The 55557-nt window shown below is 55.8% G+C and carries 60 protein-coding genes (1 of these 60 only partly in view); 38 read left to right on the top strand and 22 right to left on the bottom strand.

Features of this window, described 5'->3' with window-relative positions; genetic code table 11:
- The 5 genes from pckA to HFD87_RS14695 all read right to left on the bottom strand — a co-directional run.
- Window positions 1-181: the beginning of a phosphoenolpyruvate carboxykinase (ATP) gene (gene pckA / locus HFD87_RS14675; protein ID WP_167423593.1), read on the bottom strand. It extends 1439 nt beyond the left edge of the window; only the first 181 of its 1620 coding nucleotides appear in the window; it begins with the start codon at window positions 179-181; its stop codon lies off the left edge, out of view.
- Between the two features lie 368 nt (window positions 182-549).
- Window positions 550-1416 carry an Hsp33 family molecular chaperone HslO gene (hslO, locus tag HFD87_RS14680; RefSeq protein ID WP_010671560.1) on the bottom strand — a complete coding sequence of 289 codons (867 nt, stop codon included), beginning with the start codon at window positions 1414-1416 and terminating at the stop codon, window positions 550-552.
- 49 nt (window positions 1417-1465) lie between these two features.
- On the bottom strand, window positions 1466-1870 hold the full coding sequence (gene hslR, locus HFD87_RS14685) for a ribosome-associated heat shock protein Hsp15 (RefSeq protein WP_010253159.1): 405 nt from the start codon (window positions 1868-1870) through the stop codon (window positions 1466-1468).
- A gap of 13 nt (window positions 1871-1883) precedes the next feature.
- Window positions 1884-2531 carry a GMP/IMP nucleotidase gene (gene yrfG / locus HFD87_RS14690; RefSeq protein WP_022624036.1) on the bottom strand — a complete coding sequence of 216 codons (648 nt, stop codon included), beginning with the start codon at window positions 2529-2531 and terminating at the stop codon, window positions 1884-1886.
- A gap of 57 nt (window positions 2532-2588) precedes the next feature.
- On the bottom strand, window positions 2589-4724 hold the full coding sequence (locus HFD87_RS14695) for an intracellular growth attenuator family protein (protein ID WP_033773015.1): 2136 nt from the start codon (window positions 4722-4724) through the stop codon (window positions 2589-2591).
- A 391-nt stretch (window positions 4725-5115) separates the two neighbouring features.
- On the opposite strand from HFD87_RS14695, the gene nudE reads away from it, so the two are divergent.
- Window positions 5116-5679 (top strand): ADP compounds hydrolase NudE, encoded by a 564-nt coding sequence (nudE, locus tag HFD87_RS14700; protein ID WP_167423594.1) that lies wholly within the window; start codon window positions 5116-5118, stop codon window positions 5677-5679.
- A gap of 50 nt (window positions 5680-5729) precedes the next feature.
- On the opposite strand, the gene HFD87_RS14705 is transcribed toward nudE, so the two are convergent.
- From HFD87_RS14705 to mrcA, 4 genes are all read right to left on the bottom strand, one after another.
- Entirely contained in the window at window positions 5730-7028 is a 1299-nt protein-coding gene (locus HFD87_RS14705; RefSeq protein WP_167423595.1) for a cytosine permease, read from the bottom strand.
- Window positions 7029-7048: 20 nt separating this feature from the next.
- Window positions 7049-7738, bottom strand: a complete 690-nt coding sequence (locus HFD87_RS14710; RefSeq protein ID WP_022624038.1) for a helix-turn-helix transcriptional regulator — start codon at window positions 7736-7738, stop codon at window positions 7049-7051.
- Window positions 7739-7762: 24 nt separating this feature from the next.
- Entirely contained in the window at window positions 7763-8173 is a 411-nt protein-coding gene (locus HFD87_RS14715) for an N-acetyltransferase (protein WP_033780989.1), read from the bottom strand.
- Between the two features lie 486 nt (window positions 8174-8659).
- Complete coding sequence (gene mrcA, locus HFD87_RS14720) at window positions 8660-11209, bottom strand: peptidoglycan glycosyltransferase/peptidoglycan DD-transpeptidase MrcA (RefSeq protein ID WP_022624040.1); 2550 nt, start codon at window positions 11207-11209, stop codon at window positions 8660-8662.
- A gap of 116 nt (window positions 11210-11325) precedes the next feature.
- Between mrcA and pilM the strand changes: the two genes are divergently transcribed.
- From pilM to hofQ, 5 genes are read left to right on the top strand one after another with little or no spacing between them, the layout of a single operon-like run.
- Window positions 11326-12132: a type IV pilus biogenesis protein PilM gene (gene pilM, locus HFD87_RS14725; RefSeq protein ID WP_167423596.1), complete on the top strand. Its 807-nt coding sequence runs from the start codon at window positions 11326-11328 to the stop codon at window positions 12130-12132.
- A complete protein-coding gene (locus tag HFD87_RS14730; RefSeq protein ID WP_031292127.1) occupies window positions 12132-12674 on the top strand; it encodes a PilN domain-containing protein in 543 nt (180 codons plus the stop codon). The genes pilM and HFD87_RS14730 overlap by 1 nt, the downstream gene beginning before the upstream one ends.
- Entirely contained in the window at window positions 12667-13161 is a 495-nt protein-coding gene (locus tag HFD87_RS14735) for a hypothetical protein (protein ID WP_033773010.1), read from the top strand. The genes HFD87_RS14730 and HFD87_RS14735 overlap by 8 nt, the downstream gene beginning before the upstream one ends.
- Window positions 13151-13534, top strand: a complete 384-nt coding sequence (locus HFD87_RS14740; protein WP_022624044.1) for a DNA utilization family protein — start codon at window positions 13151-13153, stop codon at window positions 13532-13534. Before HFD87_RS14735 ends, HFD87_RS14740 begins: the two co-directional genes overlap by 11 nt.
- Window positions 13473-14744, top strand: a complete 1272-nt coding sequence (gene hofQ / locus HFD87_RS14745; RefSeq protein ID WP_167423597.1) for a DNA uptake porin HofQ — start codon at window positions 13473-13475, stop codon at window positions 14742-14744. The genes HFD87_RS14740 and hofQ overlap by 62 nt, the downstream gene beginning before the upstream one ends.
- Before the next feature lie 91 nt (window positions 14745-14835).
- Here hofQ and HFD87_RS14750 read toward each other — a convergent pair whose 3' ends face one another.
- Window positions 14836-15009, bottom strand: coding sequence for a hypothetical protein (locus HFD87_RS14750; RefSeq protein ID WP_223265993.1), 174 nt, complete (start codon window positions 15007-15009; stop codon window positions 14836-14838).
- A gap of 97 nt (window positions 15010-15106) precedes the next feature.
- Here HFD87_RS14750 and aroK point away from each other — a divergent pair, with 97 nt between their 5' ends.
- From aroK to trpS, 7 genes are all read left to right on the top strand, one after another.
- Window positions 15107-15628 (top strand): shikimate kinase AroK, encoded by a 522-nt coding sequence (gene aroK, locus HFD87_RS14755; RefSeq protein ID WP_003852989.1) that lies wholly within the window; start codon window positions 15107-15109, stop codon window positions 15626-15628.
- Between the two features lie 38 nt (window positions 15629-15666).
- The gene (gene aroB, locus HFD87_RS14760) at window positions 15667-16755 is read left to right on the top strand and encodes a 3-dehydroquinate synthase (RefSeq protein WP_010253124.1); all 1089 of its coding nucleotides are present in this window, start codon (window positions 15667-15669) and stop codon (window positions 16753-16755) included.
- Between the two features lie 72 nt (window positions 16756-16827).
- Window positions 16828-17880: an SPOR domain-containing protein gene (locus tag HFD87_RS14765; protein ID WP_022624046.1), complete on the top strand. Its 1053-nt coding sequence runs from the start codon at window positions 16828-16830 to the stop codon at window positions 17878-17880.
- Window positions 17881-17973: 93 nt separating this feature from the next.
- The gene (dam, locus tag HFD87_RS14770; RefSeq protein WP_010671570.1) at window positions 17974-18789 is read left to right on the top strand and encodes an adenine-specific DNA-methyltransferase; all 816 of its coding nucleotides are present in this window, start codon (window positions 17974-17976) and stop codon (window positions 18787-18789) included.
- Window positions 18790-18856: 67 nt separating this feature from the next.
- A complete protein-coding gene (gene rpe / locus HFD87_RS14775) occupies window positions 18857-19540 on the top strand; it encodes a ribulose-phosphate 3-epimerase (RefSeq protein WP_010253116.1) in 684 nt (227 codons plus the stop codon).
- On the top strand, window positions 19524-20201 hold the full coding sequence (locus HFD87_RS14780) for a phosphoglycolate phosphatase (RefSeq protein WP_010253114.1): 678 nt from the start codon (window positions 19524-19526) through the stop codon (window positions 20199-20201). The genes rpe and HFD87_RS14780 overlap by 17 nt, the downstream gene beginning before the upstream one ends.
- A 16-nt stretch (window positions 20202-20217) precedes the next feature.
- Window positions 20218-21219 carry a tryptophan--tRNA ligase gene (gene trpS / locus HFD87_RS14785; protein WP_010253111.1) on the top strand — a complete coding sequence of 334 codons (1002 nt, stop codon included), beginning with the start codon at window positions 20218-20220 and terminating at the stop codon, window positions 21217-21219.
- A 58-nt stretch (window positions 21220-21277) separates the two neighbouring features.
- Here trpS and cysG read toward each other — a convergent pair whose 3' ends face one another.
- The 3 genes from cysG to nirB are packed head-to-tail and all read right to left on the bottom strand — an operon-like array spanning window position 21278 to window position 25551.
- Window positions 21278-22642: a siroheme synthase CysG gene (gene cysG / locus HFD87_RS14790; protein WP_167423598.1), complete on the bottom strand. Its 1365-nt coding sequence runs from the start codon at window positions 22640-22642 to the stop codon at window positions 21278-21280.
- Between the two features lie 45 nt (window positions 22643-22687).
- The gene (gene nirD / locus HFD87_RS14795; protein WP_010253107.1) at window positions 22688-23014 is read right to left on the bottom strand and encodes a nitrite reductase small subunit NirD; all 327 of its coding nucleotides are present in this window, start codon (window positions 23012-23014) and stop codon (window positions 22688-22690) included.
- Entirely contained in the window at window positions 23011-25551 is a 2541-nt protein-coding gene (gene nirB / locus HFD87_RS14800) for a nitrite reductase large subunit NirB (protein ID WP_167423599.1), read from the bottom strand. Before nirB ends, nirD begins: the two co-directional genes overlap by 4 nt.
- Window positions 25552-25768: 217 nt before the next feature.
- On the opposite strand from nirB, the gene HFD87_RS14805 reads away from it, so the two are divergent.
- Window positions 25769-27046 carry a cytosine deaminase gene (locus HFD87_RS14805; RefSeq protein WP_060681196.1) on the top strand — a complete coding sequence of 426 codons (1278 nt, stop codon included), beginning with the start codon at window positions 25769-25771 and terminating at the stop codon, window positions 27044-27046.
- 33 nt (window positions 27047-27079) lie between these two features.
- Here HFD87_RS14805 and tsgA read toward each other — a convergent pair whose 3' ends face one another.
- Entirely contained in the window at window positions 27080-28258 is a 1179-nt protein-coding gene (gene tsgA / locus HFD87_RS14810) for an MFS transporter TsgA (RefSeq protein ID WP_031593897.1), read from the bottom strand.
- Between the two features lie 261 nt (window positions 28259-28519).
- On the opposite strand from tsgA, the gene ppiA reads away from it, so the two are divergent.
- The 5 genes from ppiA to HFD87_RS14835 all read left to right on the top strand — a co-directional run bounded on the left by ppiA (window position 28520) and on the right by HFD87_RS14835 (window position 31864).
- Entirely contained in the window at window positions 28520-29092 is a 573-nt protein-coding gene (gene ppiA / locus HFD87_RS14815; protein WP_003852970.1) for a peptidylprolyl isomerase A, read from the top strand.
- Between the two features lie 99 nt (window positions 29093-29191).
- Entirely contained in the window at window positions 29192-29362 is a 171-nt protein-coding gene (locus HFD87_RS14820; RefSeq protein WP_010253095.1) for a YhfG family protein, read from the top strand.
- Entirely contained in the window at window positions 29352-29945 is a 594-nt protein-coding gene (locus HFD87_RS14825; RefSeq protein ID WP_010253092.1) for a putative adenosine monophosphate-protein transferase Fic, read from the top strand. The genes HFD87_RS14820 and HFD87_RS14825 overlap by 11 nt, the downstream gene beginning before the upstream one ends.
- 41 nt (window positions 29946-29986) lie before the next feature.
- Window positions 29987-30562 carry an aminodeoxychorismate/anthranilate synthase component II gene (locus HFD87_RS14830; RefSeq protein WP_033758980.1) on the top strand — a complete coding sequence of 192 codons (576 nt, stop codon included), beginning with the start codon at window positions 29987-29989 and terminating at the stop codon, window positions 30560-30562.
- Between the two features lie 81 nt (window positions 30563-30643).
- Window positions 30644-31864, top strand: coding sequence for an aspartate aminotransferase family protein (locus HFD87_RS14835; RefSeq protein ID WP_022624054.1), 1221 nt, complete (start codon window positions 30644-30646; stop codon window positions 31862-31864).
- A gap of 1 nt (window position 31865) precedes the next feature.
- Here the strand turns inward: HFD87_RS14835 and HFD87_RS14840 are convergent, their stop codons facing one another.
- A complete protein-coding gene (locus HFD87_RS14840; protein WP_010253083.1) occupies window positions 31866-33941 on the bottom strand; it encodes a YccS/YhfK family putative transporter in 2076 nt (691 codons plus the stop codon).
- Between the two features lie 57 nt (window positions 33942-33998).
- The gene (gene crp, locus HFD87_RS14845; protein ID WP_003852956.1) at window positions 33999-34631 is read right to left on the bottom strand and encodes a cAMP-activated global transcriptional regulator CRP; all 633 of its coding nucleotides are present in this window, start codon (window positions 34629-34631) and stop codon (window positions 33999-34001) included.
- Window positions 34632-34934: 303 nt separating this feature from the next.
- On the opposite strand from crp, the gene HFD87_RS14850 reads away from it, so the two are divergent.
- Window positions 34935-35339: an OsmC family protein gene (locus HFD87_RS14850; protein WP_010253071.1), complete on the top strand. Its 405-nt coding sequence runs from the start codon at window positions 34935-34937 to the stop codon at window positions 35337-35339.
- 355 nt (window positions 35340-35694) lie between these two features.
- On the opposite strand, the gene HFD87_RS14855 is transcribed toward HFD87_RS14850, so the two are convergent.
- The 3 genes from HFD87_RS14855 to HFD87_RS14865 all read right to left on the bottom strand — a co-directional run bounded on the left by HFD87_RS14855 (window position 35695) and on the right by HFD87_RS14865 (window position 37865).
- A complete protein-coding gene (locus tag HFD87_RS14855; RefSeq protein ID WP_167423600.1) occupies window positions 35695-36564 on the bottom strand; it encodes a phosphoribulokinase in 870 nt (289 codons plus the stop codon).
- A gap of 61 nt (window positions 36565-36625) precedes the next feature.
- Window positions 36626-36844, bottom strand: coding sequence for a YheU family protein (locus HFD87_RS14860; RefSeq protein WP_010253066.1), 219 nt, complete (start codon window positions 36842-36844; stop codon window positions 36626-36628).
- A gap of 4 nt (window positions 36845-36848) precedes the next feature.
- A complete protein-coding gene (locus HFD87_RS14865) occupies window positions 36849-37865 on the bottom strand; it encodes a hydrolase (protein WP_033772981.1) in 1017 nt (338 codons plus the stop codon).
- A 57-nt stretch (window positions 37866-37922) separates the two neighbouring features.
- Between HFD87_RS14865 and HFD87_RS14870 the strand changes: the two genes are divergently transcribed.
- Window positions 37923-38525, top strand: coding sequence for a LysE family translocator (locus HFD87_RS14870; protein WP_010671578.1), 603 nt, complete (start codon window positions 37923-37925; stop codon window positions 38523-38525).
- A 1-nt stretch (window position 38526) separates the two neighbouring features.
- Here HFD87_RS14870 and HFD87_RS14875 read toward each other — a convergent pair whose 3' ends face one another.
- Window positions 38527-39507, bottom strand: a complete 981-nt coding sequence (locus tag HFD87_RS14875) for a LacI family DNA-binding transcriptional regulator (protein ID WP_010253055.1) — start codon at window positions 39505-39507, stop codon at window positions 38527-38529.
- Window positions 39508-39743: 236 nt separating this feature from the next.
- On the opposite strand from HFD87_RS14875, the gene tauA reads away from it, so the two are divergent.
- Genes tauA through tauD form a run of 4 tightly spaced genes read left to right on the top strand, consistent with a single transcriptional unit; the run spans window position 39744 to window position 43158 of the window.
- The gene (gene tauA, locus HFD87_RS14880; RefSeq protein ID WP_010253052.1) at window positions 39744-40721 is read left to right on the top strand and encodes a taurine ABC transporter substrate-binding protein; all 978 of its coding nucleotides are present in this window, start codon (window positions 39744-39746) and stop codon (window positions 40719-40721) included.
- 9 nt (window positions 40722-40730) lie between these two features.
- Entirely contained in the window at window positions 40731-41498 is a 768-nt protein-coding gene (gene tauB / locus HFD87_RS14885; protein WP_010253049.1) for a taurine ABC transporter ATP-binding subunit, read from the top strand.
- Window positions 41495-42322, top strand: a complete 828-nt coding sequence (gene tauC / locus HFD87_RS14890; protein WP_010253046.1) for a taurine ABC transporter permease TauC — start codon at window positions 41495-41497, stop codon at window positions 42320-42322. Before tauB ends, tauC begins: the two co-directional genes overlap by 4 nt.
- On the top strand, window positions 42319-43158 hold the full coding sequence (tauD, locus tag HFD87_RS14895; RefSeq protein WP_010253043.1) for a taurine dioxygenase: 840 nt from the start codon (window positions 42319-42321) through the stop codon (window positions 43156-43158). Before tauC ends, tauD begins: the two co-directional genes overlap by 4 nt.
- A gap of 32 nt (window positions 43159-43190) precedes the next feature.
- Here tauD and HFD87_RS14900 read toward each other — a convergent pair whose 3' ends face one another.
- Window positions 43191-45095, bottom strand: a complete 1905-nt coding sequence (locus HFD87_RS14900) for an ABC transporter ATP-binding protein (RefSeq protein WP_010671582.1) — start codon at window positions 45093-45095, stop codon at window positions 43191-43193.
- 112 nt (window positions 45096-45207) lie between these two features.
- On the opposite strand from HFD87_RS14900, the gene kefG reads away from it, so the two are divergent.
- The 4 genes from kefG (at window position 45208) to slyD (ending at window position 48547) form a co-directional block, all read left to right on the top strand.
- The gene (gene kefG / locus HFD87_RS14905) at window positions 45208-45759 is read left to right on the top strand and encodes a glutathione-regulated potassium-efflux system ancillary protein KefG (RefSeq protein ID WP_010253037.1); all 552 of its coding nucleotides are present in this window, start codon (window positions 45208-45210) and stop codon (window positions 45757-45759) included.
- Complete coding sequence (kefB, locus tag HFD87_RS14910; RefSeq protein ID WP_010253035.1) at window positions 45760-47565, top strand: glutathione-regulated potassium-efflux system protein KefB; 1806 nt, start codon at window positions 45760-45762, stop codon at window positions 47563-47565.
- A gap of 23 nt (window positions 47566-47588) precedes the next feature.
- Complete coding sequence (locus tag HFD87_RS14915; protein ID WP_010253033.1) at window positions 47589-47783, top strand: YheV family putative zinc ribbon protein; 195 nt, start codon at window positions 47589-47591, stop codon at window positions 47781-47783.
- Window positions 47784-47980: 197 nt separating this feature from the next.
- Window positions 47981-48547, top strand: a complete 567-nt coding sequence (slyD, locus tag HFD87_RS14920; protein ID WP_010671583.1) for a peptidylprolyl isomerase — start codon at window positions 47981-47983, stop codon at window positions 48545-48547.
- A 95-nt stretch (window positions 48548-48642) separates the two neighbouring features.
- Here slyD and HFD87_RS14925 read toward each other — a convergent pair whose 3' ends face one another.
- The gene (locus tag HFD87_RS14925) at window positions 48643-48861 is read right to left on the bottom strand and encodes a SlyX family protein (RefSeq protein WP_010253031.1); all 219 of its coding nucleotides are present in this window, start codon (window positions 48859-48861) and stop codon (window positions 48643-48645) included.
- A gap of 269 nt (window positions 48862-49130) precedes the next feature.
- On the opposite strand from HFD87_RS14925, the gene fkpA reads away from it, so the two are divergent.
- The 9 genes from fkpA to HFD87_RS14970 form a co-directional block, all read left to right on the top strand.
- Complete coding sequence (gene fkpA / locus HFD87_RS14930; RefSeq protein WP_010253030.1) at window positions 49131-49976, top strand: FKBP-type peptidyl-prolyl cis-trans isomerase; 846 nt, start codon at window positions 49131-49133, stop codon at window positions 49974-49976.
- Window positions 49977-50142: 166 nt separating this feature from the next.
- Window positions 50143-50865: a transcriptional regulator gene (locus HFD87_RS14935; RefSeq protein WP_010253029.1), complete on the top strand. Its 723-nt coding sequence runs from the start codon at window positions 50143-50145 to the stop codon at window positions 50863-50865.
- On the top strand, window positions 50865-51251 hold the full coding sequence (gene tusD / locus HFD87_RS14940) for a sulfurtransferase complex subunit TusD (protein ID WP_010253028.1): 387 nt from the start codon (window positions 50865-50867) through the stop codon (window positions 51249-51251). Before HFD87_RS14935 ends, tusD begins: the two co-directional genes overlap by 1 nt.
- Entirely contained in the window at window positions 51251-51610 is a 360-nt protein-coding gene (tusC, locus tag HFD87_RS14945) for a sulfurtransferase complex subunit TusC (RefSeq protein WP_010253027.1), read from the top strand. The genes tusD and tusC overlap by 1 nt, the downstream gene beginning before the upstream one ends.
- Before the next feature lie 9 nt (window positions 51611-51619).
- Entirely contained in the window at window positions 51620-51907 is a 288-nt protein-coding gene (gene tusB / locus HFD87_RS14950; RefSeq protein WP_010253026.1) for a sulfurtransferase complex subunit TusB, read from the top strand.
- 124 nt (window positions 51908-52031) lie between these two features.
- A complete protein-coding gene (rpsL, locus tag HFD87_RS14955; RefSeq protein ID WP_003852912.1) occupies window positions 52032-52406 on the top strand; it encodes a 30S ribosomal protein S12 in 375 nt (124 codons plus the stop codon).
- Window positions 52407-52502: 96 nt separating this feature from the next.
- Window positions 52503-52973, top strand: a complete 471-nt coding sequence (gene rpsG / locus HFD87_RS14960; protein ID WP_003852909.1) for a 30S ribosomal protein S7 — start codon at window positions 52503-52505, stop codon at window positions 52971-52973.
- A 90-nt stretch (window positions 52974-53063) separates the two neighbouring features.
- On the top strand, window positions 53064-55178 hold the full coding sequence (gene fusA / locus HFD87_RS14965) for an elongation factor G (protein ID WP_010253020.1): 2115 nt from the start codon (window positions 53064-53066) through the stop codon (window positions 55176-55178).
- A 68-nt stretch (window positions 55179-55246) separates the two neighbouring features.
- The coding region (locus HFD87_RS14970) for a GTP-binding protein (protein WP_240323539.1) at window positions 55247-55557 on the top strand (311 nt) is incomplete at its 3' end.

The following is a 55557-nucleotide window of genomic DNA, read 5'->3' on the forward strand; positions in this document are numbered from 1 at the left end:
AAATCCCGGTGTCTACTGCAATCGCGCCGCTCTGCGTCAGGGTGCCACGAGCAAAACCTTCGAGGTCCGGGCGCGTCTCTTCCTGAAAAAGCGTGTCGTAATCAGGGTTGTAAACCACTTCCGTGGTATCCACGATGCCCAAAGCGGCAAGGTCTTGCGAGGTCAGGCCGTTAACGCGCATTTTACTGCTCCTTAAATCGGTGTCTGTTCTGCAAAGCAGAGATAGGTTGGGATCGTGCCACCGGCTGTTGTATCGGGTGCGGCAAATCACTGACAGTCGACTGCGCTTCGTCACGACAGCCTGCAAAGATCACCGGGCAATTCAGGGCATCTGCCTCTGACTTCCGGGCGTTTGCACGATCGCGCGCAGTTTACTCTTCTGCGTTAAGGGAAAAAGGGCAGTGATCTAAAAATGCGACTCAGGGCGCGTTAAGGCTATGTTTCGAACGTTTAAAAGATGTTATGAAAGTAAAAAAAGATAATTTGTCTGAAAAATTATGGGGATAGGCATGGGCGGCGGGGAAGGGGCGGCAGAAGCCGCCCGATAAATCAGTGAAGCTGGTTATTATTCTCAAGGGAGTGGCTGCGAATACCGGCGATATCGACGGCGTCAAACACGTAGTTTGAGCCGCAATAGTCGCAGTGCATGTCGATTTTGCCATCTTCCGCGATGATCTCATCCACCTCTTCCTGCGGCAGCGTGGTCAGTACTTCGCCACAGCGCTCACGCGAGCAGGTGCATTTGTAGATCACCGGCTGCGGATCGTAGAGGGTGACCTCTTCCTGATGGTAGAGACGCCACAGCGCTTCATTCGCAGGCAGATCGATCAGCTCTTCCGTTTTAATGGTTTCGGTCAGCGTTGCCAGATGGTCGAAAACCTCTTTCTCCGTATCCTGCGCAGGCATCACCTGCAGCAGAATACCCGCGGCGCCTTTGTCGCTGGTGCGGATAAACAGCCGCGTTGGCAACTGCTCTGAGCGCATGAAGTAATCTTCCAGGCACTCCGCCAGAGTTTCACCTTCCAGTCCCACCACTCCCTGATAACGTTCGCCCTTTTCAGGGGAAATGGTGATCACCAGATAGCCATTGCCCACCATGCTTTTCAGGGTACTGTCGTCCGGGATGTCGCCTTTGATACGCGCTACGCCGCGCAGTTCCTGGTTGTTGTTACCGTTGATCACCGCCAGCGACAGCGGACCGTCACCCTGCAATTGCACGGTGATTTCGCCATCAAACTTCAGCGTGGCAGTCAGCAGGCTGGTGGCGACCAGCATCTCACCCAGCAGCGTTTTAACCGGTGCCGGATAATCATGGTTCTTTACGGTTTCACGCCAGGTGTCAGAGACGTTCACCAGCTCGCCGCGCACGGCGGCATTTTCAAACAGATAACGGTGCAGTTGATCCTGGGCTGACATATTTTTTCTCTCACTGGTACGGGGCGATGGCGCGTCAGCTAAGACGGCGTTATTCATCGCCCGATAATTTAAACTTCATCAAATCGCGACGCTCTTTTTTGTCAGGTCGCCGATCGGGATGGGGCATAGTCAGCGCATTCATTTTGCGCGCCTGCGCCATTTTTTCGCGTTTTTCAATGCTGGCATCGGTTTCGCGATAGAGCTGCTGTGCCTCGCTGGCGGGACGGCGCTGAGCGCTGATGTCCGCCACCACCACGGTGCGTTCATCGTTGCCCTGACGCAGTGTCAGTTCCGCATTCAGCTCTACCACCTTGCCGGGTTTGCTGCGCTGGCCGTTGTAATGCACTTTGCCGCCTTCAATCATCTCCCGCGCAATCGCCCGGGTTTTGTAAAAGCGCGCGGCCCACAGCCACTTGTCGAGGCGTACCTCTTCGCTGCTTTTCTCTTTCTTCATTGCTGCTCCTGACTCAGATCAGCGTCCGGTAATCGCCGGTGGCGCGATGACGCTGAAAGATTTGCTCAGGACGACCCGAATCGGGGTTCTTTACGCCTAAGCACTCGCCGATGCCCCATGACGCCGCAGCATCCAGAATCACTTCGCTATCATCGATAAACAGCGTTCGCGGCGCAGAAAAGCCGGTGTGCTGTTGTACCGCCTGCCATAAACGTTGGTCTTCTTTCGGATACCCAAAGGTATGGGTGGAAAGTAATAAATCAAGGTGCGGCGCTAAACCTGTCTGCGCCAGTTTGACGTCCAGATTGTAAGGATGCGCGTTGGTCAGCAGGATAGTGGACTTGCCCGCGCGGCGCAGAGCCTGCAAAAAAGGCAGCGTATCGTCACGCAGCGCAATGCGGCTGCGCATCGCCCAGGTCATGGCACGGATGTCCAGCGCCAGCGCTTCTGCCCAGTAATCCAGACAATACCAGTTTAGCGTATGGGCGACGGCCTGATACTTTTCCGCGATGATCGCTTCGGCTTCCGCCCGGGTGATGCCGCGTTGCTGACTGAGTTGTTCAGGGACATGCTCCAGCCAGAAGTGGCGATCAAACGCCAAATCCAGCAGCGTGCCATCCATGTCGAGCAGCACGGTATCAATCTCAGACCAGTTGAGCATGCGGATGTTTCACCCTGTAAAAAAACCGGGCGACAGGGTAGCACAGAAGGGCAGGGCTCAGAATATCGGGCGCACGCTCTGCAAAGTGCCGAGGTTATGATTGAAGCACTTGTCGTAATAGTGCTGGATATCGATCATGCGCTGGCGATTAAGGTGCATACGGCGCAGCGCCAGTAACCCATTGATCACACCGCAGGTTAACAGCACCAGCAGCAGCAATACGGTGCCGAGATAGCGCCACTGCGCCATGGCATCCGGTTCATTGTGCAGCACAATGTGACGCGTGCCGTTGGCATCCGTTGAAATGCTGGTGATGATGCCGCTGGCGCTGAAAGGCGTATGCAGCAGCATGGCGGAGATACGTTGCAGTTCGCGCCACTGAGAGGGCGGATCGAGGTCAAACAGCGACACGGTTGGCTGAGGCTGATTCACCAGCTGGCGGCCCTCGTCGCTGACGATCAGAAAACCCCCTGGCGGCGGGCTGTTAAGATTTTCTGCCGCCCGACGGGTTTCGCGGAAAAAGAAGGTCGAGGTGGCGGTATTGACCAGGTTTTCCAGGGCTTCGGCACTGACCGGCCGCAGCAGCACATTCATGCCGTTTAGCTGGCCGGAATCTGCGCGACGCATCAGCGCTTCCCAGTCTTTGGCATTGCCCAGGTTCACCAGCGCATTTTTCAGGCGCATACAATCCTGTGGCTGATTACAGAGATCCTGCGTTTTCATCACCAGATCGGAGAAGTCATCCAGCAGGATCATGCCGGACTTCTGAATCGCGGAGGCCAGCTGCGGATTCAGTTTAGGATCGGTATTGGTTTCCGGATGCAGCTGCTTTGTGGTGGTCTCCAGCAGAGCAGCGGCTTTATCAATAATGTCCGATTGTGGCTGCGGCAACGGCGTGGCGTTATTCCAGTAGACCGCCGAGCAGTCGAACGGCATGAAGGCGTAACTTCGGTTGCTCTGATAGTTGTCCGGCACCGAACACATGCCGGTACCGCTCACTTTGAGGTTGTCGCCAATATTCAGGGGCACGCTGCTGAGTTTATCGACGCTGCTGACCTCCAGGCTGTCAGTGCCCCTGGCCCAGGCCAGACTGAGTTTGATCGGCATGCCGAGCGGGATCCAGGTGACCAGCATGGTCAGCACCATCAGTGAACCGCAGGCCAGCACCACGTTTTTCCGCCAGCGCTGAATAGGGAAGTTTTTGACTTCATCCTGCAGCGACAGGAAGCGACCCTGACGCACCACCTGACGGTTAAGGTAGATCTCCACATCCGTCACCTGTCCGAGATCGTGCGCGACATAAGGCTGCCAGTGTGGTGGATAGGCGAGGTCAATAATCCCCAGTGTGATATTGCTCTGCTCCTGGTTCGATTCGCTGAACAGGCCCCAGCGCTTTGGCGCGCCGCGCAGGCAGTGTATGTCACGCAGGCCGCGCTCACCCGGAATGCGGTAGAGCAGCCACAGGCTGGCGGCAATCATGACTGCACCCGTCAGCACCAGCCAGATCATCAGCGTTGCGGGGACTAACAGGCTGAAGAAGAAGAGTAAGAAGGCAAGAGAGATGATCACCGCTTCACGCGTGCCATCTGGCCGCGACAGACGATACTCTTCAGGTGTCTCTTTGCGCACCTGCAGCAGTTCGACGTTTTCCGTTTCCGCTTTGCGGATAGAGGCGTTGGTCGACACCGGACGCATCAGCGTCGGCAGCGATTGCTGATCCACGGCGTAATCCACCAGCGAGTGGCCGTTCAGCGAGATCACCAGCGGAATAGATTGGGTGCGGATTAACTCAACGTAGTTTTCGTCGGCGATGTACTGTTCCCACAGCGGCGGCAGATGAACTTCAACTTCATCAAGGTAGTAGCGCCATTTATGGGGATCGTCCGTAGAGAGTCCGTAGCGGGTAATCGCACGGGTAACGGGGTAGACATTGTTGCTTTGTGCCGTCAGCGTCAGTCGTTCGGACGCGCTGCGCTTATCGGTCGTCACCGTGGTACGGGGCTGCTTTTCCAGCGCGGCGACATACTTATCAACCGCCTCACGCTCCTGAGCAGAGAGTTTACGGCAGGGCGGACTGATAAATGGCAGAGGTTTCGCCAACGGCGGACGATGCCGCATAGCGTACCAGAACCCAATGCCTGCCAGGATTGAACAGGTCAGCACTATGGCCAGGATCATCAAGATTGTGCTCATGCTCTGCTCAATTCAGCCAAAATGCTGCCTTCACTTTAAACTTTCGCTTTCGGTTATGCTCACTATAAAAGAGGCATTCCGGAAGATTATATAACCCTGAGGAGTCAGACACCCGATGAAATAGTGCCAGCGTATATCTGATTAGCATTTGTTAAACCCTGCCTTGTCCGAATGGTAACCGGCTCAGACTGGATTAAATATCGGTATTATCTGAAACTTATCGCAGCATATTGACTAATGCAAATTTAGTCTTAAGTGATAACCAAAGGCTGTTATTCAATCGATGTAATCTGTGTAACGATAACGTGATTGTCTGACTGTCGCACAATTGCCTGTGGTTAGGTATGCTAATTCGCTCCAGATAGCCGGCGCAAAATAATTTGAGGCTGATATGAAAATTCCAAAAAAACCTGACATCCTCAATATCACCGCCGTGGCACGTTCACGGTTATTCACCATTGAATCGGTCGATCTGACTTTCAGCAATGGTGCGCATCGCGTTTATGAGCGGATGAAGCCCTCAGAGCGTGAAGCGGTGATGATTGTGCCGATTATTGATGACCATCTGATCCTGATTCAGGAGTATGCCGTCGGACTGGAAACCTATGAGCTTGGTTTCCCCAAGGGGCTGATCGATTCAGGTGAAACCGTGAATGAAGCGGCAGTTCGCGAACTGAAAGAAGAGGTCGGTTTTGGTGCCGATCAGCTGACAACGCTGGGCAAACTCACCATGGCACCCTCCTACTTTTCCAGCAAAATGTACATCGTGGTGGCGGAAGGTCTCTACGCTGAAAAGCTGGAAGGCGATGAGCCGGAGCCGCTGATTGTCCACCGTTGGCCGCTGAGCGATATGATGTCGCTGCTGGATGAACCCGATTTCCGCGAGGCACGTAATGTCAGTGCGCTGTTTATGGCGCGCGAATGGCTGGTGAAGCAGGGGCGGCTGAGTTACTGAGCGAGCGCATAAGTAAGGAAACGAGCCTGGTCAGCAGGCGCGTTTCGATTTTATTCTGCTCTTGCATTTTCCTGTATGGCTGATGCAGGCTTCAACAGTGGGGCGGTCAACAGATAAACCACGCATGCCATAAGAATCGAATTAAGTACCGGTACGCCGCGCTCAACCAACAGTCCGGTAGCTCCGCCCGCTGCACTGGCTATCAGCGCGGGCCAGCCGATAAGCTGAGACGTTGCCGGTAAGGAATTGCTGTTGCGGCTCAGCGCCAGCGTCTGGCGGTCAGTTTTCAGCACATAGTAGTCAATGATCATCACGCCCAGTACCGGCGGGAAGATGACCCCCAGAAGTTCCAGAAAATCGACAAAACGATCAAGAATCCCAAGAATTGAACAGAGTGTGCCGAGCATACCGAGCAGCAGCGTAATCACAGGATAACGCGGTTTATAGCCGGTTAAGCCTTCAATCGCATTGGCGATGCCCAGCGTTGACGAATAGAGATTCAGGTCGTTAATGCGCAGGGTAGAAAAGACCACAACCAGCAAACCCAGTGAGCTGGTAGTTTGAGTAATAATCGCGATGATGTCTGAGGTCTTCAGTTCTCTGGCAATCAGAATTGCCAGCCCATTAATCCCATATTCTCCCGCCAGAATGGTCAGCAGCGTAATGGCGAAGACATCTTTACCGTTACGTGAGAAACGCGTCAGGTCGGGAGTCATCAGACTGGCCAGGATTGCACCGCCAATTACCATGGTAATGGCGGCGCTCACGGTAATGGTTTCGCTCGCAATAACCGGCGGCGTCATCTGGCCAGACTGGCCGTGGAAAGCGTGCCAGAAAATCCAGCCGACCAGCACGATGAAGAGCGGAACCGCAATGCGTGCGGTAAAGCGCAGCGCCTTAAAGCCAAAGGTAACCAGTAAAGTCAACACGGCTCCTGAAAGCGCTGCCGACTCTGCAAAGCTGAGTTTGCCGTTCAGGGCATAGCTCAGCGATCGGGCGAAAACGGCATTCTGAATGCCGAACCAGCCCAGCAGGCTGACCGCGACCAGCAGACCAATGAACACTGAGCCGTGGCGACCAAAACCACACCAGCGAGCCAGCAGACTGCCCGGCAATCCCTCGCGCATCCCTGCATAGCCGAGCGCGAAGGTCAGCACGCCAAATAGCAGGCTGGCCAGAGTGATTGCGGTAAACGCCTCGCCCGGCGTCATACTGTTGCCCAGAACCGCGCCAAGCATAAACTGATCCAGCGCAGTCAGCATGCCCATATGCACAATAGCGACGCTAAGCAGTGAGAGCCTTTTATTTGCAGGTACAGGGCTCAGTGGATAATCATCAAATTTACTCAAAATATGGTTTCCTTACCGGTTTATATATAAATAACGCCTGTGCTGAGAAACCTCTCTGGCAGATAATTCTCCAGTGACTCCGCACGACAGTAGCTCTCAAATTGTTGTAGCGAATGCACCCCCGCTTTTTGATAAAGCGTGGTGATGCGGTTACCGATAGTTTTTACGCTGAGGTTGTAGATGCGGGCAATCTCTTTCGCGCTGAATCGCCGTAGCAACAGGAAAATGACATCCAGCTCGGCGGGGGTAAAAAGGGGGTGCTCAAGACGCGTCGTCAGTACAGAAGATTTTTTGGGATCGATAAAGCTCATTGCCGTAAGGTTATCCACCGGACGTGCATTCCAGATGCAGCCCAGCCACTGATTTCGGTTGTCGAAAACAGGGTATTTCTCGCTGATAAAAGGGGTGAGATAATTGTTGCCATACCAGTAGTGGGTTTCAATCACGGCCACGCTACTGTTATTCAATTTTACCTGTTGATCATGCTCGCAGAATTCATCGGCGCAATCACTCCAGCGCGTGGGGAACTCACTGTCTCTTTTTCCCTCAAATAAATAACTTTTAGGCGTAGCAGTATACATTTTTGCAGCTTCATTCATATAAAGATGCTGCGATGCGGCATTCTTAAAACCCCAGGGTGTCGGTAATAAATCCATGGTGGTGGCGAATGCAGAAATGAAATCATCAATACTACGGTATGGGCTGTCCATGGCGCCTCGCTGAAAGCATTCAGATTATAATCTTTTTGCCAGATAATAACGTGCGTAGCGCTGCGCATATCCATCCTGTTCGCCATAGACGCGATAACCCAGCTTTTCGTAAAAACCACGAGCCTGGAAACTTAACGTATCAACGATGGACATATGGCAGCCTCGATTGCGCGCTTCTTCTTCCGCTGCCTGCATCAGCTGACGTCCTGTGCCATGCAGGCGCCAGGCATCCTCTATCCATAAATAATGAATATCCAGCGTGCCACACCAGGTATGGGCTAACAGGCCACCCTGGATATTTTTCTGGTCGTCATACAGGATAACATTCAGCGTTTTCATATTGATGTCAGCAAAGCGTCCATTATGCTGCCAGAGTCGCTGAATAATATACTCTTCAGTTTTGGGGTCTTGCGTATGACCCACTTTAATTTCCATATATAAAAGTATCCATAGGTGATTAAATCAAAAAAGAGGATGTCGGGGTTTCTATTCCTATCATGATGATAAGCGATGCGCAAGAGTTAATATCCCTCCTGTTATTAGGCGCAATTAATATTAAGCTGGTTATCGTTGTTCAGCTGATATGCCAATAACTATCTTTGCTGGCACCAGGGAAGACTAAGCTAATCATAGCGATATAATAACTATATTCTTTTTTAGGTTCACTTTCTGAATCGCTTCATACACATTGCTTTATATTATCTGACTGATTTAATGCCGATCGCTCAGGGTGATCGGCATTTTCCTCAGCAACAGATGATGATCTCTCTCCGGCTTTTACCTTACTTTTTTTCCATCCCAGTTGACTGAGTCGCTCAGGCACGAAAAGCATCGCGTGTTTCATCAGGATAAGCGGGCCAATAAAAAAGGCTGATCACTTCAGGTGACCAGCCTCAGATATTTCACATTGCAGATATCACATCAGAACAGCTCGTGACTTTCACCGTTATCCATAATGGTGGTACCCACATCATGAACCGAATATTCGGTTGGCTGGGTGCCATTGATGAAGTACTCCTGACGGGTGTTACCCCCCCCATTTGCCAGCTTGCCGGTGCTGCGATCGATCGTCACCGTGACCACACCATCCGGCGGCGTTAACGGCTGCACCGGTACACCATCCAGCGCACTCTTCATGTACTCATCCCATGCTGGTTGCGCGCTCTTCGCACCGCCTTCATAGCCCGAAATCTGATCGGGAATGGCGCCGGAGAGCGTGCTGCGGCCCAGATTGCGGCGCGCATCATCAAAGCCGATCCAGACTGAGGTGACCACTCCAGGGCCGTAACCCGAGAACCAGGCATCTTTCGAGCTGTTAGTGGTACCGGTTTTACCGCCGATATCATTACGCTTGAGGTCACGCCCGGCACGCCAGCCTGTTCCCATCCAGCCCGGTTCGCCAAAGATGTTACTGTTCAGCGCGCTCTTGATCAGGAAGGTGAGCGGGGTGTTGATCACGTGCGGTGCATATTGCTGCTCACCCTGTTGTGCCTGAGCGGGAACCTGCTCCAGTTCAGGCTGAGGAACGGCCTGATTCTGGTTGTTATTAGAGGCTGCAACGTTCTCGACGCTCTCTTCATTCAGGGCCAGCGCTTTTTTGGTCTCGCCATAGATCACCGGCAGATTGCACTGCGGGCAGGCGATCTTCGGTTTCTCTTCAAATACGAGGCCGCCCTGTTCGTTCTCAATCCGGGTGATGAAGTAAGGATCGACCAGGAAGCCGCCATTCGCCATCACGGAGTAGCCGCGCACCACCTGTAACGGGGTAAACGAGGCCGCACCTAATGCCAGCGATTCGGTGTGAACAATGTTCTGAGCCGGGAAACCAAAGCGCTGCAGATACTCAGCGGCGTAATCCACGCCCATCGCACGCATCGCACGCACCATCACCACGTTTTTCGACTGGCCTAAACCCTGACGCAGACGAATCGGACCATCGTAAGTTGGCGGTGAGTTCTTGGGACGCCAGTCAGCACCCGCACCCGCATCCCAGCGTGAAATCGGCACATCGTTAAGGATTGAGGCGAGCGTCAGCCCGCGATCCATTGCGGCGGTATAGAGGAAAGGCTTGATGTTAGAGCCGACCTGACGCAGCGCCTGGGTCGCACGGTTAAACATGCTCTGGTTAAAGGCAAAGCCGCCTACCAGCGCGCGCACCGCACCATCATTCGGATCCAGCGAGACCAGCGCCGAGTTCACATCCGGCACCTGGCCCAGCCACCACTCATCACCCACCTTGCGCACCCAGATCTGCTGGCCGGCCTGCAATACCTGCGTCACGCTTTTCGGCGTCGGGCCCTGCACGGTGTCAGACTTATAAGGACGCGCCCAGCGCACACCGGCTAATGCCAGCGACACATTGCTGCCATCTTTCAGCATCACCGTCGCTTCATCGCTGCGCGCTTCGGTTACGACTGCCGGATTGAGCGGACCATAGACCGGCAGCGTCTTCAGCGCTTTCTCAATCTTCGTCTGATCCCATGCCGGTTCACCCACTTTCCACAGCACGCTGGTCGGGCCGCGATAGCCATGACGCATATCGTAGGCCATGACGTTATTGCGAACGGAGGTCTGCGCGGCTTCCTGCAGGCGACGGGTCACGGTGGTGTAGACCTTGTAACCATCGGTGTAGGCATTCTCACCGTAGCGTTTCACCATCTCCTGACGCACCATCTCGCTGAGATAGGGGGCAGAGAAAGCGATTTCCGGACCGTGATACTTCGCGACCAGCGGCGTATTACGCGCCTCATCATACTGCTGCTGCGTGATGTAATGCTGATCCAGCATACGCGCCAGCACCACGTTGCGGCGCGACAGGGCACGACTCGGCGAGTAAAGCGGGTTAAAGGTGGAAGGGGCTTTCGGCAGACCGGCAATCATCGCCATCTCACTCAGCGACAGCTGGTCAACCGGCTTACCAAAATAGACCTGTGAGGCTGCGCCGACGCCATAAGCACGGTAGCCGAGGTAGATCTTATTCAGGTAGAGCTCAAGGATTTCATCTTTGTTCAGCAACTGCTCAATGCGGATCGCCAGGAACGCTTCCTTTATTTTACGCATCAGGGTGCGTTCCGGGCTCAGGAAGAAGTTACGGGCCAGCTGCTGAGTGATAGTACTGGCACCCTGCGAGGCGTGACCGGAGACCAGCGCAACGCTGGCCGCACGGAAAATACCCACCGGATCAACACCATGGTGCTCATAAAAACGGCTATCTTCGGTCGCAATAAACGCTTTCACCATCACAGGTGGCACTTGCTGCAGAGTCAAAGGAATACGGCGCATTTCGCCATACTGGGCGATCAGATCGCCATCGGCGCTGTAAACCTGCATAGGGGTTTGCAGACGCACATCTTTCAGCGTGTTTACGTCGGGCAGCTGTGGCTCTATGTATTTGTATAAACCATAAATCGAGCCAGCTCCCAACAGGATGCAACACACTGCAAGGATCAATAAATACTTTACGAACTTCACCTGGAATTTCCCATCTGTTGTCGTTTGAGCAGTTTATAAACAACCGCGCGGTAGTATAAAGGCAAGCCAGACGCTTTGATATGTCCATTTTCCCGGACGATAAGGAGATCGCGCGTATGGCTTTTCATACCTGGCAAATTGGGCTGGATATTCAGAATAGGCAGATTTGCGCCCTGGCCCTCCAGCCTCGTCGTGATGGCTGGCAGCTACGCCACTGGTGGCAGCAGCGGCTGCCGCAAGATACGTTAAGAAGCGGCGTGCTGCAATCTTCGCCTGAATTACTGGCGGCCTTAACGGCCTGGCGTCAGCGGTTGCCACGCCATTATTCGCTGCGGGTCGGACTGCCTGCCCAGCTGGTGCTGCAGCGCCAGCTTCCCCTGCCTGCGCAGTCGCTGAAGGAGCCCGCGCTGGGGCACTACGTGCAGGCGGCCGCGCGCCGTCTCTTTCCGCTGGAGCCCGCTGCGCTGGCGCTGGATTACCGGCCGGATGTGCAGAGCGGGCAGCTCTGCGTCACGGCAGCGCGGCTGGAGATTATCGACCAGTGGGCGGCACCCCTGTTGCAGGCGGGTTTAAAGCCGCAGGTGTTCGAACTGACCACCGAGGCGCTGAAGCGGTTAGCCCGGCAGGCAGCGCTGCAGGACGACGCGGTGCTGGTTCTGCAGCAGGATAACCGCTGGCTCTGGAGCGATGCGCACACCGCTGCTGACACAGGCGAAGCCGCCACGCTGGAGGCACTGCAACGGCAGGCCTTTCCCGGGGCGCGTTCTGTCGCCTGGTGTACCGCAGAGCAGACGCCGTTGCCTGCAGACGTTAGCGCGTTTTCCCCTTTTGATCTGTTTCGTTATAAGCAGCCACCTTTGCCGGAGAATCCGGGCGCTTTTGCGCTGGCGGCCGGGCTGGCGCTGCGCGACGGAGATGAGTGATGGTCGCGGTTAATCTGCTGCCCTGGCGGCAGCGCCGTCGGCAACAGCAGCGGCGACAGAGCCTGGTCGTGCTGTCACTGGCGACTGGCGCCCTGTTACTGGTGGTGATGCAGCAAACCTGGCGGATACAGCAGACGCGTCAGCAGGTGGCGCAGGCGAGCAGGACGCAGCAGCAGGCGCTGGAAAGCCTTGGGCAGCAGTTAGCGCAACAGAAGCAGTTACTGGAGCAGCTCGCAGTCGTGCAAAAACAGCAGGCGAAGCATCGCCAGCAGGCTGCACAACTGGCCGCCTGGCAGCAGTTCTGGCTCGATTTACCCGCGTTGCTGCCCGACACCGCCTGGCTGACCCGGCTGGAAAAGCGCGACAACCGTCTGACACTGGAGGGGCGGGCACAGGATATGGCGGCAGTCCGACAGTTCCGCCAGCAATTAACCACTGTGGCCCTGTTTGGTCTGGTGAAGCAGGGCGGGGTTAAGCGTCAGGCTGATGGCCATTATCGGTTTTCACTGCGGGCAGAGATGCAGGAGGTGAACAGTGAGTGAATGGTGGGAGCGCTGGTGGCAGATGGCCGCTATTGCGCGCTATGGCTTGCTCGCCGCGCTCTTATCCGGTCTGCTGCTGCTCTCCTGGATCCTGTGGTTACGGCCACAGCAGCAGGCGCTCATTGCTGAACAGCAGACGCTGTTGCAGTTGACCCGCACTCTGCAGCTGCGCCAGCACCAGTGGCGTCAGAACCCCGATAATGCACAGTTGCAGGCGCAGCTGCAGTCGATACAGATCGCGAGATCAGCATCTGCATCGGGCCGTGCAGTGGAAGAGATCCTGGCGGCACGCCGTAGCCAGCTGGAAGAGTGGCAGCCGGACGCCCCCTCACGCATGCTGACGCTGCATCTGCAGTGGCCGGCGTTCCAGTCGCTTTTTGCCGAGCTTGCCCAGGCTTCCGCACCGTTTCCGGTGCATTTCCAGCTGCTGGCGCAGCCGCAGTACCTGGTGGCTCAACTCTGGCTGGAACCTGACGATGCGCCATAGTCTGTTGATTTTACTGTTGTGCTGTGGCGGCGTACTGGCGCGCGATCCGTTCCGGCCTGTAGCCGGTTCCGTCTGTGAGGCGTCAGTGGAACCGCTCACCGGCTGGCGTCTGCAGGGGATTATTGGCCGGGAGGCGCATTTCCATGCCTGGCTGCTGACCCCGCAGGGAGAGAGTATTACGGCCCGCACCGGCAAGCCATTTCCATTCGCACCCTGGCAACTGGCGGATATGACCCGCCGCAGCCTCACCTTAGCGGTGCCGAATAGCTGCAACGCACAACAGACCGCATTTTATTTAAAAGGACGTTCGCATGATAAGGATAACCACTCTGCTGCTGCTACTAAGCTGCCTGCCGCCGGTTCACGCCGCTGATGAGGAACCTCTCAGTCTGACTTTTGATAACGCCCCGGTAGAGCGTATTTTGCAGGCGCTGGCTGACTATCAGCAGATCAATCTGATGATTGCGCCAGAGGTTGAAGGTTCGTTATCGCTGCGGCTGGATAACCTGCCCTGGCATCAGGCGCTCAACCTGGTGGCGCGCATGGCAAAGCTGACGCTGGTTGAACAGGATAATGTCCTGCTGGTCTATCCGGAAAGCTGGCAGCAGGCTCAGCAGCAGGCACGTGAGGCTGAGCAGCAGTCGCAGTTGCAGCAGGTTCCTTTGCAACAGCGCGCTGTGATATTGCGTTATGCCAGCGCCAGCGAGGTGTATGCCAGCCTGCTGAGTGAGCGTCAGTCGCTGATGACGCCGCGCGGTAGCGTGACGGTCGACAAACGCACCAACGCATTGTTACTGCGCGATAGTGCGGCGGCTTTAAAAGAGACGGAGCGCTGGATACGGGCGCTGGATCTGCCACTGGAACAGATTGAACTGTCAGCCCACATCGTCACTATCAGCGAGGAGCATCTGCAGGAGCTGGGCGTGAAGTGGGGATTGCAGGCGGGGGACGCCGCAGTAAATGATATCCTGCATCATCCCCGGCTGGATGTTCCGCTGGCGGTGAGTTCACCCGGCATCAGCGTGGGAATGGCGCTGGCGCGCATCGGAGGGCAGCTTCTGGATCTGGAGTTAAGTGCGCTGGAGCAGGAGAACCAGATTGAAATCATCGCCAGTCCGCGCCTCTTTACCTCACATCAGCAGACCGCTTCGATTAAGCAGGGCACAGAAATTCCTTATGAAGTGTCGGCAGGAAACAGCGGTGCCACCAGTATTGAGTTTAAAGAAGCGGTACTGGGTATGGAGGTGACACCGACGATTTCCGGCAATGGTCGCATCCAGCTGAAGATCCATATCAGTCAGAATATGCCGGGTCGCAGCATCAGAACCGGCGATAGCGACATATTATCCATCGATAAACAGGAAATTGAGACCCAGGTCACGGTCAGTGACGGGCAAACACTGGCGTTAGGCGGTATCTTTCAGCAGCAGCGCACCCGCGGACAGAATCAGGTGCCGCTACTGGGAAATGTGCCGCTGATTGGCGGGTTGTTTCGCCAGCAATCTGATCAGCGCAAAAAAAGAGAGCTGGTGATCTTCATTACGCCGCGATTGGTCAGGGAAGCAGCGCTTACGGCTGGATAAAACGGAAAATGCGTCCCTTAAGGCCATCTGCGTTGACGCAGGAGAGGAATTAGCTTACAAGGTTTAGCGATTTTCAATACGGTGTAACCGTCTATGCTGGGTAAATCCCGGCAAACAGATCAGAAAACTCCTCTGTACGCAGCGTTGTAAAGACGCAGCGCTGGCGCGTTACAGTTTCGCGAACACAGGCCAATTCAGAAATGGATGTGCTGAAGGCAATATAATCGGTTGCCAAACAGCCTTGAGTGTTGAGATAATTTTTCATCTGACTCTTGCTAACGCTCATGAGGTCTCAGTTCCTGTCCCGCCAGCAAATGCTGAACGCGGGGTATCATTAACGAATTCTTAGTAATACCGACAAAATGGCAGAGAAACGCAATATCTTTCTGGTTGGGCCGATGGGTGCCGGCAAAAGCACTATTGGTCGTCAGTTGGCTCAGCAACTCAACATGGAGTTCTTCGATTCCGATCAGGAAATTGAGCGACGCACCGGAGCGGATGTGGGCTGGGTTTTTGATGTCGAAGGCGAAGCTGGCTTTCGCGATCGCGAAGAAAAAATCATTAACGAACTGACCGAGAAGCAAGGCATCGTCCTGGCGACAGGCGGTGGTTCCGTCAAATCCCGGGAAACGCGTAATCGTCTCTCCGCCCGCGGTGTTGTGGTTTATCTTGAAACCACCATCGAGAAGCAACTGGCGCGCACCCAACGTGACAAAAAACGTCCGTTGCTGCAGGTGGATTCACCGCCGCGTGAAGTGCTCGAAGCGCTGGCTGGCGAACGTAACCCGCTCTACGAAGAGATCGCCGATGTAACCATTCGCACAGATGATCAGAGTGCGAAAGTGGTGGCGAATCAGATTATCCACATGTTGGAAAAAAGTTGATCCAACGTTCGAAGGCTCCTTAACAGGTATCGGGCATCATGGAGAAGATCACCGTCTCACTGGGGGAACGCAGTTACCCCATCACTATCGCTGCCGGACTGTTTAACGATCCGGCTTCTTTTTGGCCGCTAACCGCGGGCGAAAACGCCATGGTGGTGACAAACCAGACGCTGGCTCCGCTTTATCTTGACCAGCTGACGGCGCTGCTGACGGCGGCAGGTGTAAAAGTGGATCAGGTGATCTTACCCGACGGCGAGCAATATAAGACGCTGGCCGTGATGGATCAGGTTTTTACCGCGCTCCTGCAAAAGCCGCACGGTCGTGATACGACGCTTATCGCCTTAGGCGGCGGCGTCATTGGCGATCTTACCGGTTTTGCTGCGGCCAGTTATCAGCGTGGCGTACGCTTTATTCAGGTACCGACCACCTTACTGTCGCAGGTCGACTCTTCGGTTGGCGGCAAAACGGCCGTTAACCATCCGCTGGGCAAAAACATGATCGGCGCGTTTTATCAACCCGCGTCGGTGGTGATTGATACTGCCTGTCTGCAGACGTTGCCCGCGCGCGAACTGGCGTCGGGTCTGGCGGAAGTGATTAAGTACGGCATCATCCTCGACGGTGCGTTTTTCCAGTGGCTGGAGCAGAATCTTGATGCCCTGCTGGCGCTGGATGAACAGGCGCTGGCGTACTGCATTCGTCGCTGCTGTGAACTGAAAGCCGAAGTCGTGGCCGCCGATGAACGTGAAAACGGTCAGCGGGCGTTGCTGAATCTGGGCCATACTTTTGGTCATGCGATTGAAGCACACATGGGCTATGGCAACTGGCTGCACGGTGAAGCGATTGCAGCGGGCATGGTGATGGCGGCACGCACGGCTGAACGCCTGGGGCAGTTCCAGGCGCAGGAGACGGATCGCATTATTGCCCTGTTCCTGCGTGCCGGTTTGCCGGTACATGGGCCGGAGGCGATGAGTGCGGAGATGTATCTGCCGCACATGATGCGCGATAAGAAAGTTCTGGCGGGCGAATTGCGGCTGGTACTCCCGCTGTCGATTGGCCGCTCTGAAGTGCGTGGTGGCGTGGCACATGATATGGTGCTGGCTGCAATTAATGATTGTCAGCAATCCTGAGATTAAGCAGTTGAGTGGTGACGCGGCGCGCAGGGTGCGCAGTGCGGAATGCCGCTTTACGGAGGAGGCAAAATGGATGAGTTTAAACCGGAAGATGAGTTAAAACCTGACGCCAGCGATCGCCGTCCCTCGCGCCCTCGTAAGTCGTCTCCCGCAGCCAAAATACCGGTTTCGCGCCAGCGCATCATGATGGGTGTCGGGATCCTGGTTCTGCTGTTACTGGTACTGGGTATTGGTTCGGCGCTGAATGGCCCGGATGAGAAAAAACCTGCGACTGCGGGCAATACGCCTGCCGCTGGCGGCGGTTCCGGCAGTGAGAAGAACATCGACCTGGCTGGCTCCTCTTCCATGTCAGGTGGACAGACGACGCCAACCGGCGGGCAGACCACGCCAGCTACCAGCGAAAATAACGCGGCGACCAGCGGTAATGCTGCGTCTGACCCGCAGCGCGACGTCTCAATGCCGCCTGTGGCTTCAACGCCTACGCAGGCCGCCCCTGTTGAGACGCCAGCAAATCAGCAGCGTGTCACGCTGCCGGGCGATCTGAACAGCGCGCTGAGTAATCAGCAGCAGCAGGTCGACAGTGCCGCGATGGGCACGCAGGGTGGCAGTTCACTGCCAACAGCCCCTGCCACGGTCAGCGGCAATGCCGGAACGGCTGCGAATCCGGTTACGGCCCCTGCAGGCCGTCAGACGCCAAACAAATCAAACGCTTCTGCCCGTCCGGCGCACGATTCATCGCATAAAACTGCTTCGAAGCCTGCAACCCGTGACAGCAAAACACATACCACGCCAGCACGTACGCCAGCCCCTTCTGCTCCGGCCACTGCGGCGGCAGGCAGCAGTTCAGCCAGCAAATCATTGCCAGGCGGCAGCTATACCCTGCAGCTGAGCGGTGCATCGAAGGCGGAAAGCCTGAATGCCTGGGCTAAGCAGCAGAATCTGAGTGGGTATCACGTCTACAAAACCACCCGTAACGGTCAGTCGTGGTACGTGCTGGTGAGTGGTTCCTATGCCACACCGGCTGATGCCAAACGCGCGGTAGCCTCACTGCCTGCCGAAGTGCGTGCGAAGAACCCGTGGGTTAAACCAGTAAGCCAGGTGAAGAAAGAAGCCAGCCAATAGCGGATGTGGGGCCAGTTTCTGGCCCCGTTTTAAGCGCAGATCTGCTGTCGGTCCAGCCACAGCCTCACAATAAGATGTAATAACCACGACAGCATGAAAAAAAATCGCGCTTTCCTGAAATGGGCAGGGGGAAAATTTCCCTTAGTAGAAGAGATCCATCGCCATCTGCCGCAAGGCGACTGTCTGGTAGAACCCTTTGTTGGCGCGGGTTCGGTGTTTCTGAACACTGAATTTGATCGCTACCATCTGGCTGATATCAACAGTGACCTGATTAATCTCTATAACATTGTTAAAACGCGCACGGCGGATTTCATCCGTGACGCGCAGCTGCTGTTTACGCCGGAAAGTAACAACGAGATCTGTTATTACCAGCGTCGCACCGAATTTAACACCAGCACCGACGCCTACCTGCGCGCGCTGTTGTTCCTCTATCTGAACCGTCACTGTTACAACGGCCTCTGTCGCTATAACCTGCGTGGCGAGTTCAACGTGCCGTTTGGCCGCTATCGCAAACCCTACTTTCCGGAAGCAGAACTGTTATGGTTTGCCGAGCGTGCGCAAAAAGCGACGTTTGTCTGTGAATCGTACGATGTTACCCTGACCAATGCCGGTAAAGGCTCGGTAGTCTATTGCGATCCGCCTTATGCGCCGCTGTCGGCAACGGCCAATTTCACGGCTTATCACACCAACAGCTTCAGCCTGCGTGAGCAGGAGAACCTGGCGGCGTTAGCGGCAAAGCTGGCTTCGTCGGAGGACCGGATTCCGGTACTGATTTCTAACCACGACACTGCACTGACGCGTTTATGGTATCAGGATGCAGAGTTACATGTGGTCAAAGCCCGGCGTTCTATCAGCCGAAGCATAACGGGTCGCACCAAGGTCGACGAACTGCTGGCACTTTATAGCTAGTCTGTTTCGTCCGCGACCAACGCATTACGCCAGCCTGCGTGCTGGCGCACAACAGTGGGAGAATCGGATGAAACAATATTTGCTGGCCCCTTCAATCCTTTCGGCGGACTTTGCTCGCCTGGGCGAAGACACAGCCAAAGCGCTGGCGGCCGGAGGTGACGTGGTTCACTTCGACGTGATGGACAACCACTACGTGCCTAATCTGACCATGGGTCCGATGGTGCTGAAAGCACTGCGCGACTATGGCATCACTGCCCCCATCGATGTGCATCTGATGGTGAAGCCGGTAGATGCGCTGATCCCTGATTTCGCCAAAGCGGGTGCCACCTACATCACCTTTCATCCCGAAGCCAGCGAACACGTTGACCGCACCCTGCAAATCATCAAAGAGCATGGCTGCAAAGCGGGTCTGGTGTTTAACCCGGCGACCCCGCTGAGCTACCTCGATTACGTCATGGATAAGCTGGATATCATTCTGCTGATGTCAGTGAACCCCGGCTTTGGCGGTCAGTCATTTATTCCTGGCACACTGGATAAACTGCGTGAAGCGCGCAGGCGTATCGATCAGAGTGGTTACAGCATTCGTCTTGAAGTGGATGGCGGCGTGAAGATCGACAATATTGGCCAGATCGCTGCCGCCGGTGCCGACATGTTTGTCGCCGGTTCCGCGATCTTCGGTCACCCTGACTATAAAAAAGTGATCGATGATATGCGCAACGAACTGGAGAAGGCCAATGGCTCATTTCACTGATATTCGTGCGCTGGCGTTTGATCTTGATGGGACACTGGTGGATAGCGCACCCGGCCTGGCCGATGCGATTGACCGCACGCTGAATGACCTCCGTCTGCCGCAGGCGGGCCTTGAGCGTGTCTCAACCTGGATTGGCAACGGCGCGGATATCATGATGGCCCGCGCGCTGACCTTCGCGCTGGGCCGTGAGCCGCAGCCGGAAGAGCAGCGTGATGCGCGGGCACTGTTTGACCGGCATTATGCCGATACCGTGGATGCGGGCAGTACGCTGTTTCCACAGGTAAAGCAGACGCTGGCCGCATTAAAGGCTGCCGGGCTGCCGATGGCGATAGTCACCAACAAGCCGACGCCGTTTGTGGCACCGCTGCTGGAGTCGCTTGGCATTGCTGATGCGTTTTCGCTGATTATCGGTGGCGATGATGTGCCGGTTAAAAAACCGCATCCTGCGGCAATTTTTATGGTGCTGGGCACCTTTGGTGTGTTGCCGAATGAGTTGCTGTTTGTCGGCGACTCACGCAATGATATCCAGGCGGCACAGGCGGCGGGCGTACCCAATATCGGCATGACCTTTGGCTATAACTATGGCGAGCCGATTGCCACCAGCCAGCCCGATTTAACCCTCGACTCTTTCGACGAACTTTTGCCCGCTCTGGGGCTGTAAATATCAGGACATAAGTATGAAACCCATCGTTTTCAGCGGCGCACAGCCGTCCGGCGAACTGACCATTGGCAACTATATGGGAGCGCTGCGTCAGTGGGTGCAGATGCAGGATGATTTCCACTGCATTTATTGCATCGTTGATCTGCACGCGATCACCGTGCGTCAGGATCCTGTTGCACTGCGTAAAGCGACGCTGGACACGCTGGCGCTCTATCTGGCCTGTGGTATCGACCCGCAAAAAAGCACCATCTTTGTTCAGTCGCATGTGCCAGAGCACACGCAGCTGAGCTGGATCCTGAACTGCTATGCCTACTTCGGTGAACTGAGCCGTATGACGCAGTTCAAGGATAAATCAGCGCGTTACGAAGAGAACATTAACGCCGGTCTGTTCGACTATCCGGTGCTGATGGCGGCTGACATTCTGCTCTATCAGACCCATCAGGTGCCGGTGGGTGAAGATCAGAAGCAGCATCTGGAGCTGAGCCGCGATATCGCGCATCGCTTCAATGCGATTTATGGCGATATCTTCAAAGTACCAGAGCCGTTGATTCCGAAGTCTGGCGCGCGCGTGATGTCGCTGCTGGAACCGACGAAGAAGATGTCCAAGTCTGACGATAACCGCAATAACGTGATCGGCCTGCTGGAAGATCCGAAAGCGGTCGTGAAGAAGATTAAACGCGCCGTCACCGATTCTGAAGAGCCGCCAGTGGTGCGCTACGATATCAAAGAGAAAGCGGGCGTCTCTAACCTGCTGGATATTCTGTCGGGCGTGACCGGTAAAACTATCGCCGAGCTGGAGCAGGAGTTCGAAGGCAAGATGTATGGTCACCTGAAGGGCGCAGTAGCCGATGCTGTGTCGGGTATGCTCTCTGAGCTGCAGGAGCGTTATCACAGCTTCCGCAACGATGAAGCACTGCTGGAGCAGGTGATGCGTGATGGCGCGGCCAAAGCACGCGCACAGGCGCAGGAAACGCTGAAGAAGGTGTATCAGGCGGTAGGCTTTGTCGCGATGCCGTAATGGCTGAGCAGACAACCAGGACGGCGGGCATTGTGCCCGCCGTTTTTATTTGCCGGACTCAGAACCAGCGCAGGCTGTCACGCAGACTTACCACGCTGCCGATGATCATCAGGCTGGGACTGGTCACCTGACCGGCTAACGCCTCCAGCTCGCTCAGTGTCCCGGTGACCACGCGTTGACGCGTAGTGGTGCCGTTTTCCACCAGCGCCACCGGCATATCGCTGCGCATACCGTGCTTTATCAACTGCTGCTGAATCTCTCCGGCCTGCGTGAGCCCCATATAAAAGACCAGCGTCTGCTGTTCCGCCGCCAGCGTCTGCCAGGCGAGCGAGCCCTCTTTCTGCAGATGTCCGGTAACCAGTCTGACGCTCTGCGCATGATCGCGGTGGGTCAGGGGAATACCGCTGTAAGCCGCACAGCCCGATGCGGCGGTAATCCCCGGCACCACGCTGAACGGAATCTGCCGCTGCGCCAGCGCTTCCAGCTCTTCACCGCCGCGACCAAAGATAAAGGGATCGCCGCCTTTCAGCCGCACGACCCGTTTTCCACGCTGCGCCTGTTCGCAGAGCAGCTGGTTGATCTCATCCTGCGGTACGCAGTGATGTCCGGCGCGTTTCCCGACAAAAATGCGCTCGGCATCGCGGCGCACCAGATTCAGGATCTCATCGGAGACCAGCCGGTCATAGACGATGACGTCTGCCTGCTGGATCAGCTGTAAGCCTTTAAGGGTCAGTAATCCGGCATCACCCGGACCGGCACCGACCAGCGCCACTTCACCCTGTTGGCGAAGGTCAGCGTTAAAGAGCTGGTCGGTAATCTGCTCCGCGCGTTCACTGTCGCCGTTGGCCAGCGTCTGGGCCAGCCGCTCGCTGTTAAAGAAGCGTTCCCAGAAGTGGCGGCGGGCACTGACAGAGCTGAATTGCTGTTTCACCCGCGCGCGCAGAGTGCCTGCCAGCTGAGCCAGCTGGCCAAGGTGTTGCGGCAGCATCGCCTCCAGCTTCTCCCGCAACAGGCGCGCCAGTACCGGCGCGCGTCCACCGGAAGAGACGGCGACCATCAGCGGGGAACGATCGATAATCGACGGCATAATGGCGCTGGCCTGCTGCGGCGCATCCACCAGATTGCAGAAGATCTGCTGTTTTTCGGCGGCTTCAGCCACCTGCTGATTAACCGCATCATCGCTGGTCGCGGCGACCACCAGCCAGCAGCCGGTGAGCCAGTGCGGATCAAACGCCCCTGGCAGCAGCGTGATGGTTTCCTGCTGCGCCCATTGCCGGAAGGCGGGGGAGAAATCAAGGGCACCGACCAGCAGCTCGGCGCCGGCCTCCAGCAGCAGGCGGGCTTTCCGCTCAGCCACGCCACCTGCGCCGACCAGCAGGCAGCGTCGGCCCTGCAGGCGGCAGAACAAGGGGAAGTAGTCCATCAGACGTCCTTAAAAAAGCCCGCGGAGGCGGGCTGTTGACGGGAGTTACAGGCAGACTTCAACCTGTCCGGCATTGACCCGCACCGGCCAGGCCGCCACGGAGCGCGTTTCATCCTCCATGCAGTAGCCATCGCTAAGACGGAAACGCTGCTTTTTCAGCGGGCTGGCAACCCAGAGCGCATCCTGATGTTCAGCAATAATGCCGCGTGACAGCACGCTGGCATCGGCAAAGGGATCGATATTGCTGATGGCATAGAGCTGCTCATCGTTGCGGGGACGGAAGATAGCAACTTGCTGGCCTTTGACCAGCGCGCAGACGCCCGTAGCGGGCAGGATCTGCGTCAGCGGACACACCGGATTCCACTGGCTCATGATTCGGTCTCCTCAATCAGGGTCACGGTAATGCGTTCATCGGCGCGTGCCGGGCGGTGCTGGTCGCGCTCCGCGACCCGCTGCACGCCAGGATCGCGCTGCGGCGAGTTGATAAAGTGGGCAAAGCGCGTCAGGTGATCCTTATCTTCCAGCGTCGCTTTCCATTCACAGTTGACGCTGGCGCGCAGCGCCGCCAGCTGCTGCTCCATCTGGCCGTTGAGGCCAAGTTTGTCATCCACAATCACCTTACGCAGATAGTCGATGCCGCCTTCCAGACTCTCCAGCCACAGCGAGGTGCGCTGCAGTTTGTCGGCGGTGCGGATATAGAACATCATGAAACGGTCGAGATAGGTGATCAGCGTCTGCTGATCGAGATCGGCCGCCAGCAGATCGCCATGGCGCGGCTTCATGCCGCCGTTGCCGCAGACGTAGAGGTTCCACCCTTTTTCCGTCGCGATAATGCCGACATCTTTGCCCTGTGCTTCTGCACATTCACGGGTGCAGCCAGAGACGCCAAACTTCATCTTGTGCGGCGTACGGATGCCTTTGTAGCGGTTCTCCAGCATCACGCCGAAGCCGAGGCTGTCACCCACGCCATAACGGCACCAGGCGCTGCCAACGCAGGTTTTCGCCATCCGCAGCGCCTTGGCGTAGGCCTGGCCGGTTTCAAATCCGGCGTCGATCAGCTGTGACCAGATAGCGGGCAGATCGTCTTTCTGCGCGCCAAACAGACCGATACGCTGAGAGCCGGTAATTTTGGTGTAGAGCTGATAGCGCTCGGCGATCTCGCCAATCACTTTCAGTCCCTGAGGCGTGATTTCACCGCCGGGCGAGCGCGGGATCACCGAGTAGGTGCCATCTTTCTGGATGTTGCCAAGATAGAGGTCGTTGCTGTCCTGTAACGGCGCGTGCTGGGGTTTGAGCACATACTCATTCCAGCAGGAGGCGAGCAGTGAGCCAACCACCGGCTTGCACACTTCACAGCCGTAACCCTGACCATAGCGGGCCAGCAGTTCGTCAAAGGTTTTAATCTCCTCTACCTGAATCAGGTGATAAAGCTCCTGACGTGACCAGGCGAAGTGGGCGCAAAGATGGTTATTGACCTCAATGCCCTGACGGCTGAGTTCACTGTTGAGAACCTGGGTGATCAGTGGGATACAGCCGCCGCAACCGGTGCCGGCACGGGTGCTGCTTTTCAGTGCTGCCACGGTATGACAGCCACCCTGTACCGCCTTAATGATGTCGCCTTTACTGACGTCAAAGCAGGAGCAGATTTGTGCGGTATCAGGCAGAGAATCGACGCCGATGGCCGGTTTATCCCCGCTGCCGGCTGGCAGAATCAGCGCTTCCGGATTAGCAGGCAGCGGAATACCATTCAGCACCAGCTGCAGAAGGTTGCCATAGTCGCTGGTGTCGCCCACCAGGACGGCACCCAGCAGGGTTTTCTGATCTTCGCTGATAATCAGGCGCTTGTAGATCGATTTGCTCTCATCCAGCCAGACCACGCTGCGAGCGCCTGGCGTGGTGCCGCGCGCATCGCCAATGCCGCCAACATCAACACCCAGCAGCTTCAGTTTGGCGCTCATGTCCGCGCCGGTAAACGCATTGTCGCGGCCCAGCAGATGGTCGCTGGCGACCTGGGCCATTTTGTAACCCGGCGCTACCAGGCCATAGACACGATTCTGCCAGGCAGCGCACTCACCGATAGCGTAGATAGTGGGATCGCTGGTCCGGCACTGGTCATCAATGGCGATGCCGCCGCGCGGCCCCAGTGCTAATCCACACTGTTTCGCCAGTTTGTCCTGCGGGCGAATGCCGGTGGAGAAGACGATGAAATCGACCTCCAGCGCGCTGCCATCAGCAAACTGCAGCGTTTTGCCGCCTTGCTCGTGATGCACAATCTGTTGGGTGTTTTTACCGGTGTGGACCCGTACACCCATCTGCTCAATCTTGCGACGAAGCTGCTCACCGCCTTGCTGATCTAACTGCTCCGCCATCAGCACCGGCGCAAATTCAATGACGTGGGTTTCAATGCCCAGATTTTTCAGTGCGCCCGCCGCTTCCAGCCCCAGCAGGCCGCCGCCAATCACCGCGCCGCGTTTGCTGCGGCGCGAACAGGCTTCGATGGCGTTGAGATCTTCGATGGTGCGATAGACAAAGCAGTCGCTGCCTTCAGCACCGTTAATTGGCGGGATCCACGGATAAGAGCCGGTGGCAAAAATCAGCGTATCGTAATGCACCGCGCGACCGGTACTGGAGTGGATGAGTTTCTCATCACGATTAATGGTGATGGCGCGTTCACCCAGCAGCAGATTGACCTGATGTTTGTCGTAATAGCCTTCACGAACCAGCGACAATTCTTCAGCGGTGTGATGGGAAAAGTAGGCGGACAGGTGGACACGATCATAGGCGACGCGGGGTTCTTCACAAAAGACGGTCAGCGAAAACTGGTCAGGTTCCGCTTTCTCTAGTAATTCTTCTATGAAGCGGTGGCCGACCATGCCGTTACCGATAACGACGACATTGTGCTTGCTCATTTTTGCCTCAAATTTGCGATATCTGCGGCTACAATAGCGCGCCGTTTCCGGCACTTATTGATATACATCAACCACGACGCCATATACCCATTAAGAGGTATATGGTTGATTTGAAATAATTTTTTCTGGTGCGGCTAACCCGCTGATTATTCGGGCTTGCGGCGGGTCACCTGAATCGTGTTAGTTTTAAAACACAAAACCGGAAAAGGAGTCGGCAATGATGTCACCTAAGTGGATCAATAACGTGCGTTTACCCTGGCGGGATGGGTTATGGCAGATCGCCATCGCCGATGGCAAAATTGCCCGGCTCTCAGCCCAGCCGCAGCACGCTTCACCGGCGGATGAATCGCTGGACGGCGAGGGTGGCTTAGCCTGCGCGCCTTTTATTGAGCCGCATATTCATCTGGATACCACCCAGACCGCTGGCGAACCTGCGTGGAACCAGTCCGGTACGCTGTTTGAAGGCATTGAGCGCTGGGCTGAACGCAAAGCCATGCTCAGTCATGAAGATGTTAAGCGGCGGGCGATGCAGACGCTGAAGTGGCAGATTGCCAACGGCATTCAGTTTGTCCGTACTCATGTTGACGTTTCTGACCCGTCACTGACGGCGCTTAAAGCGATGCTGGAGCTAAAGGCGGAGATGGCGCCGTGGATCACTATCCAGATTGTTGCTTTTCCCCAGGAGGGTATTCTCTCTTATCCCAACGGTGAAGCGCTGCTGGAGGAGGCATTGCGGCTGGGCGCGGATGTGGTCGGCGCGATCCCGCATTACGAATTCACCCGTGAATATGGTGTTGAGTCGCTGCATAAAACTTTTGCGCTGGCTAACCGCTATGATCGGTTGATCGATGTTCACTGCGATGAGATCGATGATGAACAGTCGCGCTTTGTGGAAACCGTGGCGGCGCTGGCGCATCGCGATGGCAACGGCGTGCGCGTGACGGCCAGTCATACCACCGCGATGCACTCTTACAATGGCGCATATACCTCACGACTGTTTCGACTGCTTAAGCTGTCGGGCATTAATTTTGTCGCGAATCCGCTGGTCAATATTCACCTGCAGGGCCGCTTTGATACCTACCCTAAGCGGCGCGGCATTACGCGGGTGAAAGAGATGCTGGAGGCGGAGATTAACGTCTGTTTCGGCCACGACGATGTGTTCGATCCCTGGTATCCGCTGGGTACCGCCAGCATGCTGCAGGTGCTGCATATGGGCTTACACGTCTGTCAGTTGATGGGCTATGAGCAGATTGATGCGGGTCTGGATCTGATTACGCATAACAGCGCGAAGACGCTGCAGCTGTCAGGCTATGGCATTCAGACCGGCAACGATGCCAGCCTGATTATTCTGCCGGCAGAGAGTGGTTTTGATGCAGTAAGAAGACAGGTTCCGGTGCGCTACTCACTGCGTCGCGGCATTGTGGTGGCAGAGACAAAGCCCGCAGAAAGCGAGATTTACTGGCGGGAGCGGGAGCGGATAGACTTCCGGCGTTAAAGCAGGGCGGCGATCTATCGCCGCCCTGAATGATTAATGCGTAACGTGACCGTGCGAGCGATGTTTAGTGACCAGCCCCAGCAGGACACACATCACAAACACCACCGCGTAGAGGCCGTTAGCGGTGGCCAGCGCCGTGTGCACGCCGCTCTTCTCAACAATCGGCGCGGTCACCACGAAGGTCAGCATGGTGCCGACGGTGCCGCAGGTCAGAATGAAGTTCACCAGCTTCGGTGACGCCACTTTGGTCTGCAGCGAGCCGAGCGTGATGATGGTGGTGTAAATCGCGCTGGAGCTGAAGCCCAACACCATAATGATCCACTTCAGCATGCTGGCATCCTGGCTGCTGACGAACCAGTACATCAGCACGGTAGCCAGTCCCGCCAGCACCATCAGAATGCGTTGCAGATCGAAGAAGCGCAGCAGGAAGCTGAAGGCCCACATCCCCACCATATACGCGGTCCAGAAGCTGCCCACCAGTTGTCCGGCATCATTAATATTCATGCCCATGACTTTGGTGGCATATTCCGGCACCCAGGAGATAAAGCCAAGCTGGCCCAGAATGTAGCAGAGCGCCGCCACTGCCAGCAGCAGCACGCCCACACCCCATTTTTCTTTCTCAACTGTCGGGCTGTTTTCGGGCTTACGCAGCACCGGGAACTCGACAAACAGCGTCATGATGAAGATCGCGACGTAGATAAAGCCGATGCAGACGTAGACCCAGTACCACGGCAGCTGACGCGCAAGCAGAATCCCCGCCAGCACCGGAAACAGCGTGCCCGCCATGCTGAAGAAGGAGTCGGTAAACAGCAGGCGCGAACCGCGCTGGCGGCCTTCATACATATGGGTGATCAGGAAGGTGCCGATCGACATAGTAATGCCGCTGACCACGCCCAGCACAAACATACAGAGCGAGAAGACGGTCAGATCGCGGCTGGTCATCAACCCGATTATCGCCAGTACCATCAGGACGAAGCCGAAAATCAGCTGACGCTTCAGTGGCACAATCACCATCAGCCAGGCGTTCAGGAAAACCGCCGCCAGTATGCCGCTGTTGAGGAAGGTGAAGGTATTACTCATGCTGGAGATGGGGATCTGGAAATCTTTTGCGATATCGCCCATTACCATGCCGGTAACAATCACCAGCGCGCCGGTAAGCGCGTAGGAGAAGAAGCTTATCCAGGTGAGGCCAATACGATTACGGTTTGTCATGTTCTGAACCTGTTGAGAACCGGGTGCCAAAAAGTGTCAGAAAGTGTAAACGGAACCGTGATCTTAATAAACAACCAGTGAAACCAGAGATCCATATTTCATGTGTTGTGTGATTTTAATCACGTAATTGCCGGGGTTTAACGTTTGCTCCCCCCATTTGCTGCCACAGCGTAAATATAGGTAAAACGCTGGCTCCTGGAATAGAGTCTCTTTACAATCAATCACGTTTTTGTGCCCGCTCTCCCAGGTAAGGAATCTTTCATGTTTAAACGTACTTTAACAGCGGCCATCACCCTGTTAGCGCTCTCTTCCGTTTCCGCCCAGGCGCTGGCTGCAAAAGGTGACACCCACGTTCTGCTCACCACCTCCGCCGGCAATATCGAACTCGAACTGAATAACCAGAAAGCGCCGGTTTCTGTGAAAAACTTCGTTGATTACGTCAACAACGGTTTTTACAACAACACCATTTTTCACCGCGTGATCCCGGGCTTTATGGTGCAGGGTGGGGGCTTCACTACGGACATGCAGCAGAAGCAGACCAACGCGCCGATCAAGAATGAAGCGGATAATGGCCTGCGTAACCTGCGCGGCACGATTTCCATGGCGCGTACCGCCGATAAAGACAGTGCGACCAGCCAGTTCTTCCTCAACGTCGCGGATAATGCATTCCTTGATCACGGACAGCGCGATTTTGGCTATGCCGTATTTGGTAAGATTGTGAAAGGTCAGGATGTGGTTGAAAAAATTTCTCAGGTACCGACCAAAGATGTGGGTCCTTACCAGAATGTTCCATCCAAACCGGTAGTTATCCTCTCCGCCAAAGTCCTGCCTTAAGTCCGTTCGTCGCCATCTGCGGATGGCGACCGCCTGCCGCATCCGGCAAAGCCAGAATTTGCTCTTATACTTAGGGCAAAAACCTGAGCAGGAGGCGGCATGGCGAACAAACTCACCGAAAAACAGAAGGTCACCCTGTGGCGACAGCGGCGTAGCGCCAGCTATCAGGCCAGCTGTCGGCTGGAAGGCTTCTCGCCAAATGAAACCAGCGTAAACAGCGATGATGCGGCCGCACGTCTGGCGTCACTGAGGAGGCAATATGGACTCTAATACCGCCGTCAGCCAGGATCCCTACCTGTGGCAGCATGACAATGTGCTGAAAAACCTGCCCGATATTCACGATGCCGCGCAGCTACGTAAGGCGGAGCTGAGTTTTAGTGCGGCGCGTGCCGCCACGCTGGAGCTGGGCCCCCGTAATCCTGGACTGCCTTACCTGCGCCAGATCCACCGTACGCTGTTTCAGGACGTCTACAGCTGGGCTGGTGAACTGCGCACTATCGATATCTGGCGCGATGAGACGCCGTTCTGTCATTTCGAATATATCGAAAAGGAAGGTAACGCCCTGATGGCCGCGCTGGAGGAGGAGAAGGGACTCGTTGACCTGCCACGTGACGCGTTTATTGAGCGTGTTGCCCACTACTACTGCGAAATCAATATGTTGCATCCTTTCCGCCACGGCAACGGTCGGGCGCAGCGGATTTTCTTTGAACAGCTGGCGCTGCATGCCGGTTATCTGCTCTCCTGGGAAGAGACTGACGCTGAAAGCTGGAAAGCGGCGAATCAGGCTGGTGTGGCCGGAGACCTGACTCTGCTGGAGCAGGTATTCGCGAAAGTGGTGAGCGAGGCGGCTTAACCGCGTAGAATAGCGGCGCGGGTAATTATTCTGGACTGGCCATGCTGCTGCTTATCGACAATTACGACTCCTTTACCTGGAATCTTTATCAATATTTCTGCGAGCTGGGCGCGCAGGTTCAGGTGGTGCGCAATGATGCCATCACGCTGGAGCAGATGGCGGCGTTACCGCTGACTCATCTGGTGATCTCCCCTGGTCCCTGTACGCCGTCGGAGTCAGGCATTTCGCTGGCGGCGATCCGGCATTTCGCCGGTCAGCTGCCGGTGCTGGGCGTCTGCCTGGGCCATCAGGCAATTGCGCAGGCGTATGGCGCGCAGGTCGTGCGCGCGCGTCAGGTGATGCACGGCAAAACCTCTGCGATTCAGCACACCGGACAGGGCGTGTTCCGCACTCTGAATAATCCACTGACCGTGACCCGCTACCATTCGCTGATTGTACAGCGCGACTCCCTGCCAGATGCCTTCGAGGTGACTGCCTGGACGGTGCGTGACGGCGAGCCTGACGAAATTATGGGATTCCGCCATAAAACCCTGGCGCTGGAAGGCGTGCAGTTCCATCCCGAAAGCATTCTCAGCGAGCAGGGACATCAGCTGCTGCGCAATTTCCTTGAGCAATAAGTTGCCTTTGAGTGATTTTTTATGCATATTTTGTGATTATTATTTCAAAGTTGCACATCAATCATCTAAATGGGGTCATCAATGGCAGCGGAAAAAATTGCGGTCACGCGGGAGACGTTCGATAACGTTATTTTGCCTGTTTATGCACCTGCGCAGTTCGTGCCGGTAAAAGGCAAGGGCAGTCGTGTATGGGATCAGCAGGGCAAAGAGTATATCGATTTCTCAGGTGGTATCGCCGTCACCGCACTTGGACACTGCCATCCTGCGCTGGTCGAGACGCTGAAAAGTCAGGGCGAGACGCTGTGGCACACCAGCAACGTCTTCACCAACGAACCGGCGCTGCGTCTTGCCAGTAAGTTAATTCAGGCGACCTTTGCCGAGCGGGTCTTCTTCGCTAACTCCGGGGCCGAAGCCAACGAGGCCGCCTTTAAGCTGGCGCGCTACTACGCCTGCAAACGTCACAGCCCATTCAAAAGTAAGATTATCGCCTTTCATAACGCCTTTCATGGCCGGACGCTGTTTACCGTCACGGTCGGCGGACAGCCAAAATATTCTGATGGGTTCGGGCCTAAACCGGCGGATATCGTCCATGTGCCGTTCAATGATCTGAACGCAGTAAAAGCGGTCATTGACGATCATACCTGCGCCATTGTGGTTGAACCGATTCAGGGTGAGGGCGGCGTCGTGCCCGCAACGCAGGAATTTATGCAGGGACTGCGTGAGCTTTGCGATCAGCACCAGGCGCTGCTGGTGCTGGATGAAGTGCAGAGCGGCATGGGGCGCAGCGGCAAGCTATTCGCCTATGAGCATTATGGCATCCAGCCCGATATTCTGACCTCAGCCAAAGCGCTGGGCGGCGGTTTCCCGGTCAGCGCCATGCTGACCACTAACGAGATCGCCTCGACCATGGCGCCGGGCGTGCATGGCACCACCTATGGCGGCAATCCACTCGCCTGCGCCATCGCCGAAACTGCGCTCGATATTATCAATACGCCGGAGGTGCTGGCAGGCGTTGAGACACGTCGTCAGCACTTTGTCACGGCGCTGCAGGCCATCGATGCGAAGTATGATCTCTTCAGCGATATTCGCGGCAAGGGTCTGCTGATTGGCGCGGCGCTGAAACCGCAGCATGCCGGTAAAGCACGCGATATCCTGAATGCCGCGGCCGCAGAAGGCGTGATGGTGCTGGTTGCCGGCACCGACGTGATGCGTTTTGCCCCGTCACTGATCATTGAGCCTGCCGATATCGAAGAGGGCATGAGCCGCTTCGCCACGGCCGTCGGCAACGTGCTCAACGGCTAGCTTAGTTTTTACGTAAGCGTCTGATCAGCCAGCGGCCATGTTGCGGCCGCTGGTTCCACGCCAGCGATGAAATGGTGTACATCACGCTCAGATGATCGAGAATGCGCCGCACATGCTGCTCCACCACCGTGATCGGTCCCTCACTGATGTTCTCCAGCTCATCCAGCAGGTTAACCTGTGAGCTTTCACCATCATATTCCAGCCGCTGCTGACACCGCTGCAGCGCGATTTCACAGGATTGCAGGTAACGCTCAGCCAGCGAGGCAGTGAGCATGGTGTGCTCCCGCGCCAGAATCGTCATAGCGTTGATATGCTCGACGATAAACTGACTGTGCGTGACCCAAAGCCGCATATCACTCAGATAGCGGGAGTTGAACGCGGGTTCCTGCATCGCCTGATTCAGTGAGTTAAACAGCGCATTGTGTGCCTGATTGACCTTCACCCGCTGATAAGCCAGTTTCTCTGGTGACTGTTCGTCACCCAGCAACAGCCGCAGCGCATCCTGATAGGTTTCCAGTGCGTCATGGGCGTTCTGCCGCAGCAAGCCGCTCTGCCACTGCGGCCACAGCCAGAGCATCCCGCCAAAGGCGATCAGACAACCCATCAGCGTATCCATGAGTCGCGGCAGCAGAAACTGCGCGCCATTCAGCGACAGCAATTGCAGCGAGTAAACCGCCGTGACCGTAAAGCCAATCATCGACCAGCCATAAAACTGGCGGGTAAAGCGATAGCTGATAAAGGTAATTGCCAGCATGATCAGCAGCACCAGCGACTCCGGCACCGCCATGCGCAGCGTGGCGGCCGCGATCACCAGACCGGCAAAAGTGCCCAGCGCCCGGTGCTGAATGCGGACACGGGTAGCGCTGTAGCCGTTCTGGCTGACGAACATGATGGTCATCAGGATCCAGTAGGGTTTGGGGATGTTGAAGAACAGCGCCAGCGCGCTGCCCAGCATCAGCATTACCGCAAAGCGGCCGGCAGTGCGCAGGGCCGATGAACGAAAAGAGAGATAACTGCGCAGCGCCGGTAACAGCGGCAGACGGCGCTGGCGGTCAGCCATCAGATCGCGCTGATAAAGGGGTTTCTGGGTGCGCAGGACCCGCGCGATGCGGTTGAAGTGGTAAAGACAGAAGTTACCCACCGGATTGTCGGGATGCTGATGGGCGATTTTCTCCAGCGCGCCGAGCTGTTTATCCATCGCAAAGCGATCGGGTAGCTGGTGATAGAGAATGTTATCCGCCAGCACCCGCAACCGGGCCGAGATGGTTTTGGCATTCCAGCGGATCACCGCTTCGGCGTGGCTCTGTTCGACCAGCTTCTGCACCTCTTCCGGCCGATGCAGGCTGACCGAGATATGTTCCTGCAGATCCAGCGCCACCTGAAAGGCGCGCGTCAGCCGTTTATGGCTGTGATCGCGGCTTGCCGACAGCATATGCATCTGCTGATAACAGGTGTTAATCAGATCGACCACTTTCTGCTGGCGAGCCAGCAGCGGCGGCAGCGCCTTTTCCGGATCGGTCAGCTGCGTCAGCAGGGTATATTTTGCGTCGCAGTAGTTAGCCAGCTCGCGGTAGATCAGGCTCAGGCTTTCGCGCATTGGCTGCTCTTTCCACAGCCAGAACCAGAACCAGTTAAAGAGCCCGTACCATAGCGTGCCGCCGATATAGAGCAGCGGGGGAACATAGATTGGCATGCGGCCAATCAGGCTCAGGGTAAAGATGGCGGCAATCAGGGTGCCGGGCAGCAGACGGCCATGCAGCGGGCTGATCTCCCCGGTAACGCCGAGCAATAAGGGCATGGCAAACAGGATCAGCGGCAGCGGAATAGCATGCAGGGTGAGCCACTGCATCAGAAAGCTGCCGAGGGCAAACAGGCTGCCGCCAACAATCAGGCGTTTGAAGAAGCGTTTATGCGGGGTATCCAGACCGGCGATGTTGCAGCAGGCGGGCACTAATGAGAACAGCAGACCTTTTTGCAGGTCGCCAGCCAGCCAGCCCAGCGCCACTGGCAGACAGAGCACCAGCGTTTGCCGCAAGGCGTAGTTAACTTCAGGATGGTAAATAATTCGACGCCACATCGGCCCAACACAAACAATAACGGCGTGATGTTGCCATCACGCCGTGGGTGACAGGAATTAGCGGGTGCCGTAAACGACGATGGTTTTGCCGTGTGCGGAGATCAGGTTCTGATCTTCCAGCATCTTCAAAATACGGCCCACGGTTTCACGTGAACAACCAACAATCTGGCCAATTTCCTGACGAGTGATTTTAATTTGCATGCCGTCGGGATGCGTCATGGCATCTGGCTGCTTCGCCAGGTTGAGCAGGGTCTGTGCAATGCGTCCGGTTACGTCGAGGAAAGCGAGGTTACCCACTTTTTCAGACGTCACCTGCAGGCGACGCGCCATCTGCGATGAGAGTCGCATCAGGATGTCAGGGTTAACCTGGATCAGCTGACGGAATTTCTTGTAAGAAATTTCCGCCACTTCGCACGCGCTTTTCGCACGTACCCAGGCGCTGCGCTCCTGGCCTTCTTCGAACAGGCCAAGTTCACCAATAAAATCGCCCTGATTCAGGTAGGAAAGAATCATCTCTTTGCCTTCTTCATCTTTAATCAGAACCGCAACGGAACCTTTCACGATGTAGTAAAGCGTTTCTGCTTTTTCACCTTGGTGAATCAGCGTACTTTTGGATGGATACTTGTGAATATGGCAATGGGACAGGAACCATTCGAGTGTAGGGTCTGTTTGCGGTTTGCCGAGAACCATTCGCTATTATCCTCTGTTGTAATCGTGCCCAAAATACAGGGGGCAGTTTTCCCTGTCAGGCGGTGAAAGCTTCAAGCGTTTCCATTTCAGGAAATTATTCGGGCCGCATCAGGCGCAGTGCGCATCATCCTTCCCGGCTTCGTCATCGGGTGACGAAAAATATTTTCAGCACTGTTTGTAGCACAGCTTTTGCCGACTGTCTTCTGTTGTCTCGCTTCAGCTACGGGCGGATTTCTCTGGATTGCTGTTTACCAGGCGAAAGCGTACTCTGGCGACAAAACAGCGTATTCCGGAGCAAAAATCATGCAGGCAAGAGTGAAATGGGTAGAAGGGCTGACATTCCTCGGAGAATCCTCATCCGGCCATCAGATACTGATGGATGGAAATTCGGGTGATAAAGCGCCCAGCCCAATGGAGATGGTGCTGATGGCGGCGGGCGGATGCAGCGCGATTGACGTGGTATCAATTCTGCAAAAAGGCCGAAACGATGTGGCTGATTGTGAAGTAAAACTGACCTCAGAACGTCGTGAAGAGGCGCCGCGAATCTTTACGCACATCAACCTGCATTTTATCGTGAGTGGCAAAGCCCTCCAGGATAAAGCGGTCTCACGTGCTGTGGATCTTTCTGCTGAAAAATATTGCTCTGTGGCCATCATGCTGGGTAAAGGCGTCAATATTACGCATAGCTATGAAGTGATCGAACTTTAGTACCCGCAGGGGTTATTGCAGACCTGCTAACTTCACTTCCAGTATCTGATGCAGGTTGCTTTAGGACTGTGCCTGGGCCGGGAATCCGCTTTGATACTGTGCCTGCGTATTGAACAGGGTCAGAGCGGTTTGTGTCGGTCCGCTGTCAGACTGTGCCTGCGCTGGGAACCGGGTCAGATCGGAAAGTCGCTTAAGCCAATCCCTGGCCGCTCGGCCCGCGCCGTCCCTGGCGCGGGACGCTTTCCTCTTCTGACCCGGTTCCCTGCGTGTTAAGCTTTTTCGCTGCTGTCATATTCATCCTGCATTGGCATTGGCATTGGCATTGGCATTAGTCTGGAAAGGCCCTTTTGGCCTCTTACTCTATTCGTTTGCCTTCCATCAGCCCCTTCACCAGCGGACCCATGATCAACTCCATCGCCAGACCCATTTTGCCGCCAGGCACCACCAGCGTATTGATGTGCGAGATAAACGAGCCCTGCAGCATCGCCAGCAGGTAGGGGAGGTCGATATCTTCCAGCGCCTGGAAGTGGATCACCACAAAGCTCTCATCCAGTGACGGAATAGCGCGGGCAGCGAACGGGTTTGAGGTATCGACCGTCGGGACGCGCTGAAAGTTGAGGTGAGTGCGTGAGAACTGTGGTGTGATGAAGTTGATGTAATCTTCCATCGAGCGCACTACCGAATCCATGACCGCTTCACGTGAATGGCCGCGCTCGCCAGTGTCGCGCACCAGCTTCTGTATCCACTCCAGGTTCACAATCGGCACCACGCCAACCAGCAGATCAACCTGTTCTGCTACGTTGTGCTGCGCCGTTACCACGCCGCCGTGCAGCCCTTCGTAGAAGAGAATATCGGTGTTCTGCGGCAGCGGTTGCCACGGCGTAAAGGTGCCGGGCACCTGATTCCACGGCACTGCTTCATCATAGGTATGCAGATATTTACGCGACTGGCCCTGTCCGCTCTGACCATACTCTTTAAAGCTCTGCTCCAGCAGGCCAAAGTCATTGGCTTCCGGGCCGAAGTAGCTGACATGACGTCCTAAATCGCGCGCCTTACGAATCGCCATATCCATTTCAGGGCGGGTAAAGCGGTGAAAACTGTCACCTTCCAGCTCCGCCGCATGAAGATCGAGCTGCTGAAAGATTTTGCGAAACGCCACGCTGGTGGTGGTGGTCCCTGCGCCGCTGGAACCAGTCACCGCGATAATGGGATGACGTGCAGACATAGAAAAGCTCCCTGTGAGGTCGGGCAATAGGCATTGTTAACACGAAATGCCGTTGGGTGCATCAGCCACGAAATTCTTTGCGCGGCATGATATTGACCGATTCGTGCAGTTCCGACCACACCAGTACCACTTCACCCGTTTCCAGCTGACGTCGCACATCGGCCACCTTGTCGATCAGGCTGCGTTCCTGCTCGCCATAGTCCGTGCCTTCGCGCAGCACAAAGGTTTCAATCAGATTTTCAAGGGTCTCAGGTGAGACCTGTTGCCAGGGAATAATCACGAGTTCAGTTATCCAGAAAAGGGGCGATCCACTGGGGGATACGCTGTTCCAGCCACATTTCAGGCTGGCGTAATGTCCCACCAACAAAACCTACATGGCCGCCGTGTGGTGTCAGTTGATAAGTAATAGTGGCAGATAATTGGCTGCTGTGCGGGATCACCTCATCACTCATAAAAGGATCATCTTTGGCGTGAATGATCAGCAGCGGTTTCTCTGCGTGCTTCAGCCAGGGCATGGCGCTGGCACGATGATAGTAATCGGCCGCATCCAGAAAACCGTGGGCGCGGGCGGTAATGGCATCATCAAAGTCGCGCAGTCGCCGTAGCGCTTTCAGCTGCGCCAGATTGACCGGCAGCGTATCCGGCCAGGCGTGCAGTTTGCGGCGGGCATTTTTCTTGAGCTGCGCCAGCAAATAGTATTGATAGACGCGTGAGAAGCCGCGTTCCAGTTTTACGCTACAGGGCTCCAGCAGCAGCGGAGCGGAGACAATGACGCCCGCGTCTACCTCAGCGGCTGCGCCCTGCTGGCCCAGCAGGCAGCCCAGCATGTTACCGCCCAGCGAGAAACCGACCGCGGCGGTGGGCACGCGGCCCCAGCGGGTGCGCAGCCAGTGCAGAAAAAAGCGGGCATCTTCGGTTTCGCCGGAGTGATAGATGCGGTTGAGCCGATTCGGTTCGCCGCTGCAGCCGCGAAAATGCATCACCACCGCCAGCCAGCCGCGCGCATGGCAGATCGCCATCAGTCCATGAATATAGGGGCTATGAAAACTGCCTTCCAGCCCATGAAACAGCACCACGCGCGGTTTATGCTGCGCGAACTGCGGATCTTCACTCCAGGCGAGATCGACGAAGTCGCCATCCGGCAGGTCGAGACGTTGCCAGTGGGGATCGCCCGTGATACGACGACGTAGCAGGCGCGGCAGCAGGGTCTGCAGGTGCGCGTTACGCAGACTCTCAGGAGGCGTGAAGTGCTCGTTTTCCGGTCCGGTAAATTTCATGTGGTAAAAGCTTGTCTGTTCCATATCACACTGTTAGCTTCGATAAGTTTTTTCTTGCAGGGTAAGGAGTACCCGATTGCCATGGAACTGAGTCTTTTCTTATCAATGTTGGGATTTCTTTGGGTCGCGGCCATTACGCCCGGGCCTAATAATATGTTACTCACCGCCTCGGGCGCTAATTTTGGCTTTATGCGCACCATTCCGCTGATGATTGGCATCATGATCGGAATGCAGGTGATGCTGCTGATGGTGGCCTTTGGCGTCGGCGGGCTGATCCTGCTCTATCCTTCGCTGCACCTGGTGCTGAAAATCGCCGGTAGCCTCTATCTGCTCTGGCTGGCATGGAAAATCGCTACTGCCAGTTATGAGAAGCTGGAAACCGATCAGGCGCCGGATGCGCCGATGCCCTTCTGGCAGGGCGGATTGTTGCAGTTGATCAATCCCAAGGCCTGGCTGATGGCGCTGGGCGCGGTCGCCAGCTTCAGCCTGGCCGGTGACGCATATCGCCATTCAGTGATGGCGATAAGCATCGGCATGTTTCTGGTTAATCTGGTATCGGGTGTTATCTGGATGGGATTTGGTGCGATGATCGGCCGCATTCTGCGCAGCCGTCGCGCCTGGAAAATTTTTAACCTCGCCATGGGGCTGCTGACCGCCGCCTGCGTGCTGTTAATCTGGCACTAAATTAGCTGGATGCGCGTTCAACGCGCGTCCAGGGCAGCACCTCGCGGATGACTGGCGCATTAGGATTGCGGATCTTCTGCAGCAGCAATTGCACGCTACGCGCGCCCAGCTGGTTCATCGGCTGCTCGATGGTCGTCAGCGGCGGATTCAGGCTGCGGGTAAACGACACGCCATCAAACCCGACCACCGCCAGATCTTCCGGCACGCGCAGACCCGCTTCCAGCGCCGCATGCACCACGCCTACCGCCAGCACATCTGAAACCGCAAACACCGCATCCGGCGGTTCCGGCAGCGCCATCAACTCCCTCAGCCCCTGACTGCCCGCCTCACAGGAGATTTCGTAAGTGTAGGAGACGCCGGACCACGCATACCCCAGCTCCTCAATCGCCTGCCGGTAGCCCTTTTCACGATGATGTGAGTAAAGGTAACGCATGTCGCCATTGATCAGCCCGATGCGTTTACGCCCTTTACCGGCAAGGTAATGGACGGTGTCGCGCGCGGCTTCAAGGTGATCAATGCTGACCGAGGAGGCGGGAATATCCGGATCAAATTCGCAGCACTGCACCCAGGGCGCCCCGGCAATGAGCGCCTGCAAATCCTGTAAACCGGAGGCCGCATCCATCGTAATCACGCCATCGACCACTTTTCCGGTCAGCAGGGAGAGATAAGCGGCTTCACGCTGGAGCTGCGAGGCGGAGTTACAGAGCAGGATGTGATAGCCGTGCAGTTCCGCTTCGGCCTCGATGCCCTGAACCACGCGTGAACAGAAGGGATTGGTGATATCCGAGATCAGCACCAGCAGCATGTTGCTTTGCGACGTACGCAGCTGACGCGCCAGTAAGTTGGGCTGATAGTCGCAGGCAGAGATTGCCGCCAGAACTTTCTCACGCGTATCGGGCTTCACGCCGGGATGCGCGTTGAGAACCCGCGATACCGTGGCTTTGGAGACGCCAGCCAGCTGAGCGACTTTCTCGATCGACATCGGATTCAGAAACCTTAACAGGCAATAATTGGGAACGCATATGAATAGCACAGGGACAATGTGAGCGCCTGACATTTTTGCTTACTTTAGCTATTTTCAGCATTTGCGATTTTTGACTTTGTTTTGCAGATAGTGATCTAAGAACTTATTTCTATTAGGGATAATTTTTAATTCCTTTATGAAACTATAGCGCGCAGAGACACTGCCTCCACTATAAAAACGGTGGGGTAGTGATCATGGCAGCAACACGTTTAACTTTTTTAGCCGCAGCGCTGGCGCTGCTGGCGTTTCGGGCTGATGCGGTCAATGTCACCGTGGCTTACCAGACCTCGGCTGAGCCGGCGAAAGTGGCGCAGGCTGACAACAGCTTTGCGAAAGAAAGCGGGGCCAGCGTTGACTGGCGCAAATTTGACAGCGGCGCCGGGGTATTACGTGCGATGGCGTCCGGTGACGTCCAGATTGGCAATATCGGTTCCAGCCCGTTAGCGGTCGCGGCGGCGCAGAAGCTGCCGATTGAAGCCTTTTTACTCGCCTCTCAGCTGGGCAACTCTGAAGCGCTGGTGGTGAAGAAGAACATCACTACGCCCAAAGATTTAATTGGCAAACGCATCGCGGTGCCGTTCATCTCTACCACCCACTACAGCCTGCTGGCTGCGCTGAAACACTGGGGCATCAAACCGTCACAGGTACAGCTGGTCAATCTGCAGCCGCCAGCGATTATTGCTGCCTGGCAGCGTGGCGACATTGATGGCGCTTACGTCTGGGCACCGGCGGTTAATGAGCTGGAAAAAGAGGGCAAGGTGTTAACCGACTCTGCGGAAGTGGGAAGCTGGGGATCGCCGACGCTGGATGTCTGGGTCGTACGCAAAGATTTTGCTCAGCAGCATCCGGAGATCGTGACTGCTTTTGCCCGCAGCGCGCTTGACGCGCAGCAGGCCTACCTGAACAGCCCCGACAGCTGGCTGAAGCAGTCCGATAACCTCAGCAAACTCTCTCGCCTCAGCGGTGTGCCGGAAGCACAGGTGCCCGGTCTGGTGAAGGGCAATACCTACCTCACGGCGCAGCAGCAGGTTGAGCAACTGGGCAAACCGGTCAATAAAGCGATCGTCGATACCGCGCAGTTTCTGAAAGCACAGGGCCGGGTGCCGCAGGCGGATAACGACTACAGCAGCTATGTGACCTCCCGTTTCGTCGAGCCATTAGTTAAACCTTAAGGAGGCACTATGCTGCGCATCGCTCACCTTAATGCCCGTTATGCCGGACAGCCGGTGTTGCAGGATATCAATCTGCAGCTGGATAGCCATGAACTGCTGGTGGTGCTCGGCCCCTCCGGCTGCGGCAAAACCACACTGCTCAATCTGGTTGCCGGTTTCCTGCCGGTGGAGTCGGGCAGCATCACGCTGGATAACCAGCCGGTGACCGGGCCTGGTGCGGAGCGCGGCGTGGTGTTTCAGCATGAAGGATTACTGCCGTGGCGCAATGTGCTGGATAACGTCGCCTTTGGCCTGCAGCTGGCGGGGATGTCACGCCCGGATCGCGACACGATTGCCCGCCGGTTAATCAGGCAGGTGGGGCTGGAGGGCGCGGAAAAGCGCGCCATCTGGCAGTTGTCCGGCGGTCAGCGTCAGCGGGTGGGCATTGCGCGCGCGCTGGCTACCGATCCACAACTGCTGTTGCTGGATGAGCCTTTCGGCGCACTGGATGCCTTTACCCGAGAGCAGATGCAAACCCTGCTGCTGACGCTGTGGCGCGACAGCGGTAAACAGATTCTGTTGATTACGCACGACATAGAAGAGGCGATTTTCCTGGCCAGCGAACTGATTCTGCTGTCGCCAGGACCGGGCCGCATCGTAGAGCGGCTGCGTCCTGGCTTTGGTCAGCGCTTTGCCGCGGGAGAGTCGTGCCGCAGCATCAAATCCGATCCGCAGTTTATCGCCCAGCGCGAGTATGTGCTGAGCCGGGTCTTTGATCAGCGGGAGGCGTTTGCATGAGTGCACTCATCAATGACAAGTCTCTGCCGGTGCGCCGTCGTTTGCGCTGGCCGTTTTCAACCGCCTTTACGCTGAGCATGCTGAGTCTCTCTCTGCTGTTGCTGCTCTGGTGGGGCGTGACCGCGCTGGGCCTGATTGCCCCGCTGTTCCTGCCGTCGCCGCAGCAGGTGTTAAGCAAGCTGCTGCTGATTGCCAGCGCGCAGGGCTTTATGGATGCCACGCTGTGGCAGCATCTGGCCGCCAGCCTGACACGAATGCTGATTGCGCTGACTGCCGCTGCCGCCATCGGTATTCCTGTAGGGATCCTGATGGGCCTCAGCCCGGTCGCTCGCGGGTTGCTCGATCCTCTGATTGAACTCTATCGCCCGATTCCGCCACTCGCCTATCTGCCATTGATGGTGATCTGGTTCGGCATTGGTGAGACCTCGAAAATCCTGCTGATCTATCTGGCGATTTTCGCGCCGGTGACGCTTTCCACCCTGGCCGGTGTGCGTAACACGCAGCAGGTCCGACTGCGTGCGGCGCGCTCGCTGGGGGCTAACCGCTGGCAACTGCTGCGCTGGGTGATTCTGCCAGGCGCGTTGCCGGAGATCCTCACCGGTCTGCGCATCGGTCTGGGGGTTGGCTGGTCAACGCTGGTGGCCGCTGAGCTGATTGCCGCCACGCGGGGTCTGGGTTTTATGGTGCAGTCAGCAGGAGAATTCCTCGCCACCGATGTGGTGCTGGCGGGTATCGCGGTAATCGCCTTTATTGCTTTTAGCTTAGAACTCGGGCTCCGCGCGTTGCAGCGCCGTCTGACGCCCTGGAGTGGAGAACAATCATGAACGAACGTCTCAGTTTTACCCCGCTTGGCCCGTACATTGGCGCGCAGGTCTCAAACCTGGATGTGTCTCGCCCATTGAGTGATGCTCAGTTTGAGCAGCTTTATCATGGCCTGCTTCGTCATCAGGTGCTGTTTCTGCGTGACCAGAAAATAACGCCGGAACAGCACCGCGCGCTGGCAATCCGCTTTGGCGATCTGCATATCCATCCGGTCTATCCGCATGCGGAAGGCGTCGAGGAGATTATCGTGCTGGATACCCATCAGGATAATCCGCCAGATAATGACAACTGGCATACCGATGTCACCTTTATTGATACGCCGCCAGCGATCGCCTTGCTGGCCTCGAAGGTGTTACCGGAGTCGGGGGGTGACACGCTCTGGACCAGCGGCATTGCGGCTTACGAAGCGCTCTCTGAACCCTTTAAGCAGCTGCTGGCAGGTCTCCATGCCGAGCATGATTTCAAAAAGTCATTCCAGGAGTATAAGTACCGCAAAACGGAGGAGGAGCATCAGCGCTGGCAGCAGGCGGTAGCAAAACATCCGCCGGTGCAGCATCCGGTTATCCGCACCCATCCGGTCAGCGGCAAAAAAGCGCTGTTTGTGAATGAGGGCTTTACCACGCGGATCGTCGATTTAAGCGAGAAAGAGAGTGATGCGGTGCTGGGCTTTCTGTTTGCGCACGCCACCAAACCGGAGTTTCAGGTGCGCTGGCGCTGGCAGCCAGACGATCTGGCTATCTGGGATAATCGGGTCACGCAGCATTATGCCAATGCTGATTACTATCCTGCCCGGCGCATTATGCAGCGGGCAACGGTGCTGGGCGATAAACCCCGTTAAAAGAGAATCTCCCCGCTCGCGGGGAGATTTTTTTATGAGGCCATAATCTGTTCGAGCTGTTCCTGCGCTTCCAGCCACGCCATCTCCACCTCTTCCAGCGCAGATTTGCTCTCCGCCTGACGCTGCAGCGCGGTGGTCAGGTCCGCTTTACGGCTCTGTTCATAGATAGCGCTGTCTGAGAGCTGAGCTTCGGCTTCGGCCAGCTGGCTCTGCCATTTGCTCATCTGCTTTTCCAGCTTCTCTATCTCTTTGCGCAGCGGCTGCGTCTGGGTGCGCAGTTCAGCATCACGACGCTTCTGGTCTTTACGCGCCTGGGCACTGTTGCCGTTATCCTGCTTCGGCGCGGCATCCTGTTGCGCCTGCTGCTTCTGCAGATCGCTCAGCCACTTCTGATAATCTTCGAGATCGCCTTCAAACACATCCACTTTGCCATCATGCACCAGATAGAGATCGTCGGTGGTCGCGCGCAGCAGATGTCGGTCGTGCGATACCACGACCAGCGCACCTTCGAAGTCGATCAACGCTTCGGTCAGCGCCTGGCGCATATCGAGATCGAGATGGTTGGTGGGTTCATCCAGCAGCAGCAGGTTAGGGCGCTGCCAGACAATCAGCGCCAGCACCAGTCGCGCTTTCTCTCCGCCGGAGAAGCGCTCAGTGATTTCAGTGACTTTATCGCCGCGGAAATCGAAGCCGCCCAGATAGTCGCGCAGCTGCTGTTCCAGCACCTCAGGCGCAATACGCGACAGATGCTGCAACGGTGACTCATCGGCCCGCAGGTACTCCAGCTGATGCTGGGCGAAGTAACCGAGCTTGATCCCTTTCGCCAGACCCATCTTGCCGTCCATCGCCTCCAGCTCACCCGCCAGCAGCTTAATCAGGGTCGATTTACCGGCACCGTTACGTCCCAGCAGGCCGATGCGCGAGCCGGGGACCAGGTTGAGCTTGATGGCGTCGAGAATAATACGATCGCCATAACCCGCAGTGACCTTCTCCATCTTCATCAGCGGATTAGGCAGGTTCTCCGGCTTGCGGAAAGTGAAGCTGAACGGGTTATCGACATGGGCGGGCGCAATCATCTCCATGCGCTCCAGCATCTTGATGCGGCTCTGCGCCTGTTTTGCCTTGGTGGCCTGAGCGCGGAAGCGATCAATGTAGCTGTGCAGGTGCGCCACTTTCTCCTGCTGGCTCTCATACAGCGACTGCTGCTGAGCCAGTTTGGCGACGCGCTGCCGCTCAAAGGAGCTGTAGTTGCCGGTATATTCGAACATCGACTCCTGTTCGATATGAATAATTTTGTCGATGACGGGATCTAGGAAGTCACGATCGTGCGAAATCAGAATCAGCGTGCCTTCATAACTCTTCAGCCAGCGCTCCAGCCAGATCACCGCATCGAGATCGAGGTGGTTGGTCGGTTCATCCAGCAGCAGCAGATCGGAACGGCAAATCAGCGCCTGTGCCAGGTTGAGGCGCATGCGCCAGCCACCCGAGAAGTCGCTGACCGGGCGTTGCAGCTGTTCCTGACTGAAGCCCAGACCATGCAGCAGGCTTGAGGCGCGCGCATGGATGCTCCAGGCCTGCACCGCGTCCAGCTTGCCATGCAGCAGCGCGATGGCATTGCCATCGTCACGCAGATTGGCGTCCGCCAGTTCTGCTTCAAGCTGGCGAAACTGGCGATCGCCATCAATCACGTACTCCAGCGCGGCTTTATCCAGCGCAGGGGTTTCCTGATTCACCCAGGCCAGCGCCCAGTGAGTGGGGAAAGTGACGGTACCGGCATCGCTGGTGATTTCACCTTTTAACAGCGACAGCAGCGTGGATTTTCCACAGCCGTTTTTACCCACCAGCCCGACCTTCTGGCCGGGATTAATGGTGGCGGTGGCATTGTCGAGCAGGACGCGGATGCCGCGGCGAATTTGTAAGGCTGAGAAGACAATCATGTAAGCGCCGTATCGTCAGAATATGTTAATTTACTGGCAACATAATGAGATTTTGCTGCGTCGTGCATGGTAGCGGAAAACCGCACCAATGACGACGCTTTGGAGGGAAAGGATGTCGCAGCCACCCAGGGTTTTGCTGCTTTATGCTCATCCGGAATCACAGGATTCGATCGCCAATCGGATTCTGCTGCAGCCGGCTCAGGCACTGGAACACGTTACCGTGCACGATCTGTACGCAACCTATCCGGATTTTTTTATCGATATTCACCATGAGCAACAGCTGCTGCGTGAACATGATGTCATCATTTTTCAGCATCCGCTCTATACCTATAGCTGTCCGGCGCTGCTGAAAGAGTGGCTGGACAGAGTTCTGTCGCGCGGTTTCGCCAATGGCGTGGATGGCAATGCGCTGGAAGGAAAGTACTGGCGCAGTGTCGTCACCACCGGAGAACCGGAAAGTGCCTTCAGACATCAGGGTCTGAACCGCTATTCGCTCAATGACATTATGCGTCCTTTTGAGCTGACCGCGCAGATGTGCCGTATGCACTGGATGCCGCCGATGATCGTCTACTGGGCGCGTCGTCAGAGTCCTGAATTAATGAAAAATTACGCCCGCGCCTATGGCGACTGGCTGGCGGCACCGCTGCCGAATGGAGGGGTATAGATGGAAGGGCAAACGCTGCTGACCGCCGGGGTGATTTATCTGGTCGCGGCGGTATTGATTGTACCGGTGGCGGCGCGCCTCGGTATTGGTGCAGTTCTGGGTTATCTGGTGGCGGGTATCGCTATCGGCCCGTGGGGATTAGGCTTTATCAGCGACGTCGACGAGATTCTGCACTTCTCTGAGCTCGGCGTGGTGTTCCTGATGTTTATTATCGGGCTGGAGCTGAACCCGGCAAAGCTGTGGGCGCTGCGCCGCTCCATTTTTGGCGTCGGCGCGGCGCAGGTGATCTTCTCAGCGGCGATTCTGGGCGGCTTATTGTGGCTGACCAACTTTAGCTGGCAGGCGGCGATCATTGGCGGCATTGGTCTGGCGATGTCCTCGACTGCCATGGCCCTGCAGCTGATGATGGATAAAGGCATGAACCGCAGCGAAGCGGGGCAACTGGGCTTTTCGGTGTTGCTGTTTCAGGATATCGCGGTGATCCCAGCCCTGGCGCTGATCCCGCTGCTGGCCGGAACCGACAGCGGTCATATCGACTGGATGAAGGTCGGCATGAAAGTACTGGCGTTTGCCGGCATGCTGGTAGGCGGACGCTATCTGCTGCGGCCTATCTTCCGTTACATCGCTGCGTCGGGCGTGCGCGAAGTCTTTACCGCCGCTTCGCTGCTGCTGGTGCTGGGCTCGGCGCTGTTTATGGATGCGCTGGGTCTGTCGATGGCGCTGGGGACCTTTATTGCCGGGATCCTGCTGGCAGAGAGCGAGTACCGGCATGAGCTGGAAGTCGCCATCGACCCGTTTAAAGGTTTACTGCTGGGCCTGTTCTTTATTTCGGTTGGCATGGCGCTCAACCTCGGTGTGCTCTATACCCATATTGTGACCATCCTGCTGGGTGTCGTGACGCTGGTGGCGGTGAAAACGCTGGTGCTCTATCTGCTGGCGCGCATTTATGGCTTGCGCAGCTCTGAGCGGCAGCAGTTTGCTGGCGTGCTGAGTCAGGGGGGCGAGTTCGCCTTTGTGCTCTTTTCAGCGGCCTCCTCGGCAAAACTGTTCTCTGGCGATCAACTGCCGATGCTGCTGGTGACGGTGACCCTGTCGATGATGACTACGCCGCTGCTGATGAAGGGAATCGATCGTCTGCTGGCACGCCGCTTCAATGAGCCGGATGACGAGGCAGAGAAACACTTTGTCGAAGACGATCAGCCGCAGGTGATTGTGGTGGGCTTTGGTCGCTTCGGGCAGGTGGTGGGTCGTTTGCTGATGGCGAACAACAAACGCATCACCGTGCTTGAGCGCGACATCAGTGCAGTCAGTCTGATGCGGAAATATGGCTATAAGGTCTATTACGGCGACGCCACCGAACTGGAGTTGCTGCGGGCAGCCGGTGCGGCCAGCGCTCAGGCGATTGTGATCACCTGTAACGAGCCCGAAGATGTGATGACGATTGTACATCTGTGCCAGCAGCATTTTCCGCAGTTGCAGATTCAGGCGCGCGCCCGGGGCCGTGTAGAAGCGCATGAACTGCTTCAGGCGGGCGTCACGCAGTTCTCGCGTGAGACCTTCTCCAGTGCGCTGGAGCTGGGACGTAAAACGCTGATGACGCTGGGGATGCATCCGCATCAGGCGCACCGCGCCCAGCAGTATTTCCGCCATCTTGATATGCGGATGCTGCGCGAGCTGATGCCCAATCTCTCTGAAAGCGCGCAGGCTTCGCGCGTCCGTGAAGCGCGGCGTGAACTGGAAGATATCTTCCAGCGCGAAATGCAGCGCGAAAAGCGGCAGATCGACGGCTGGGACGATGATGAATAACCTCTTTAAACAGGCAGAAGCTAATGCGTAAACGTTTTATTGCTGGTGCGACATGCCCGCACTGCCAGGAGAAGGACACGCTGGCAATGTGGCGTGAAAATAATGTCGATGTGGTGGAGTGCGTGAAGTGTGGTCACCAGATGCGTGAGGCCGATAAGCAGGCGCGCGATCAGGTTCGCACTAATGAGCAGGTTATCGGTATTTTTCATCCTGAGTAGCGGAATGGCGCAGCTTTTTTTACGCCTGGACTTACAGCGGGATTGAATTCCGTTACAATTGTCGCCATTAACGCTGTAGTCGCAAGAGAAAGTGAAAACCCTCTTGTACTCAGCCCCGAACCTTTCTGGTTGGTGTTATTGCACGAAAGAATAGACCAATGAGACGGGATCTCAGCTCTCAACGGTTAGGAGATATCATGAAAGTAGCAAAAGACCTGGTGGTAAGCCTGGCCTATCAGGTACGTACAGAAGACGGCGTGTTAGTTGACGAGTCACCGGTGAGTGCACCGTTAGACTACCTGCACGGTCATGGTTCCCTGATTTCTGGTCTGGAAAATGCGCTGGAAAACCACATTGCCGGCGACAAGTTTGACGTGCATATCCCGGCAAACGATGCCTACGGTCAGTATGACGATAACCTGGTGCAGCGCGTTCCTAAAGACGTCTTCATGGGCGTTGACGAACTGCAGGTTGGCATGCGCTTCCTGGCAGAAACCGATCAGGGCCCGGTACCGGTAGAAATCACCGAAGTGGAAGATGATCACGTCGTGGTTGATGGTAACCACATGCTGGCGGGTCAGAACCTGAACTTCAACGTTGAAGTGGTTGCTATCCGCGAAGCCACGCCGGAAGAACTGGCTCATGGCCATGTTCACGGTGCAGATGGCCATCATCATGACCACGATCACGGCCATGATCACGACCACGACCATGATCAGGGTAAAGGCGGTTGTGGCACTGGCGGCTGCGGCTGCAGCCACTAAGTCTCAACAGACCTTTCAAGGCCACCCTCGGGTGGCCTTTCTTTTGGCGCGTATTCTGGTTCTGCCCGGGTAAGCCGGGGCCAGATAGCCCGCGATCAGTAGTGCGGTGGTGGCGTCTCTTCAGATTGTGAGGCGACGATCGATGGCGCATTCGCTTTGAGCTTGTCGGTTAAAATGCGCATCTGCTCACGCATCTTATTCATCTCCAGCTCATGCTGAACGACCGCGCTGTTCAGCTGATCGATAGTCATCTCCTGAAAGGCCAGTTTGCTCTCCAGCGTCTCCAGACGCTGTTCCCACTCAGATTGTTGCATGACCTGTTCCTCTGTTAAGGTGCGACTCGGGGCGTGATTCTACGATCTGAATGCCAGGAATCACCTGTTTTTTTCACGCCCGGAGGCGTTGCGCTTGAAAAAAGGCAGCGCGGCATCATCTCTGATGAAACTTCCCGATGTTATAAAGGTCGGAGGTTAACCGGGTAATTACATTGTGGGAGTGTTCGACACTGCCACGTAAAGTTATAGTGTGGACCCTGAAGTCCGCAATGTTTCCCGAGGTTAGACGCTTCGGTTTTGGAGAATGGATGAAATCACTGTTTAAAGTCACATTGTTAGCTACCACCATGGCTGTTGCGCTGAATGCTCCGCTGGCAATGGCGGCAGATACCGCTGCGGCGCCACAGGCTGCACCAGCCGCCGCGCCACAGTCTGCGCCTCAGGCACCGAAAAATGCTGCCTTCAAAGATGAAGACCAGCAGTCTGCCTACGCGCTGGGTGCTTCGCTGGGTCGCTACATGGACAACTCCCTGAAGGAGCAGGAAAAACTGGGCATCAAACTGGATAAGCAGCAGCTGATCGCTGGTGTTCAGGATGCATTTGGTGGCAAGAGCAAACTCTCTGATGAAGAGATTGAGCAGACGCTGCAATCCTTTGAAGGCCGCGTGAAAGGCGCAGCCTCAGCGAAAATGGAAAAAGATGCGAAAGAGAACTCTGAAAAGGGCGAAGCTTACGCAACCAAATTTGCTAAAGAGAGCGGCGTGAAGAAAACCGAAAGCGGCCTGCTGTATAAAGTTGAGAAAGAGGGTACCGGCGACGCACCTAAAGACAGCGATACTGTAGTGGTAAACTACAAAGGTACGCTGATTGACGGTACTGAATTCGACAACTCTTATACCCGTGGCGAGCCACTTTCATTCCGTCTGGATGGTGTCATCCCGGGCTGGACTGAAGGTCTGAAGCACGTGAAGAAAGGCGGCAAGATCAAGCTGGTTATCCCACCAAATCTGGCTTACGGCAAAAATGGCGTTCCGGGCATCCCGGCTAACTCCACCCTGGTGTTTGATGTCGAGCTGCTTGATATCAAACCAGCGCCAAAGGCAGATGAAAAAGCACAGGCTCCAGCGCCTGCTGCTGCAGAAAAAGCGCAGTAATCTGCTGACCGCCGCCTCCGGGCGGCGGTTTCATTTCGGCTTCACGACAAACCTCTGGCATAAGCCGACGACATTTGCCAGACTAATGCCTGCCTAATTATCCCAATATTGAGTCTGCCCATAAGCCGCTGTGACAGGCTCCAGCCATTCAGGGTGATACTCTTCAATGTCTAATCCATTCAATCCGGGTGAACTGAGCGACTTCGATCTTCTGGAGCAGCGCCCGTTCGAACAAAGTGATTACGATATTCTGAAATCGTACGAGGCTGTCGTGGATGGCCTGGCGATGTTGATCGGTTCGCATTGTGAAATTGTCCTGCATTCGCTTGAAGATCTTAAGTGTTCGGCCGTGCGTATCGCTAATGGTGAACACACTGGACGTAAAGTCGGTTCGCCTATTACCGATTTAGCCCTGCGTATGCTGCATGATATGCATGGCGCGGACAGTAATGTCTCCCGTGCCTACTTCACACGTGCCAAAAGCGGCGTGCTGATGAAATCAGTCACGATTGCGATTCGTAACCGTCAGCAGCGGGTCATTGGCTTGCTCTGCATCAACATGAACCTTGATGTGCCGTTCTCACAGATCATGTCGACCTTTATGCCGCCCGAGATGCAGCAGGTTGACTCCAACGTCAACTTCGCCAGTTCGGTAGACGATCTGGTGATGCAGACGCTGGAGTTCACCATTGAAGAGGTGAGTGCTGATCGTAATGTATCGAACAACGCCAAGAATCGTCAGATTGTGCTGAACCTGTATGAGAAGGGGATCTTCGACATCAAGGATGCCATCAACCAGGTGGCCGATCGGCTGAATATTTCCAAACACACCGTCTATCTCTACATCCGTCAGTTTAAAAATGGCGACTTCCAGGGGCAGGAGCGGTAATGCGTTACACCCTGCTGGTCACCGGACCGGCTTACGGTACGCAACAGGCGACCAGTGCCTGGCTGTTTGCCCGCGCACTGCTGACGGCAGGCCATCAGCTTGACAGCGTTTTCTTCTATCGCGAAGGGGTGCTGAACGCTAACCAACTGACGTCGCCCGCCAGTGATGAGTTTGATCTGGTGCGCGCGTGGCAGACATTGCATCAGGAGCAGGGTGTGGCACTGAATATTTGTGTGGCGGCCGCGCTGCGTCGTGGCGTCAGCGACCAGCAGGAAGCGGCACGACTCCAGCTGGCGGGCAGTAACCTGCAGCCGGGCTTTACCCTGAGTGGGCTGGGCGCGCTGGCGGAAGCGGCGCTGAGCTGTGAACGCATGGTGCAGTTCTGATGAATCGGGTCGCGTTTGTCTTTACCCGGGCGCCGCACGGCAGCAGCGCAGGACGTGAGGGGCTGGATGCCGCGCTGGCCACGGGCGCGCTCAGTGAGGATATCGGCCTGTTTTTTATCGGTGATGGCGTGCTGCAACTTAATCTGCACCAGCAACCTGAGACGATTAAGAGCCGTCACTATGCCGCGACCTTTGGCGTGCTGGCACTGTATGAGATTGAACACTGCTATCTCTGCCGGACATCGCTGATAGCGCGTGGATTAGAGGTTGACGCTGACCGGTTGCTGGATGTTACGCTACTGGACGCGCCGGCGCTGCGACAGACGCTGGCCAGCTACGATCGCATTCTTACTTTTTAAGAGACGTTAATGCTGCATACGTTACTGCACTCACCGGCACACTGTGACCTTGAGAGCCTGCTTTTAATGGCGGGTGCGGGTGATGACCTGCTGCTATTGCAGGATGGCGTGCTGGCCGCTTTAGCTGGCAGCCACGCATTGATGCGACTGTCAGAGAGCGAAGCGACGCTCTGGGTGCTGGACGAAGATGTCCAGGCTCGCGGTCTCGCTGGACAAATTTCGACCCGTGTGCAGTCAGTAGACTATACTGGGTTTGTCACGCTAACGATCAGGCATCAGCAACAAATGGTCTGGTAATCGGCTAAAACCTGGTTATTTCTTGACACCCCTTTGACTCAGCCCTAAAATTCTGCCTCCTCGTAATTCTACGAGGCGATTTATTACGTGTTTACGAAGCAAAAGCAAATCCAGGAGCTATTTAATGGCAACAGTTAACCAGCTGGTTCGCAAACCACGCGTCCGCAAAGTTGCAAAGAGCAACGTGCCGGCGCTGGAAGCTTGCCCGCAAAAACGTGGCGTTTGTACTCGTGTGTACACCACCACTCCTAAGAAACCAAACTCCGCACTGCGTAAAGTCTGCCGTGTGCGTTTGACCAACGGTTTTGAAGTTACCTCCTACATTGGTGGTGAAGGTCATAACCTGCAGGAACACTCCGTGATCCTGATCCGTGGCGGTCGTGTAAAAGACCTGCCAGGTGTGCGTTACCACACCGTTCGTGGCGCGCTTGACTGCTCAGGTGTTAAAGACCGTAAGCAGGCTCGCTCCAAGTACGGCGTGAAGAAGCCAAAGGCTTAATGGTTCTCCGTTAAGTAAGGCCAAACGTTTTAAATTAAATGTCAAAATAAACTCATAGAGTTTTGGACAATCCTGAATTAACAACGGAGTATTTCCATGCCACGTCGTCGCGTCATTGGTCAGCGTAAAATTCTGCCAGATCCTAAGTTCGGATCAGAGCTGCTGGCCAAATTTGTAAATATCCTGATGGTAGATGGTAAAAAATCTACTGCAGAATCAATCGTTTATACCGCGCTTGAGACCCTGGCTCAGCGTTCAGGTAAAAACGCGCTGGAATCTTTTGAAGTAGCTCTGGAAAACGTGCGTCCGACTGTCGAAGTTAAGTCACGTCGCGTTGGTGGTTCTACTTATCAGGTACCAGTAGAAGTCCGTCCGGTTCGTCGTAATGCTCTGGCAATGCGCTGGATCGTAGATGCTGCTCGTAAACGCGGTGATAAATCAATGGCTCTTCGCCTGGCGAACGAACTTTCTGATGCTGCAGAGAACAAAGGTACAGCAGTTAAGAAACGTGAAGACGTTCACCGCATGGCAGAAGCCAACAAGGCGTTCGCACACTACCGTTGGTAATCACCACGTAGTTGTTAAACCAGCGGGCGCTCAATCAGCCAACCCGCTGGGGTCGACTTACCTTGAACGTCCGAGAATCAGAGGAATCAAATGGCTCGTAAAACACCCATTGCCCGCTACCGTAATATCGGTATCAGTGCGCACATCGACGCCGGTAAGACTACCACTACCGAACGCGTTCTGTTCTACACCGGTGTAAACCACAAAATCGGTGAAGTACATGACGGCGCAGCAACCATGGACTGGATGGAGCAGGAACAGGAACGTGGTATTACCATCACCTCCGCTGCGACCACCTGTTACTGGTCTGGTATGGCCAAGCAGTTTGAACCACACCACGTAAACATTATCGACACCCCAGGACACGTTGACTTCACCATCGAAGTTGAACGTTCTATGCGTGTGCTTGATGGCGCGGTAATGGTTTACTGTGCAGTTGGTGGCGTTCAGCCACAGTCTGAGACCGTATGGCGTCAGGCTAACAAATATAAAGTTCCACGCATTGCGTTCGTTAACAAAATGGACCGCATGGGTGCTAACTTCCTGAAAGTTGTTAAACAGATGGAAGTTCGTCTGGGCGCAACTCCAGTTCCTCTGCAGCTGGCTATCGGCGCAGAAGAGAAATTCACCGGTGTTGTTGACCTGGTGAAAATGAAAGCAATCAACTGGAACGACGCAGACCAGGGTGTAACCTTCGTCTACGAAGATATTCCAGCTGATATGCAGGAACTGGCTGAAGAATGGCATGCGAAGCTGGTTGAAGCCGCTGCTGAAGGCTCTGATGAGCTGATGGAGAAATTCTTCGGTGGTGAAGAACTGACTGAAGAAGAGATCAAAACATCTCTGCGTAAGCGTGTTCTGAACAACGAAATTATCCTGGTAACCTGTGGTTCTGCATTTAAGAACAAAGGTGTTCAGGCGATGCTGGATGCAGTTGTTGAATATCTGCCAGCACCGACTGACGTTACCGCGATCAACGGTATGCTGGACGACGGTAAAGACACGCCGGCTGTTCGTCACTCTGATGACAACGAGCCGTTTGCTGCACTGGCGTTCAAAATCGCTACCGACCCGTTCGTGGGTAACTTAACCTTCTTCCGCGTTTACTCTGGTGTTGTTAACACGGGTGACACCGTGTTCAACCCGGTTAAGTCAAACCGTGAGCGTCTGGGCCGTATCGTTCAGATGCACGCTAACAAGCGTGAAGAGATTAAAGAAGTTCGTGCGGGTGATATCGCAGCTGCGATCGGCCTGAAAGATGTGACCACTGGTGACACCCTGTGTGACCCAGATAACGTCATCATCCTTGAGCGCATGGAGTTCCCGGAGCCGGTAATCTCTATCGCCGTTGAGCCAAAAACCAAAGCTGACCAGGAAAAAATGGGTCTGGCTCTGGGCCGTCTGGCAAAAGAAGACCCATCATTCCGCGTATGGACTGATGAAGAATCTAACCAGACCATCATCGCCGGTATGGGTGAATTGCACCTCGACATCATCGTTGACCGTATGAAGCGTGAGTTCAACGTTGAAGCAAACGTGGGTAAACCACAGGTTGCTTACCGTGAAGCGATTCGCAACAAAGTTACCGATGTTGAAGGTAAACACGCCAAGCAGTCTGGTGGTCGTGGTCAGTATGGCCATGTTGTTATCGACATGTACCCACTGGAGCCAGGTTCGAACCCGAAAGGCTACGAATTTGTCAACGACATCAAAGGTGGTGTGATTCCTGGTGAATACATCCCTGCGGTTGACAAAGGTATCCAGGAGCAGCTGAAATCAGGCCCTCTGGCTGGTTACCCGGTTGTGGATCTGGGCGTGCGTCTGCACTTCGGTTCTTACCACGATGTCGACTCCTCAGAACTGGCGTTTAAACTGGCCGCGTCTCTTGCCTTCAAACAAGGCTTTAAACAAGCGACACCTGTTCTGCTTGAGCCTATCATGAAGGTTGAAGTTGAAACGCCAGAAGAGAACACGGGTGATGTCATCGGTGACCTTAGCCGTCGTCGTGGTATGCTCAAAGGGCAGGAATCTAACGCTACTGGCGTTCAGATTCACGCTGAAGTTCCGTTGTCTGAGATGTTCGGATACGCAACTCAGCTGCGTTCTCTGACCAAAGGTCGTGCTTCTTACTCCATGGAGTTCCTGAAGTATGACGATGCGCCAAACAACGTAGCGCAGGCCGTTATTGAAGCTCGTAGCAAATAAGCTACGGTTTAAATTTGAACTGATGCCTTCACCCAGATGGTGAAGGCACAACGTAAGGAATTATCGCCATGGCGAAAGAGCAATTTCAGCGTAACAAACTGCACGTAAACGTGGGCACCATCGGTCACGTCGACCACGGTAAAACCACCCTGACTGCAGCTATCACCACCGTACTGTCTAAAACTTACGGCGGCCAGGCTCGTGCATTCGATCAGATCGATAACGCACCAGAAGAGAAAGCACGTGGTATCACCATCAACACTTCACACGTTGAGTATGAAACCCCGACTCGCCACTATGCGCACGTTGACTGCCCAGGCCACGCCGACTATGTGAAAAACATGATCACCGGTGCTGCGCAGATGGACGGCGCGATCCT

This window comes from Pantoea sp. EKM21T (assembly GCF_011800405.1).
In the GTDB taxonomy this organism is placed as follows: Bacteria; Pseudomonadota; Gammaproteobacteria; order Enterobacterales; family Enterobacteriaceae; genus Pantoea; species Pantoea agglomerans.

Excerpts from the sequence above, each read along its gene's own strand:
- hslO (WP_010671560.1), bottom strand. The coding sequence starts at position 1,416 with ATGTCAGCCCAGGATCAACTGCACCGTTATCTGTTTGAAAATGCCGCC.
- hslR (WP_010253159.1), bottom strand. The coding sequence starts at position 1,870 with ATGAAGAAAGAGAAAAGCAGCGAAGAGGTACGCCTCGACAAGTGGCTG.
- yrfG (WP_022624036.1), bottom strand. The coding sequence starts at position 2,531 with ATGCTCAACTGGTCTGAGATTGATACCGTGCTGCTCGACATGGATGGC.
- HFD87_RS14695 (WP_033773015.1), bottom strand. The coding sequence starts at position 4,724 with ATGAGCACAATCTTGATGATCCTGGCCATAGTGCTGACCTGTTCAATC.
- nudE (WP_167423594.1), top strand. The coding sequence starts at position 5,116 with ATGAAAATTCCAAAAAAACCTGACATCCTCAATATCACCGCCGTGGCA.
- HFD87_RS14710 (WP_022624038.1), bottom strand. The coding sequence starts at position 7,738 with ATGGACAGCCCATACCGTAGTATTGATGATTTCATTTCTGCATTCGCC.
- HFD87_RS14715 (WP_033780989.1), bottom strand. The coding sequence starts at position 8,173 with ATGGAAATTAAAGTGGGTCATACGCAAGACCCCAAAACTGAAGAGTAT.
- pilM (WP_167423596.1), top strand. The coding sequence starts at position 11,326 with ATGGCTTTTCATACCTGGCAAATTGGGCTGGATATTCAGAATAGGCAG.
- HFD87_RS14730 (WP_031292127.1), top strand. The coding sequence starts at position 12,132 with ATGGTCGCGGTTAATCTGCTGCCCTGGCGGCAGCGCCGTCGGCAACAG.
- HFD87_RS14740 (WP_022624044.1), top strand. The coding sequence starts at position 13,151 with ATGCGCCATAGTCTGTTGATTTTACTGTTGTGCTGTGGCGGCGTACTG.
- hofQ (WP_167423597.1), top strand. The coding sequence starts at position 13,473 with ATGATAAGGATAACCACTCTGCTGCTGCTACTAAGCTGCCTGCCGCCG.
- HFD87_RS14750 (WP_223265993.1), bottom strand. The coding sequence starts at position 15,009 with ATGAAAAATTATCTCAACACTCAAGGCTGTTTGGCAACCGATTATATT.
- aroK (WP_003852989.1), top strand. The coding sequence starts at position 15,107 with ATGGCAGAGAAACGCAATATCTTTCTGGTTGGGCCGATGGGTGCCGGC.
- aroB (WP_010253124.1), top strand. The coding sequence starts at position 15,667 with ATGGAGAAGATCACCGTCTCACTGGGGGAACGCAGTTACCCCATCACT.
- HFD87_RS14765 (WP_022624046.1), top strand. The coding sequence starts at position 16,828 with ATGGATGAGTTTAAACCGGAAGATGAGTTAAAACCTGACGCCAGCGAT.
- dam (WP_010671570.1), top strand. The coding sequence starts at position 17,974 with ATGAAAAAAAATCGCGCTTTCCTGAAATGGGCAGGGGGAAAATTTCCC.
- rpe (WP_010253116.1), top strand. The coding sequence starts at position 18,857 with ATGAAACAATATTTGCTGGCCCCTTCAATCCTTTCGGCGGACTTTGCT.
- HFD87_RS14780 (WP_010253114.1), top strand. The coding sequence starts at position 19,524 with ATGGCTCATTTCACTGATATTCGTGCGCTGGCGTTTGATCTTGATGGG.
- trpS (WP_010253111.1), top strand. The coding sequence starts at position 20,218 with ATGAAACCCATCGTTTTCAGCGGCGCACAGCCGTCCGGCGAACTGACC.
- cysG (WP_167423598.1), bottom strand. The coding sequence starts at position 22,642 with ATGGACTACTTCCCCTTGTTCTGCCGCCTGCAGGGCCGACGCTGCCTG.
- nirD (WP_010253107.1), bottom strand. The coding sequence starts at position 23,014 with ATGAGCCAGTGGAATCCGGTGTGTCCGCTGACGCAGATCCTGCCCGCT.
- nirB (WP_167423599.1), bottom strand. The coding sequence starts at position 25,551 with ATGAGCAAGCACAATGTCGTCGTTATCGGTAACGGCATGGTCGGCCAC.
- HFD87_RS14805 (WP_060681196.1), top strand. The coding sequence starts at position 25,769 with ATGATGTCACCTAAGTGGATCAATAACGTGCGTTTACCCTGGCGGGAT.
- tsgA (WP_031593897.1), bottom strand. The coding sequence starts at position 28,258 with ATGACAAACCGTAATCGTATTGGCCTCACCTGGATAAGCTTCTTCTCC.
- ppiA (WP_003852970.1), top strand. The coding sequence starts at position 28,520 with ATGTTTAAACGTACTTTAACAGCGGCCATCACCCTGTTAGCGCTCTCT.
- HFD87_RS14820 (WP_010253095.1), top strand. The coding sequence starts at position 29,192 with ATGGCGAACAAACTCACCGAAAAACAGAAGGTCACCCTGTGGCGACAG.
- HFD87_RS14825 (WP_010253092.1), top strand. The coding sequence starts at position 29,352 with ATGGACTCTAATACCGCCGTCAGCCAGGATCCCTACCTGTGGCAGCAT.
- HFD87_RS14830 (WP_033758980.1), top strand. The coding sequence starts at position 29,987 with ATGCTGCTGCTTATCGACAATTACGACTCCTTTACCTGGAATCTTTAT.
- HFD87_RS14835 (WP_022624054.1), top strand. The coding sequence starts at position 30,644 with ATGGCAGCGGAAAAAATTGCGGTCACGCGGGAGACGTTCGATAACGTT.
- HFD87_RS14840 (WP_010253083.1), bottom strand. The coding sequence starts at position 33,941 with ATGTGGCGTCGAATTATTTACCATCCTGAAGTTAACTACGCCTTGCGG.
- crp (WP_003852956.1), bottom strand. The coding sequence starts at position 34,631 with ATGGTTCTCGGCAAACCGCAAACAGACCCTACACTCGAATGGTTCCTG.
- HFD87_RS14850 (WP_010253071.1), top strand. The coding sequence starts at position 34,935 with ATGCAGGCAAGAGTGAAATGGGTAGAAGGGCTGACATTCCTCGGAGAA.
- HFD87_RS14855 (WP_167423600.1), bottom strand. The coding sequence starts at position 36,564 with ATGTCTGCACGTCATCCCATTATCGCGGTGACTGGTTCCAGCGGCGCA.
- HFD87_RS14865 (WP_033772981.1), bottom strand. The coding sequence starts at position 37,865 with ATGGAACAGACAAGCTTTTACCACATGAAATTTACCGGACCGGAAAAC.
- HFD87_RS14870 (WP_010671578.1), top strand. The coding sequence starts at position 37,923 with ATGGAACTGAGTCTTTTCTTATCAATGTTGGGATTTCTTTGGGTCGCG.
- HFD87_RS14875 (WP_010253055.1), bottom strand. The coding sequence starts at position 39,507 with ATGTCGATCGAGAAAGTCGCTCAGCTGGCTGGCGTCTCCAAAGCCACG.
- tauA (WP_010253052.1), top strand. The coding sequence starts at position 39,744 with ATGGCAGCAACACGTTTAACTTTTTTAGCCGCAGCGCTGGCGCTGCTG.
- tauB (WP_010253049.1), top strand. The coding sequence starts at position 40,731 with ATGCTGCGCATCGCTCACCTTAATGCCCGTTATGCCGGACAGCCGGTG.
- tauC (WP_010253046.1), top strand. The coding sequence starts at position 41,495 with ATGAGTGCACTCATCAATGACAAGTCTCTGCCGGTGCGCCGTCGTTTG.
- tauD (WP_010253043.1), top strand. The coding sequence starts at position 42,319 with ATGAACGAACGTCTCAGTTTTACCCCGCTTGGCCCGTACATTGGCGCG.
- HFD87_RS14900 (WP_010671582.1), bottom strand. The coding sequence starts at position 45,095 with ATGATTGTCTTCTCAGCCTTACAAATTCGCCGCGGCATCCGCGTCCTG.
- kefG (WP_010253037.1), top strand. The coding sequence starts at position 45,208 with ATGTCGCAGCCACCCAGGGTTTTGCTGCTTTATGCTCATCCGGAATCA.
- kefB (WP_010253035.1), top strand. The coding sequence starts at position 45,760 with ATGGAAGGGCAAACGCTGCTGACCGCCGGGGTGATTTATCTGGTCGCG.
- HFD87_RS14915 (WP_010253033.1), top strand. The coding sequence starts at position 47,589 with ATGCGTAAACGTTTTATTGCTGGTGCGACATGCCCGCACTGCCAGGAG.
- slyD (WP_010671583.1), top strand. The coding sequence starts at position 47,981 with ATGAAAGTAGCAAAAGACCTGGTGGTAAGCCTGGCCTATCAGGTACGT.
- HFD87_RS14925 (WP_010253031.1), bottom strand. The coding sequence starts at position 48,861 with ATGCAACAATCTGAGTGGGAACAGCGTCTGGAGACGCTGGAGAGCAAA.
- fkpA (WP_010253030.1), top strand. The coding sequence starts at position 49,131 with ATGAAATCACTGTTTAAAGTCACATTGTTAGCTACCACCATGGCTGTT.
- HFD87_RS14935 (WP_010253029.1), top strand. The coding sequence starts at position 50,143 with ATGTCTAATCCATTCAATCCGGGTGAACTGAGCGACTTCGATCTTCTG.
- tusD (WP_010253028.1), top strand. The coding sequence starts at position 50,865 with ATGCGTTACACCCTGCTGGTCACCGGACCGGCTTACGGTACGCAACAG.
- tusC (WP_010253027.1), top strand. The coding sequence starts at position 51,251 with ATGAATCGGGTCGCGTTTGTCTTTACCCGGGCGCCGCACGGCAGCAGC.
- tusB (WP_010253026.1), top strand. The coding sequence starts at position 51,620 with ATGCTGCATACGTTACTGCACTCACCGGCACACTGTGACCTTGAGAGC.
- rpsL (WP_003852912.1), top strand. The coding sequence starts at position 52,032 with ATGGCAACAGTTAACCAGCTGGTTCGCAAACCACGCGTCCGCAAAGTT.
- rpsG (WP_003852909.1), top strand. The coding sequence starts at position 52,503 with ATGCCACGTCGTCGCGTCATTGGTCAGCGTAAAATTCTGCCAGATCCT.
- fusA (WP_010253020.1), top strand. The coding sequence starts at position 53,064 with ATGGCTCGTAAAACACCCATTGCCCGCTACCGTAATATCGGTATCAGT.